The following is a 56,717-nucleotide window of genomic DNA, read 5'->3' on the forward strand; positions in this document are numbered from 1 at the left end:
GGTGGGCGCCGCCGTCGGTGGCGAGTTCCCGGTACAACTCGGGAAAACGCAGGTCGTAACAGATCGACAGGCCGACCCGAAGCCCCTCGACGTCGACCACCACCGTCCGGTCGCCCGGGGCCACCGTCGCCGACTCGCGGTACGAGACCCGACCGGGGATCTCCACGTCGTACAGGTGGATCTTGCGGTAGCTGGCCGCGAGCGCACCGGAGCGGTCGAAGACCAGCATGGTGTTCCAGGTGTGCTCGGGGTCGGGGCCGGCCTCGTGGAAGGAGCCGGCGATCAACCAGACACCGCGTCGTCGTGCGGCGACGGCGAAGAAGGAGCCGACCTCGCCGTCGACCGGCTCCGGCGCAGGCATGCCCGCGCCAGGCCCGAGGTAGTCGACATACTCCGGAAGGAGCACCAGGTCCGCGCCGGCGTCCGCCGCGCGGTCGATCAGGGCTTCGGCGGCGGCGAGGTTTGCCTTCCGGTCGTCGCGGGAGTTCAGCTGGCAGACGGCGACGCGCATGGCTGTCAGCGTACGGGCGGAAGAGGGTCCGGTGCAGTGCGAGCCGGCGTTCGGCGACTCAGGCCGACTTCTCCTCGCGCTCGCGCCGGGCGCGACGGCCGGTGAACTCGCGCGGCACGATCGTCGGGTTCACGTTCTCCAACACCGCTTCGCGGCTGATCAGCACCCGGGCTGCGTCGGGGTTACTGGGCACCTCGTACATCACGGAGAGCAGCACCTCCTCCATGATGGCGCGCAGGCCACGGGCGCCGGTGCCGCGCAGCATCGCCTGGTCGGCAATGGCCTCCAGCGCCGGCCGCTCGAACTCCAGCTCGACGCCGTCCAGCTCGAAGAGGCGCTGGTACTGCCGGACCAGAGCGTTGCGGGGCTCGGTGAGGATCCGGACCAGCGCGGTCCGGTCGAGGCTGCGGACGCTGGTGATCACCGGCAGCCGACCGATGAACTCCGGGATCAGCCCGAACTTGAGCATGTCCTCCGGCATCACCTGGCTGAAGATGTCGTCGGTGGAGCGCTCGGAGACGGCCCGGAGCCGGGCACCGAAGCCGGTGCCGCCGTGGCCCGTCCGGGCCTCGATGATCTGATCCAGACCGGCGAAGGCACCACCGCAGATGAACAGCACGTTTGTGGTGTCGATCTGGATGAACTCCTGGTGCGGGTGTTTCCGGCCGCCCTGCGGTGGGACGTTCGCCACGGTGCCTTCGAGCATCTTCAGCAGCGCCTGCTGGACACCCTCACCGGAGACGTCCCGGGTGATCGACGGGTTCTCCGACTTGCGGGCGATCTTGTCGATCTCGTCGATGTAGATGATGCCGGTCTCGGCCCGCTTGATGTCGTAGTCGGCGGCCTGGATCAGCTTGAGGAGGATGTTCTCCACGTCCTCGCCGACGTAGCCGGCTTCGGTCAGGGCGGTGGCGTCGGCGACGGCGAAGGGGACGTTGAGCATCCGCGCGAGGGTCTGCGCCAGGTGGGTCTTGCCACACCCGGTCGGGCCCAGCAGCAGGATGTTCGACTTGGCGAGCTCGACGCCGTCGTTACCGGCACCCGGCGCGTTGGCCGCCTCGGCCTGGATCCGCTTGTAGTGGTTGTAGACCGCTACCGCGAGCGCCTTCTTGGCCTGCTCCTGGCCCACGACGTAGTTGTCGAGGAACTGGCAGATCTCCATCGGCTTGGGAAGCTCTTCCCACTTCACCTCGCCGGACTCGGCCAACTCCTCTTCGATGATCTCGTTACAGAGATCGATGCACTCGTCGCAGATGTAGACCCCGGGGCCTGCGATGAGCTTCTTGACCTGCTTCTGCGACTTGCCGCAGAAGGAGCACTTGAGTAGGTCGCCGCCGTCACCGATCCGTGCCACCTACGTTCTCCCTGCACTCATCGGCCGGAGCCCCGGCCACGACCTGCGGACGCTGCGTTCCGCCCGTCTACTACCCACCTCGCCGGTCGCCCGACCAAGTGGTACGGACCCGACGTTACCCGCTGTCGGAGGTTTCTCCGACCCCCAAAACGGGTGTGTCAGAGGTCGGCCGGCGTCAGACCCGGCCGACCCCTGACCCGGTACTGGTCAGCTGGCAGCGTTCGCGGCCAGCAGCCCCTTCTTACGGCTGGTGAGAATCGTGTCGACCATCCCGTACTCGCGGGACTCCTCGGCCGTCATGATCTTGTCACGGTCGATGTCCTTGCGGACCTTCTCGACCGGCTGATTGCAGTGCCGGGCGAGCATCTCCTCCAGCTGCGTACGCATCCGCAGGATCTCCCGGGCCTGGATCTCGATGTCCGAGCCCTGCCCGTAGCCACCCTCGGTGGCCGGCTGGTGGATGATGATCCGCGAGTTCGGCAGCGCCATCCGCTTGCCCGGGGTGCCCGCCGCGAGCAGCACCGCCGCCGCCGACGCGGCCTGGCCGAGGCAGACGGTCTGGATGTCCGGCCGGACGTACTGCATGGTGTCGTAGATCGCCGTCATGGCGGTGAACGAGCCGCCCGGCGAGTTGATGTACATGATGATGTCCCGGTCGGGGTCCGTCCCCTCCAGGGTGAGCAGCTGGGCCATCACGTCGTTTGCCGACGCGTCGTCCACCTGGACCCCGAGGAAGATGATCCGGTCCTCGAAGAGCTTGTTGTACGGGTTGGACTCCTTGACCCCGTACGAGGTGCGCTCGACGAAGGACGGCAGGACGTAACGGTTGTGCACGGCCGCGAACTGCGGCGGCAGGCTCAGGTCGGTCATCGTCTGCTCCTCGATCAGCTCAGGGTCCCGGCGCCCTCGGGAACCTGAGCGGCCCCCGTGATCACCTTGTCGATGAAGCCGTAGTCCACGGCCTCCTGGGCGGTGAACCAGCGGTCCCGGTCCGAGTCCGCCTCGATCTGTGCCGGGGACTGGCCGGTGTGGAAGGCGACCCGCTCCTGGAACATCCGCTTGGTGTAGAGCATCTGCTCGGCCTGGATGGCGATGTCGGCCGCGGTGCCGCCCATGCCACCGGACGGCTGGTGCATCATGATCCGGGCGTGCGGCAGGGCGTAACGCTTGCCCTTGGTGCCCGCGCAGAGCAGCAGCTGGCCCATCGAGGCCGCCATGCCCATCGCCACGGTCGACACGTCGTTGTCGATGTACTGCATGGTGTCGTAGATCGCCATGCCGGAGTAGACCGAGCCACCCGGCGAGTTGATCCAGAGGAAGATGTCCCGGTCCGGGTCCTCCGCCGCGAGCAGCAGCAGCTGCGCGCAGATGCGGTTGGCCACCTGGTCGTTCACCTCGCTGCCAAGGAAGATGATCCGTTCCTTGAGCAACCGGTTGTAGACCGAGTCGTCGAGGTTGCCAATTGAGTCGCCACCTCGGGCGTCGAGCGCCCGCAGCGGCTTCGCTGGGATGTGCATGTCGGTCATGGCAGCCCTTCGCTCTCCGTACCGTCGTGTCCGACACTAACCGTTGCGCGGGGGGCCAGAAGCCCGCTCCGGGCACTGTTCGCTCTCAGCGCAGACCACCCGAAGGCGTACCCGGAAAGGGATTGGGCCACCACCCACCGCGACCGGCGGACGGTGGCCCCACCCCGACGATCAGTGCTCGTGGCCGTGCTCCGCCTCGCTCGCCTCACGCAGCGCGTCCAGGCTGACCACATTGCCCGCCGCGTCCTTGATCGTGATGCGTTCCATGATCGCGGCCAGCGCCTTGCCCCGACGGACGTCGCCGTAGACCGCGCCGGCCGCACCCGAGCGGACCAGCTGGTCGTAGTACTGCTGCGGCGCCATGCCGGCGCGCTGGGCGCGGTGGACGATCTCGTGGCCGAACTCGTCGTCGGAGACCTGCACGTCCTCGGCGTCGGCGAGGGTGTCGAGCAGCAGCTGGACCTTGACGCCCTGGGTGGCGGCCTCGGTCAGCTCCGTGTCGATCTGCTCCTCGGTCTTCTCCTCAGCGGCGAGGTAGTCCTCCATCGAGGCGCCGATGCGCTCCAGCTGGTCGGCCATCGCCTGCTTGCGGCTCTCCACCTCGTCGCGGATCACGCCTTCCGGCGCGGGCACGTCGGCGGCCTCGACCAGCTGCTCCAGGGCCTTGTCCCGGGCGGCGTAGATCTGCTCGACCCGCTTGCCCCGGGTGACCCGCTCGCGCAGGTCGTTGCGCAGCTCCTCGATGGTGTCGAACTCGCTGGCCAGCTGGGCGAACTCGTCGTCCAGCTCGGGCAGCTCCTTCTCCTTCACCGTCCGCACGGTCACCACGACATCGGCGTCCCGGCCGGCGAAGTCGCCGCCGACGAGCTGGGTGGTGAAGGTGGCGTCCTCGCCGGCGGCGAGGCCGACGACCGCCTCGTCCAGGCCCGGCAGCAGCTGCTTGCTGCCCACCTCGTGGGAGATGTTGGTGGCCGAGCCGCCCGGCACCTCCTCGCCGTCCACGGTCGCCCGCAGGTCGATCTGGACGTAGTCGCCTTCGGCCGCGGCCCGCTCGACGGTCTTCAGGGTGGCGAAGCGCTCGCGCAGGTTCTTCACCTGCTCGTCGATCTCGCTCTCGTCGATCTGGAGCTCGTCGACGGTGACCTCGATCGTCGACAGGTCGGGCAGGGTGATCTCCGGCCGGACGTCGACCTCGGCGGTGAAGTTGAGCGAGTCTCCGTCGTTGAATTCGGTGATCTCCACCTCGGGGCGACCCAGCGTCTTCAGGTCGTGCTCACGGACGGCCGAGAGAATGTTCTGCGGGATCGCCTCCTGCACCGCCTCGTTGAGCACGGTGCCCCGGCCCACCCGCTGGTCGATGACCTGCGGCGGCACCTTCCCCTTACGGAAGCCGGGAATCTGGATCTGCTGGCCGATCTCCCGGTACGCCTTCTTGAGGCTCGGCTCGAGCTCGACGAACGGCACCTCGATGGCGAGCCGCACGCGCGTCGGGCTCAGAGTCTCGACGGTGCTCTTCACAGGCGTACTCCTTGACGGATCTCGGTTGAGTCTGGGCGCTCTTTCGGCCCATCGAGTGTAGGCGAGCCAGCGGGAACGGCCAGCAGCACCCGGGGGCGGCACGCGGCGCTCTCGGCCCACGTGCCGCCGCCCAGGTGCGCGCTGTCGCACGCTTGCGGCAGTCGGGGTGGCGGGATTTGAACCCACGGCCCCTCGCTCCCAAAGCGAGTGCGCTACCAAGCTGCGCCACACCCCGTGGCGACCAGCAGTCTATGCCGTCCCCCCGACACCCGGGTGCCGGGGCGGCACCCAACGCGCCGAACGAGGACAAACCGCCCACGCTCGCCGGTGACGGCCACCGGGTGGGGCGTAGCGGCGCAAGTACGGCGATGTTGCGGTGTCCTGTCGCGGCGGATGCCGCAACATCGCCGTACTTGGGTGGATCATGAACGACGCGCCGCCGGGATACGGCCGTGCGAGCGCCGCCCGGCATTGGGTAGGCTGTCGGGCGCGGCCAGCTTGCCTGGGCGTACGCGGGCGTAGCTCAATGGCAGAGCTTCAGTCTTCCAAACTGACGGTGCGGGTTCGATTCCCGTCGCCCGCTCCACAGCACTACGGCCCGGGTCAGCGGCATGATCGCCGCACCTGGGCCGGTCTCGTTCCAGCCCTGGATGATCGTGCGTGCCATTGGCGTGCTGGCCGCTCTGCGGCTTGCCACCGGCGGGTTCCGTCGGCCGCCGACCGCCATCATTAGGCGTGATTTCACCTCAGTCAGGAATGCGGAATCTTCCTCGCGGTATCGGGTGCGTCAGGTTGCTACGGTGCAGCTATGCCGGGCCATGACAGGATTCGGGTTCGCGAGCGGTACGGCCAGCCGGGATCGTCCGGCACTCGATCAGATAAATCGGATTTGCCTGGCGCAAGCGTGGCCATCGGTGCGCTGCGGGACGGCCGGCTCCCGGCCACCGGAAACGTTTTCGCACTGCAACGACTCGCCGGCAACCGGGCTGTCACGTCGGCACTCACCGTTCAGCGGGACGGCCCGCCCGGCTCGGTTGCCGGTCAGGTCGATGCAGCCGCTGGCGCCAATACCGTCAGGCATTCGTTGACCGCGTCCGGGACCATCGCCGGCGGGCAGACCCTGTCCAACAGCGACGGTACGCACATCCACACCGTGGGCGACACGACCGTACGGGTATCGGTCACCACCCGAGGGCTCTCCATCGACTTCGGCCCGTCACTCGTCATCACGAAGGAAGACGCGATCGGCTGGCTCGATGTCGACATCGACCTGCATCGGCTGAGCTGGGATTTCGGCACGCAGATGTTGCACGCGGAGTGGACCGCGGCCAACGCGGTCAACTGGTTCGGTGGAGTGGGCGAGCAACTCCTCGGGCCGTTCCGACAGGCGTTGGGACAGTTGCCTGCCCGGACCCGGGAAGCCGGCTACAACCCGTTCACCGACGAGAACCTGCCAGGTGACCTGACCGAGTTGGTGGGCAGACTGGCAAGTGCGGGCGGCTCGGGGAGCCTGCCTCGGATCTCCGGCGCTCAGCTTCAAGGCGACTTCGCCGTCAGCGGCGAACTGACCCGCGACCTCGGCCAGGGCGTCACCATGGCGGTCCCGTCCGGCACCCGCTTGTCGGCCACCGCCTTCCTCGCCGGGAACGTGCCGAACAGCGCGGCGCGCGTACGCATCGCCCGGATCCAGCTCGACGCGTCCGGCCCGGGCGCGACACTCAATCTGCGTGCGCTGGGCCAGGACTGGCCGGTCATCCGACTCTCGTCGGTGACCATGGCTGCGGGCGGCCGGCTCTCCGCCCACTACCGCATCATCCACGAAGATATCGGGACGGCCCTCTTGCAATTTCTCGCAGTAGCGGCAGTGCAGGAGAACCCGTTGGCCGCCGGGCAGATCCGGGACGACCTCACCGCACACGACCAGGCCGCACATCGCATGATCGACGACATGGTGCGGGACAACGTCGAGCCGGTGCTCCGGGACGCGATCAGGTCGAACGCCGACGCGATTCCCGGGATCAACCTGGCCGAGTTGCTGGGGGTCTCCCCCTGACACCGCTACCGCAGCGGAACGGCCCAACTGCCTGCGCGGCGGCCGAGGGAGATGTCGGCCGGGCCGGCCGTACGTCCCGCTCAGGCTGCTCGACTGTCGTCACGGCGGTCAGCTTGCCGGCCCGGCGCGGGAAAGTACGTGTCGAGTTTGCGGCGCAGGTGTGCCGCGTAGACGAAACCGAGGGCCGGGGTGCGCCGGTAGCAGCCGACGGTGCCGGCCGTCACGTCCACCACCACCGGGCGGGCCATGCTGGCGAAGTGCAGCAACTGCTTCTGCTGCACCCACGCTGTCGCGGCCGGGTCGACGCGGGTGCCGACAAGGGCCGGAAGGACGGCGACACCGGACTGGAAGCCGCGCCACTGTCCCTTGCGGGCCTCCGCGTACTCGAAGGCCATCGTCGTGAAGGATTCCGCGTCGGTCCTGGTGACGTCGGTGGCGGGGGCCACGATCGTGAACAGGTGCAGCTTGGTCGCCATCCATTGGACGCGGAAATCCGAGCGGTAGCCGATGAGCACCGCAGTGCCGTGCCAGTTTTCGGTCTGCACGTCGCAGCCGTCGGCGGCCAACCGCACTGCCGTCGCCGTGATGTACTCCTGCACCGCGTTTTCCGCCATGACGGTCTCCCTCGCTCCGGGTGTCTCTACTCAGGATCGACCCGGGTGTCCAGCGGTCGACAGCCGAGTGTAGGACCGGCCCGGGCCCAGCCGGGGACGCGCGAGCCGCAGCGACGCAGTCAGCACTATCCGTCAATTTCACGGACGGCCCGGTTGCCGAGACAGCGCAGGCTACCGCCGCCCGGCGTGCGGCAAGCGTACGGCGGTTGCCAGCAGGTGGGTAAGCGGCAGAGCGAACGCACCGTCCCGGGTGGACCCACGCTCGTCGACGAAGCGGCGCAGGTCGGTCAGGAGGTTGTCCCACCGGCCCTCGGCAATCAACCGTTGCCGCTCGGCGAGCACGTGACCGGCCGTACCGATCAGGAAGGTGACCGCCGCGTCGGCGTCGGCGAAGGTCAGCTCAAGCTCGCGCGTACAGGCGGTGGTCAGCCGTAGCCCGGCGTCGCCCAGCAGGGCCACGAGCGCCTCCGGGTCCCCCCACCGGCTCGGCGGACCGCTGGCCGGCGGTGGCGGCGGCAGGTGCTCGGCGAGGACCTGGCCCATCGCCGGCAGGAAGCTCCCCGGTGTCCAGGCGGCCAGCACGAGCCGCCCCCCAGGTACGCAGACCCGGGCCAACTCCCGCGCCGCCCCGTCGTGGTCCGGGGCGTACATCACGCCGAACACGGAGAGCACGGTGTCGACGCAGCCGTCGGGTACCGGCAGCGCGCCGACGTCACCCACCGTCCAGGTCACCGGCAGGCCGGCGGCGGTGGCCCGTTGTCGGGCCAGCCGCAGTAGCGTTGGCTCGAAGTCCACCGCCGTGACACGGGCGCCGCGCTGCGCGGCGAGCAAGGCGGCGTTGCCGGTCCCGGTGGCCACGTCGAGCACCCGGTCACCGGCCTCGATCGCGGCGGCCTCCGTCACCGACTCCGCGACCGGTTCCAGCCGGCGCGCCATGGCCGGGTAGTCGCCGATGCCCCACGTCGTCAGAGAAACCACGAATCCGCCTTCCCGGTCGAGAAGGCGCCCTTGGTTCAGTGGATTCGGGCGAGCGTGGCGGATCCCGTCCGTCGCAGCGCCTCTCGCCCGGATACCTTGACCGTAACGGGCAGGCCAGCGCTCCGGCAAGGCACCGACCCCACCTCGACGCCGCCCGGGTCGGCGCAGCGCCGTCCCGCGTACCGGCCGGTCCGGGACGGGAGCGGCCGGTCGAGAAGGGAGCCATGCGGTTTCGGGCTGTCCGGGTCGGCTGGGTGGACGCCGAGCCGGCCGGAGTTGGAGCAGGCCATCCGCGACTTTCTCGCCGAGATTGATCCCGCCACCGGTTATCTGGCGCAATGACTGCCGCTCACGTGTCGGCTGCCCGGTTGTTGCCGGGCATCAGCGTGATGGTGGCGACGATGCCGAGGGCCGCCACCGCGGCGCCGAGCAGTTGCACGGTGCCGTAGGCCGCGCCCGCGCCGAGCATGGTGAGGAACACCGCCACCGAGAGGGCTCCCCCGACGTGGCTTGTCGACTCGAAGAGCGCGGAGGCGGTACCCCGGTCGTCGGGAGCCGCGTTGCCGACGCTTTCCCGGGTCAGCGCCACGTAGATGGGGCCGGCGCTGATGCCCCAGCCGACCAGCCAGGCGACCACGACGGGCAGGGATCCGCCGGTGCCCACCGCCACCCCGACGAGAGTGCCGGCGCAGAGCGCGAGCGCCACCACCGCGACGGTGCGGGGACCGTACCGTCGGATGAGGTTTCCGGCCGGCACGGCGCTGAGCAGCGCGCCAAGCAGGACCGGGGCGAGCACGAGGCCGGTCTGCGCGGCGGAGAGCCCGTGGACCTGCTGGAGGTAGAGGCTGCCCACGACGACGACCGCCGCGTACGACGCCGAGTGCGCCGCGAACGCCAGGCAACTGGCCATCAGCGACCGCGACCGCAGCAGGCCGGGCTTGAGCAGCGGGTTGCGCATCCGGCGTTCGAGCGGGACGAGGACGGCCAGCAGGAACAGGCCGGTGCCGAGGAAGGACAGCGCGGGCCAGGGCGCTCCCGGCTCGGAGATTCGGCTAGCGCCGTAGATCAGGGCGAGCAGCCCGCCGGTGGCCAGGACGGCTCCGGCGACATCCAGCGACCGCCGGTCGGTGGCCACGGGCGGATCCGGCGGCAGCAGTCGCCGGGTGGCGATCACCGCCACGATCCCCACCGGGACGACGGCGAGGAAGATCCAGCGCCAGCCCCAGTACGAGGTGATCAGGCCGCCGCAAACGGCACCCGCGAGGCCGGCCGTGTTGGCCGCGGCGGCGACCACCGCGAAGACCCGGCTGCGCCAGGGCTCGTCGGGAAAGAGGGCGGCTGCCGACGCCAGGGCAGCGGGGATGGCGAAGGCGGCACCGAGGCCCTGGAGGACCCGGCCGGCGAGCAGCGGGATGAGCGCCGAGGCCAGGCCAGCGAGGACCAGGCCGAGGGTGTTGACCACCAGGCTGATGATGATCAGCCGCCGCTGTCCCCAGAGGTCGCAGACCCGCCCGCCGAGCAACAGGAAACCGCCGATGCTCAGCGAGTACAGGGTGATCACCCATTGCAGCCGGTCGGGCGCGATGTCGAACTGCGTCGCGATCTGCGGCAGGGCGGTGGCCACGGCGAGGCTGTCGAAAAGCACCAGGAACATGACGCTGGCCAGGACCAGGGCGACGGGCCAGCGGCGTACCGGCTGCGGCGGAGCCGGGGGTGCCGGCGCGGTCAGTGCTGGTTCCATCGGTCCTCCATCCCCACTGCGAAGGAGGGCAGCGGATCTGCTGCCGGGCCGGTGGATCGGGTTATCCGGCGGCAACCCGCCGACGGATCTGGGCCCGGTCCTCGGCGGGCAGGGCGTCGGCGACCAACAGCTGCGGCAACAGCTCCGGCTCGATGGTCAACGCGCGGAAGGCGAACTCGACGGTGACCTGGTGGTCGGGCCGGTGCAGCACCTCGATCGGGTCGGTGGCGCGGACCTCGCCGGGCTCGATCACCCGCAGGTACGCGCCGGGCACTGCCGCCTGCGTGAACCGCTTGATCCAGCCGCGCTCCTGGAGCCAGCCCTGGAACGTCCCGCACGGGATCCGTGGGCAGGAGATCTCCAGGACGACGTCCGACCCGATCCGCCAGCGCTCGCCGATCAGCGCGCGGTTGACGTCGACTCCGACGGTCGTCAGGTTCTCCCCGAAGGAGCCGTCGCCGAGGGTGCGACCCAACTCCGCCGCCCAGCGGTCGAGATCTTCCCGCGCGTAGGCGTAGACGGCCTGGTCGACACCGCCGTGGTGCTTGACGTCGTAGACCCGGTCGCCCACCAGACCTACCTCGCCGGTGCCCTTGGCACCGGGCACGACCACGGCCACCGGACCCTCGACCGGCCGCTTGTCGATGCCGGTCAGCTCGGGCCCGGCCTTCCAGGGGTTGGGTCGCGGCCTGCCGACGTTCACCGAGCGCACCTGCATGAGACGACGGTACGGCGCAGGCCGGCGGCACGCAGGCCCGGGGGTCCGCCCGAGGCGGTGCGGCGGTTGCGCTCCGGCCGGCGTCCGTCAGGCCGCGATCTGCTCCGTCGCGCGTACCGACGCGGCGAGCAGGGCGTCGTCGCCGCACCGGGCGTACGCCTCGATGGCGGCGTCCGCGAACTTGATCGTGTGGGCGTCGCCGGAGTCCACCGCGCGCCGTATCACCTCGGCGACGTCCCGCCGGGGCCGGACCGGCGGGGCGGGCCCGGATGCCGGCGCGCTGGTCGGGCACCCGGGGCACCGCGTCGAGCGCGGTACGCGGGTCGGTGATCGGGTACGGTCCGGCGCCAGCGGCTGCCAGCGGGCCGCCCAGTAGGCCAGCCCCTGCCCGAGTTCGGTGACACGTGGGGTGCTCTCCCAGTCGAGCAGTGCGCACGGCGTGACCGACCCGGATCACGCCATGGGTGGCACCGGCCGCGATGCCGGGCAGCAGGCGCGGCCACCAAACGGCCGAGCGCCTCCCGCCACGGCGCGTCGGCCAACTCCCGATCGAAGTAGTCCAGCCAGTCGCCGGTACGCACCGGATCGCGCAGCGGCGACGCCAGGACTTGAAGTTCGGTTCAGGTCAACCCGATCGGTGGGGTCGGGTGGATCGGGTCGCGGCCACGGATGAACCGGCGGCGGCCGGGTATGTAGGCCCGTCCTGGTGGAGTGACGACCTCCCGGTCGCGGTGCCGCGACCGGCCCGGCCGGGCGGGTCGGCATGACCCGCCCGGCGGCGGGGTCAGGTGGTCAGCCAGTTCCAGGCGTCCACGATCCACTGGGTCTGTTGCAGGTAGGCGATGCCCAGGCCGGTCAGGAAGACGGCGGTGACCAGGTGGGCGCCCCGGGCGCTGCGCCGGATCCGGCCCAGTTGCCGTTCCAGCACCAACCGGCCCAGCAGCCGGGCGAGCGCGAAGAGCCCGGCCGCCACCAGCAGGCTCAGCACGAAGATCAGAAACTGCCCGGCCAGGTCACCGCCGCCGGAGATCGCCCAGATGCCCCAGCACACGAAGGCGAACAGCACCCCCGCCATGCTCCACTCGCCGCCCCGCTTCAGCTGCGCCACGTGCCAGCTCAACGGCCGGCGCGGCGCCGGCTCACCCGGCCAACCGGTGCCGGTCGGCTCGTGTTCCATGGTCGGGAACGGCTCGGTGGGCGACGTCCGGGGCCCGACCGAGGCCACGCCGCGCCGGAACGGATCGCGCTGCGTCGGCACTGCGCCATCCGGCTGCGGCGGCACCTCCACGGTCCGTTCCGCCCACGGCTGCTTCTGGTCGGCCATCTCGTCCCCTCCCCTTGGCCGGCGGCGCGCCCCCGACCACCGCTTGTGACTTCGAGGGTAGCCAGCCGGCAAATGGGTCGCCGTCGCCGCACCGATCGGTTAGACACAACCGGTGTGACAACCTCTTCGCTGCCCATCGAGACCGCCCGCGTCGAAGACTTCGACGAGATGAACCGGTTCCTCAACACTCTCTTCCATCACGCCCTCGAACCCGAGGCCTACGAGGCCGAGAAGGCGATCTTCGAACCGGCGCGGGCGCTCGTGGTGCGCGACGGTGCGGAGCTGGTGGCCACCGCCACGGCCTTCACCCGGGACCTGGCCGTACCCGGCGGCGAGGTACCGGCGGCACACGTCAGCATGGTCGGGGTCGCCCCCACCCATCGGCGCCGGGGCCTGCTCACCGCCATGATGCACAGGCAGCTACGGGACATCCGCGACGCCGGCCGGGAGCCGGTGGCGGTGCTCTGGGCCAGTGAGGGCCGGATCTACCCCCGCTTCGGCTACGGGTTGGCGTCGCAGCGCCTCGAGATCGACAGTGTCACCGCCGAGCTGCGGCTGCCCGCCCCGACCCCCGACGAGGGCCGGCTACGGCTGGACCTGCCGGCCAATCGCCGGCCCGACCTCGCCCGGGTGTACGACCAGGCGCGGCTGGACCGGCCCGGCTGGTCCGCCCGGGACGACAGGTGGTGGCGGTACGTGCTGGTCGACCCGGAGTCACAGCGCGGCGGTGCCACCGAACGGCGGGTGGTGCTGCACGAGGGCCCCGACGGCGTCGACGGGTACGGACTGTTCCGCACCAAGGCCGAGTGGGACAGTGGCGGCCCGAAGTCCACCACCACCGTCGACGAGGTGGTGGCGACCAGCCCGGCGGCGTACCGGGCGATCTGGCGGATGCTGCTGTCGATCGACCTGACCCGGCGGCTGACCTCCAACCGGGCAGCGGTGGACGAGCCGCTGCTCTGGCTTGTCGACGAGCCACGCCGGCTCGGCGTCCGGCAGATCGACGCCCTCTGGGTACGCGTGGTGGACGTACCGGCCGCGCTGGCCGCCCGACGCTACGCCACCGACCTCGACGTGGTCATCGAGGTGACCGACGACCTGCTGCCGGAGAACACCGGTCGGTGGCGCCTGGTCGGCGGGCCGAAGACCGCCAGTTGCACCCCGGCGACCGGACCGGCCGACCTGGCCTGCGACGTACGCTGCCTCGGCGAGCTGTTCCTCGGTGGTGCCAGCCTCACCACGCTGGCCGCCGCCGGCCGGGTACGCGAACTGCGCTCCGGTGCCCTCGCCGAAACCACCCCCGCCTTCACCTGGCACCGCGCCCCCTCCGCCATGGAAGTCTTCTAACCCACCCCGCCCACCCCACCCCACCCCACCCCACCTCGCCCCACCCACCCCGCCCCACCCCGGCCCGGCGATCTTGCACTTTTGGTCGCTTGAATGTCAGCATTCGCCGCTTTTGCCCAGACGGTAAGTGCATGATCGCGGGGGCGGGGTGGGGCGGGCGGGGTGGGGTGGGGTGGGTGGGCGGGGTGGGCGAGCGAGGTGGGGTGGGGTGGGGTGGGAGGTACGGTCGGGGGATGGCGGAGGCGGAGCGGCGGCGGCGACGGCACCGACACCACGGCGGGCAGGAGACGGGCACCGACGAGGGTGTCCGCGCGACGACCCCGGGCGTGCACGACGGTGGTGAACCGCCACGTGGCCGCCGTACCGGCACCGCCGAGGAAGGCGAACGAGGGCTGCGCGGGCTGGTCGGCTCCGGCTCGTCACAGGTGAGCGTGACGGCGGCGATGCGGGCCCGGGACGCCGCCCGCCCCAGCGAGGACGACCTCGCCGAGGCCGCGGCCCGGCTCGTCATCGTCCGCCGCAACTGGACCCCCCGCGACGAACTACCCCGCCGCTGACCCGACGGGCGGCTCCCGACGGCGCTGACGGCACCACGGGTACGCCAGGGCAGCAGCCTCGCCCGCCCGGCCAACCGCTCCCGCAGATGCGGGACCGCGCCCGCCCGCCGGTCGGTAGCTGCTGCCCCGGGCCGCGGTCAGGGCAGGTCGGGCAGCTGCCCCGGGCCGCGGTCAGGGCAGGTCGGGCAGCTGCCCGGTCTTCTCGTACTCCGTCACCTGGGCGATCCGCCGGGCGTGCCGGTCGCTGCCAGAGAACCCGGTGGTCAGGAACGCCTCCACGATGGCGGTGGCCTCGTCGAGAGTGTGCTGGCGGGCACCGACCGCGACCACGTTGGCGTCGTTGTGCTGCCGGCCGAGCTGTGCGGTCTCCACGCTCCAGGCCAGCGCCGCCCGGACCCCGGCGACCTTGTTGGCGGCGATCTGCTCACCGTTGCCCGAGCCGCCGATGACCACACCCAGGCTGCCCGCGTCGGCCACCACACGGGTGCCGGTGTGCAGGCAGAAGGCCGGGTAGTCGTCGTCGGGGTCGTAACCGTGCGGGCCGACGTCGACCACCTCGTACCCCTGCTTGGCCAGGTGGTTGGCCAGGTGCACCTTCAACTCGAAACCGGCGTGATCGGATCCCAGGTAGACGCGCATACCGGGCAGTCTGTCAGGCCCGCCCAGCCCGCCACCGCCGGGGCGGCGCCAGACCGGACGGGCGCCAGATCACACCCCGTCCGGCAGCTCGGCGACCACCAGGCCGCCACGCGCCTTCGGGGTGAACCAGGTGCTCTTGCGTGGCATCTTCTCCCGAGCCAGGTTCACCGCGACGAAATCGTCGACGGTCACCGGCGCGATGAGCACGGCCAGCTCGGCCCGCCCAGCCCCGACCTCACCGGTCAACCAGCTCGCCGGGTAGTCACCGCCGACATAGGTGATCCGCTTGTCGCCCGGATCCAACCCGAGAGCGTCGCGCAGCAGCAACCGCTCGACCAGAGCATGATCGAGGTTCTCCAACCGGCTCGCGCCGGTGTGCGGCAGCGTCATCGCGTACGCCTGACCGGGCAGCTGGAGCACGACGGTGCCGCCGGCCGCCGGGACCTCGACCGGACCCTCGACCGGGGTGAGCTGCGCACCGACCGCGCGCAGCCGGTCCAGCAGCTCCTGCGGCGTGGTCGGCAGCTCGCTGACCAGGCGGTTGTACGGCTGGATCGCCACCGAGGCGGGCGTGGTGACCACCGCCAGGAAACGAGGCAGCCCGCCGGTCTGCGCGGCCAGGCTGCGGTGGTTGCCGTCGGCGACGACCAGCTCGCCGCCACCCGCCAGCGCAGTCAGCTCGTCCTGTGCCGGCCCGGGGCCGATCGGCCAGATGGCGTGGGTACGCCCAGCCTGGTCGGTGTCGGTCGCGGCGGGCACACCGGCCGCGTCGGTGGCCGCAGCCAGCGCGGCATGAAGTTCATCGCCCCGCCCGGTCTGCAACAGCAGCACCGGCGAGAGCAGATGACCCAGCGCCTCGGCCAGGGCGACCCGCTCACGCACCTTGGCGATGAACACGTCCTCGTTGCGGATGACCAGGCCCGGCTCGTCGGCGCGGGTGGAGATCTGATCGGTGTCGACCATGGCGAACAGCCCGTAGGCCGACTCCTCGCCCGGGGCGCTGATCCGGTACAGCACCACCACCCGCTCGGCCGGCGTGTAGCTGCCGTCGGCCTTCGCCTCGGCCAGCCGGCTCACCGCATCCGGAAGAGCGTCACTGAAAGACTTGCCGAGGCTCTCGGGAGCCCGGTGCGGCATCTCGATGCCGAGGGCACTGTGCGGGTTCGCCTCGATGATCGCGGTGATCTCCGCGTCGTCGGCGAACTCGTCGTAATTCTGCGCACCCGTGCCGCCTGTGGTGATCCAGGCCCGGGTGATCGGATGCACGACCGTCATGACCACTGACGCTACCGCCGCCCGACACTCCCCCGCCGCCGGACCCTCACCCCGCCCACTGGGTGAAAGGAAGGGCCCCCTATTAACGCCTGCGGTAGAGGAAGGGCCCCTTATTAACAGCCGCACTCGCCGGTTCGGCGCTAACTGCCGTACGCTCCGGCTCGGCGATGGCGGCCAACGGGCCTGGGCGCTGCGGCGGGGCCGCGCGGTGGGATCGCTCGCGGGCCCTGGTTGCGCAGCTCCCGGCCGGGTGGAGTCAGCTGGGAGGTGGCCGGCACCCGGGCAACGCCCACCACGCTCGGTCGCGCCGGCGGCTCCTCCGGATCGTACGGAGACCGCTCCGGCCAGGCCGTCGGCCAGCGCGAGCGGTCCGCCAACCGGTACCCGGCGACGTCCGTCCTCTCCTCCTGGCTGCGTCCCTCCTCCTGGCTGAGTAGATCGTCGACCGGCGCACGATGCTTGGCCATCCGGCACCTCCACGAGTTGCGGACTGCGGGCAGCGAGCAGCGGGCAGCGATGCGACCCGCCGGATCGCCGCGGACAACCATGCAAACGAGTCCGCGAATCGACCGGTGACGCTGCGCTCGTGCCGGCGGGTCTACCGGGGGGCGCGCTACCACCGACCCGGGCCGCGCCGCCGCCGGGCAGCACGGAGCCGCCGGGCAACGCGGAGCCGCCGGGCAACGCGGAGCCGCCGGGCAACGCGGAGCCGCCGGGCAGCACGGAGCCGCCGGGCAGCACGGAGCCGCCGGGCAGCACGGAGCCGCCGGGCAACGCGGAGCCGCCGGGCAACGCGGAGCCGCGCCGGACAGGCCATGGCTGCCGGCCCGGCGCGGCGCGGCACCCCCGCGTTGCCCGGCCGGGGCACGATCAAGCAGCGGTACGGCGCACCAGCGCGAGTGCGGGGTTAATCGCGAGTGCGGTGTTAGGCGGTGTTAATAAGGGGCCCTTCCTCTACCGCAGGCGTTAAAAGGGGGCCCTTCCTTACACCTCAGTCGAAGATGGGGTCGAGGTTGCGGCTGCGCTTCAGTTCGAAGAAGCCGGGGGTGCCGGCGACCAGCAGTACGCCGTCCCAGAGGCGGCCGGCGGCCTCGCCCTTGGGTGCCGGGGTGACCACCGGACCGAAGAAGGCCACCTGCTGGCCGTCCGGGCCGGGCGCGTGGATGACCGGGGTGCCGACCTCGGTGCCGACCGGCCGCATGCCTGCCTCGTGGCTCTCCCGCAGCGCGGTGTCGAGCCCGGTGTCGTCGGCCGCTGCGGCCAGCTCCGGGTCGAGCCCGGCGTCGGTGAGCGCCGCGGCGTACAGTTCCGGCCCGAGCTGCTCCTGGCCGAGGTGGATCCGGGTGCCCAGGGCGGTGTAGAGCCGGCCGACGGCCGCCGCGCCGTACCGTTGCTGCACCGCGATGCAGACGCGGACCGGGCCCCATCCCTTCCGCATGATGTCCTGGTACTCCTCGGGCAGTTCCCGACCCTCGTTGAGCACCGAGAGGCTCATCACGTGGAAGCGGATTTCGAGCGCACGGACCTGCTCCACCTCCAGCAGCCAGCGGGACGTGATCCAGGCCCACGGGCAGATCGGATCGAACCACATGTCGACAGCGACTCGCTCGTTCACGATGCGTTCCCTTCACGACGATGACACCGACTCAACCGGCGTGTCTCCGATCTTTGCTCCGCGCCGGCACGTGGGGGTGAGAACGGAGGCGTGACCTCGCCCACCGTTGGCGGTCCACACATGGAAGACTCAGGCGGGGGACCGGCCGCGACGAGCGGTCAACGAACGACGCGACCGAGGCGTACGGCGAGAGTGGGATGGAGACGAACAGTGCCGGGAGTGCGCAACCTGACGCAGGTCGAGGCGACCGAGCGGGCCCGCCTGCTCGACGTGATCGGGTATGACATCAGTCTGGACCTGTCCAGCGCCGTGCAAGCGGCCGGAGGTCGGACCTTCCGATCGACCACGGAGGTGCGCTTCCGCTGCATCGAGCCGGGGGCCAGCACCTTCATCGAGGTGGCCGCGGACTCGGTTCGCTCGGCGACGCTCAACGGCGCCCCGGTCGACCTGACCGACTGGTCGGCCGAGAAGGGGTTGACGCTGACTGGGCTGGCCAGCGAGAACACTCTGGTCGTCGACGCGGATTTCGCGTACTCCAACTCGGGGCAGGGGCTGCACCGCTCGGTGGACCCCGTCGACGGTGAGACGTACCTCTACAGCCAGTTCGAGACGGCGGACGCGCAGCGGGTCTTCGCCTGCTTCGACCAGCCTGATCTGAAGAGTGTCTACACCTGGCACGCCACCGTCGCGGAGCACTGGACGGTGGTCTCCAACATGCCGGTGGAGCGGGAGGAGCCGGCCGGCGAGGCGTTGAAAACCGTCCACTTCGCCGAGTCGGTGCGGATGAGCACCTACATCACCGCGCTCTGCGCCGGGCCGTACCACGAGGTCCGGGACAGTCACGACGGCATCGACCTGGGGGTCTTCTGCCGGGCCTCGATGGCGCAGTACCTGGACAGCGACGATCTGTTCCTGGTCACCAAGCAGGGCTTCGACTTCTTCCACGAGCAGTTCGGGGTGCGCTACCCGCTGGCCAAGTACGACCAGCTGTGGGTGCCGGACTTCAACGCCGGCGCGATGGAGAACTTCGGCTGCGTCACGCACGCCGAGTCGCACTACCTGTTCCGCTCGCAGGTCACCGACTTCGAGTACGAGCAGCGGGCCAACACCATCCTGCACGAGCTGGCCCACATGTGGTTCGGTGACCTGGTCACCATGCGCTGGTGGAACGACCTGTGGCTGAACGAGTCGTTCGCCGAGTGGGCCAGCCACTGGTGCAACACGCACGCCACCCGGTTCACCGAGGCGTGGACGACGTTCCTGTCCGTCCGGAAGAACTGGGGCTACCGGCAGGACCAGCTCTCCTCCACCCACCCGGTCTACTGCGAGATGCCCGACCTGGAGGCGGTCGAGGTCAACTTCGACGGCATCACGTACGCCAAGGGTGCCAGCGTGCTCAAGCAGCTGGTCGCGTACGTGGGCGAGGAGCCGTTCCTGGCCGGTCTGCGGGCCTATTTCGCCCAGCACGCATGGGGCAACGCCACCTTCGACGACCTGCTCACCGAGCTGGAGACGGCCTCCGGCCGCAAGCTGCGTACGTTCGCCACGCAGTGGCTGGAGACCGCGCAGGTGAACACTCTGCGACCGGAGCTGACGATCGGCCCGGACGGCACGTACGAGCGGGTGTCGGTCCGCCAGGAGGCGCCGGAGCAGCACCCCACGATGCGGACCCACCGCATCGGCGTCGGCCTGTACGACCTCGCCGACGGCCGGCTGGTCCGCCGCGAACGGTACGAGGTCGACATCGACGGTGAGCTGACCGAGCTGCCCGAGCTCGTCGGCGTACGCGCTGCCGACGTGCTGCTGCTCAACGACGACGACCTCACCTACACGAAGCTGCGGCTGGACGAGCGGTCGATGGCGACCGTGGTGCAGCACATCGCCGGCTTCGAGTCGTCGCTGGCGCGGGCCCTGTGCTGGACCGCCGCGTGGGACATGACCCGCGACGCCGAGCTGGCCGCCCGCGACTACGTGGCGCTGGTGCTGGCCGGGCTGCCCGCCGAGGCCGACATCAACCTGGTCACCGCCACCCTGCGCCAGGCCAGCAGCGCGCTCACCTTCTACGCCGATCCGGCCTGGGCGCCGACCGGCTGGGCCGAGCTGGCCCGCACCGCGAAGACCGCCCTCGCCGCGGCCGAGCCGGGCAGCGGCTTCCAGCTGGCCTGGGCCCGGGCTCTCGTCTCCGCCGCCCGTTCGCCGGAGGACCTGGCGATGCTGCGGGGCTGGTTGGACGGGACGCAGGTGACGGACGGGCTGACCATCGACACCGAGCTGCGCTGGAGCGTGGTGCAGGCGCTGGTGGCAAACGGTGCGGCCGGCACCGCGGAGATCGAGGCCGAGCTGGCCAACGACAAGACCTCCAGCGGCGAACGGGAGGCCGCGTACGCGCACGCGCTGCTGCCGACCGAGGCGAACAAGGCGACGGTCTGGGCCCAGCTCACCGGTCCCGATTCGCTGCCGAACTGGCGCAACCGGGCGTTGTTGCAGGGCTTCAGCCACCCGGCGCAGGTCGAGCTGACCGCGCCGTACCGGGAGCGCTACTTCGCCTCGGTGGGGCAGGTCTGGGCCAGCCGGGACAGCGAGCCGGCGCAGGAGTTCGCCATGTTGGCGTACCCGGCGTACCTGGTCGAGGAGGAGACGATCGACGCCACCGACGCCTGGCTGGCGCGGGAGGGCCACCCGGCCCCGCTGCGGCGGCTGGTCGCCGAGGGCCGCGACGGCGTCCTCCGCGCGCTCAAGGCCCGGGCCCGGGACGCCCGCAGCGCCTGACCGACGAAGCTCGGGGCCGGCGCAGGCGAACAGCCTTCACGCCGGCCCCGCCGACCGACACCGAAAGGCCCGGCAGACACCGACGAGGCCGGCTCCGCGTCGCGGAGCCGGCCTGTTCGTCGTACCTGCGGGCGTCAGCCCTTGCCGGCGTAGCGGGAAAGCTGATCGAGCCCCTGGATGATGCCGCCGGCCAGGTCACCGCCGCCGAACGAGGCCACCATCGACAGCGCGGCGAGTTTGGCGTACGTGTCCGGGATGCGCTTGCGGGCGTACCGTCCGGTGACGATCTCGAGCTGCCGCTGGTTGGGCGAGAGCGCGATCAGCACCGACCGGTCGGGCTCGGCGAGCTGCCGGTGCAGCCGCTCGGCGTGCTCCCGGACCGGCTCGTCGAGGCCGCCCACGAAGACCGAGAAGACCAGCCCGGTCGTCCGGTCGGCCAGGCGCAGCGCCTCATCGATGCGCAGCAGCTGGCGGGTCGAGAACGGCCCGTCGAGCACGTCGGGCAGGGTGTCCGTCCCGGCCTCGGCCTGCTTCTCACCAACGGTCACTTGCGCCTCCGGTTCCACCGGCCGGCGCCTCCACGCCGGCCTGCTGCTGCTTGTGGCTGGTCAGGGCCGGCGCCTGTGCCCCCGCTGCCAGCGCGGCACCGGCCGAGTCGGCCAGTTCCTCCGGTCGGCCGAGAAACCAGACCGGCGTGAAGTCGAACGGCCGGCCCGGGCGGTAACGCTTCGCACCGCCGCCACGCCCGTGGCTACCCGCGTAGACAAGGCCAGCGATCACCAGCACGACGGCTGCCGGGATGCCGACGAAGACCAGCAACGTGTCGGTTACAGACAATCCCAACGCCCCCAGGCGGAAAGAGAGACCTTCGACCGGGTCGGGTGGCTGGTCACCGCGGTGACCTCCCGACTCCGCTGTTACTCACGTTAGCGGAGCCCACGCCCCGCCAGACTGCGGGGTGGCGATCCCAACCGCCACTGGAGCGCTCCAGTTGCGCAGCGGTCGCGAGAAGTCTCGCGTCGTCGCCGTACCGCCCGCTCAGCAGCGCCCCGACCGGCAACCCCTCGGCGGTCACCCCGACCGGCAACGAGACGGACGGCTCACCCGTGACGTTGAACACCGCGCAGTACGGCGAGAACCTCCGTTGCCGGTCGAAATCCTCCTCCGGGGTACGTCCCTGCGTGAACCAGCCGATCGGGGCCTGCGGCGCCGCCAGGGTCGGGCAGAGCAGCAGGTCACAGCCGGCGGTACGGCGGGCACCGAGGCGTACCTGTGCCTGGATCTCGCCAAGGGTGGCGGTGAGGGTGCCGGCGGAGATCCCGGCCGCCCTGGACCGCATGAAGCGGGTCAACGGCAACAGTTCGTGCTCCCGCTCCGGCGGCACCGGCGCGAGCGCCAGGACGTACCAGATGATCTCGAACAGCGGCCAGACCGCTGGCCCGAGCGGCGGCGACACCTCGACCACCTCGTGACCGGCGGCGGTGAGCAGGGCTGCGGCCCGGTCCACCGCCGCGACGCAGTCCGGGTGGACCGGTTCGTCGGCGAGCATCGGGGTGGTGAACCGGCCGACCCGCAGCCGGCCCGGCGCGGCGGCGCGGGCGGCGGCCAGGTAGCCGCCGGCCGGCGGCGCGGGCGGCAGGTACGGCTCGCCCGGCATGGGCTCGGCCAGGACGTCGAGCAGCGCGGCGACGTCGGCGACGGTCCGGCCGATCGGGCCGCTGGTGGGCAGGCCGAAGGCGCCGAAGCCGAGCGGGCCGCCGGAGACCACGCCCCGGCTGGGCTTGAAGCCGATCAGGCCGCAGAGCGACGCCGGGATACGCAGCGAGCCGCCGCCGTCGGAGCCCTGGGCCACCGGCACCAGGCCCGCGGCCACCGCAGCCGCCGCGCCACCGCTGGAACCACCAGCGGTGTACGCCAGATTCCACGGATTGCGGGCCGGCGGGGCGACCAGCCCCTCGGAGTAGAGCGAGCAGCCCAGCTCGGAGGTGGTGGTCTTGCCGAGGCTGATCAGGCCGGCGGCGCGGATGAACCGCACCACGTCGGCGTCGATGGGCGGTACGAAGTCGGCGAACGCGGCCGAGCCGAAGGTGGTGCGGACCCCGGCCGTCAACGTCAGGTCCTTGATCGCGGTCGGTACGCCGTGCAGCGGACCGCGTTGCCCGGCGGGGGTCGCGTCGGCCGTCCGGGCTGCCGCACGGGCCAGCTCCGCGGTGACCGTGACGAACGCACCGACGGTGTCGCCTAGCGCGTCGACCCGCCGCAGGTGGTGCTCGACCAACTCCAGGCTGGACAGCTCGGCGCGGGTGATGGCGGCGGCCTGTTCCAGGGCGGTCAGCTCGTGCGGCTCGGCCATGCCGCCATCCTGCCCCGAGTACGCCGGTTGCACCCGTTCCGACGCGTTAACAGGGGGCCCTTCCTATGCACGAGGCATTAAAAGGGGGCCCTTCCTTTCAGGAAGCGTAGGGCGTTGTGGGAGAGCAGGTCGGCGCGTTGGGAGTCGGTGAGGAAGTCGGCCTCGTGCACCACCCGGCCCACCGGGCGCTCGCCCAGCGGGTACGGGTAGTCGCTGCCGAGCAGCACCCGGTCGGCGCCCATGGTGTCCACAAGCAGGCGCAGCGCGGGGGTGGCGAAGACCACGGAGTCGACGTAGAAGCGGTCGACGTAGGAGCTGGGCGGGGCGGCGGAGGCGCCGCGTACCAGGTCGCCCCGGCGGTGCCAGGCGTTGTCGGCGCGCCCCAGCCAGAACGGGAAGCTGCCGCCGCCGTGCGCGAAGCAGATCCGCAGGCTCGGTGGCACCCGGTCGAAGACCCCACCGAGGATCATCGACAGCACCGAGAGGTGGGTCTCCGCCGGCATTCCGGTAAGCCAACGGGCCATCCAGCGGTCGAGCCGGGGGCCGCCGGGCATGTCCCACGGGTGCACGAAGACCGGCGCGCCCACCTCGGCGCAGTGGGTCAGGAAGGTCACGATTCCGGCGTCGTCCAGGTCCCGGTCGCCGACGTGGTTGCCGATCTCCACGCCGACGTGCCCGGCCGCCAGGCAGCGGTCCAGCTCGGCGCAGGCCGCGTCCGGGTCCTGCAACGGGACCTGGCAGAACGGCAGCAGCCGGTCACCGCCGGCCGCGGTGACCTCCAGGGTGAGGTCGTTGAAGATCCGGGCCACCCGCACCGCCTGGTCGGCCGGGCGGTCGTAGCCGAAGAAGACCGGGGTGGGCGAGACCACCTGCACGTCCACGCCATCGGTGGCCATGTCGGCCAGCCGGGTCGGCGCGTCCCAGCACTCCGCGCCGATCGGCCGGAACTCGGTCTCGCCGACCATGATCATGGCGGCGCGTTCCGAGTCGACCCGCAGCCAGGGCCAGCCGGACCCGCCGCACGCCGCGGCCAGATCCGGCCAACCCTTCGGTACGACGTGCGTGTGCACGTCCACCACCGGCTGGTCAGCGAGCTGCGCCATCAGCCCTTGCCCGGGTGCAGGGCGCCGCAGTTGCCGCAGGTACGCGCCGACTCGTCGGCGTAGAACGCGCCGAATACCGGGGGCAGGTCGGCGGCGATGTCGCGGACCTGCAACTCGACCTCGTGCACCCGGTGTCCGCACTCGGGGCAGTACCACTGGAACTTCTCCAGCGTCCCCTCCGGACGTACCCGCTCGACCACCATGCCGATCGAGCCGGGCTCGGGTCGCTGCGGCGAGTGCGGCACGTTGCGCGGCAGCATCCACATCTGCCCCTCGCGCACGTGCACCGTACGCGGCCCCTGCGGGGTCATCAGGTTGATGTGCATGTTGCCCTTGACCTGGTAGAAGAACTCCTCGTACGGGTCGACGTGAAAGTCGGTGCGCTGGTTCGGCCCACCGACCACCATGACGATGAAGTCGTCGGAGCCGGGAAACATCTCCTTGTTGCCCACCGGGGGCTTGAGCAGGTGCTGGTTCTCGGCGATCCAGCCGGGAAAGCTGAACGGCTCGGCGATCTCACTCACGACTGCCTCCTGACGGAAGAAGGGCCACGGCCTGCATCTCGATCAACAGGTGCGGATGCGGCAGCTGGTGCACCGCCACGGTCGTCCGGGTCGGCCCGGTGGCGTCGAAGAACTCCGCCCACACCTCGTTGTACCCACCGAAGTCATTCATGTTGACCAGGTACGACGTCACCTGCACCAGGTCGGACAGCTCGGCGCCGACCGAGCGCAGCAGATCGCCGATGTTCTCGATCACGGCCCGCGTCTGCACCCGGATGTCCAGGTCCGTGGTACCGAACTCGTCCACCGACACGCCAGCGAAGGTGTTGTCCGGCCGCCGCGACGAGGTGCCCGACACGAAGACAAACCCACCCGCCACCTTGACGTGCGGAAACGCTCCCCGAGGCACCGCCTTCCCCGCCACCACCCGGGCACCCTCACCACTCACGACAGACCACCCCGCTGCACCGACGCGCGGACCACGACCACGGCGAGGTTCCGGGCAGCCCGCCCGGCGGAGGGATCAAGCCTGACCGCCCGGAGCCGGGTGGGCTGCCCGGAACCCCCGACCCCGATCACGCCGCAGCCTTGAGGGACGCGGTGCCGAGCTGCTCGACCACCGCACGGACCTGCGCGCCACGCCGCAGCGGCACCGCGGCCGTGGCGGCACCGGCCAGGAACACCCAGCCCTCGCGCAACCGGACCCCGTACCGCCCGGCCAGCCGGAGCCCCTCGTCCAGCGCCCGCCGAGGATCGCCGAGGATCGCCGCGGTCGAGCCGACCTGCGCCACCCGCCCGTCGACCTCAAGCAGCACACCGAGGTTCGCCAGCCCGTCCGGCACCGGGGACCACGGCCCGACCACGAACGCGGCGGCCGAGGTGTTGTCGGCGATGACGTCCGGCAGGGAGAAGGTGAAGTTGGCGTACCGGGAGTCGATCAGCTCGATCGCCGGGGCGACCGCGCGAACCGCGTCGCGGAAGTCGCCGACCGCCTCGCCCGGCTCCGGCAGCCGGTCCAGCAGGAACGCCACCTCCGGCTCGACCCGGGGATGGATGAAGTCGGCCACGTCGACCGTGCCGCCGTCGGGCACCCGCATCGCGTCGGTGAGCCGCCCCCAGATCACCTCGTCCACGCCGACCTGGGCCATCTTCGCCTTGCTGGTCAGCCCCATCTTCAGCCCGACCAGCCGCTCGCCGGAGTCGAGGCGACGCTGAACGAGGGCGCCCTGCACCGCGTACGCGGTGTCGACGTCGAGGCCGACCTCGGCGGCGAGTTGCGGGATCGCGGCGGCATGCTGCGCCGCCTCGCCCAGCCGCTCGGCGATGGCCGCGATGTCCGGCTTGTTCACTGCTGCTCCTTGAGGTCCAGCGCCACATCGACGATCATGTCCTCCTGGCCGCCGACCATCCGGCGTCGGCCCAGCTCCACCAGGATCGACCGGACGTCGACCCCGTAGCGGGCCGAGGCGCGTTCGGCGTGCCGCAGGAAGCTGGAGTAGACCCCGGCGTAGCCGAGGGAGAGGGTTTCCCGGTCGACCTGGACCGGCCGGTCCTGCAACGGGCGGACGATGTCGTCGGCGGCGTCCATCAGCGCGAACACGTCGCAGCCGTGTTTCCAGCCGTGCAGCTCGGCGACCGCGACGAAGACCTCCAGCGGCGCGTTGCCGGCCCCGGCGCCCATCCCGGCCAGGGAGGCGTCCACCCGGACCGTCCGGCCGCTGGCGGCACCGACCGGGCCGTCACCGGCGACCCGACCGTGCTCGACGGCGACCACGCTGTTGGCCACGCCGAGCGAGAGGTTGTGGTGCGCGTGGATGCCGATCTGCGTGCTCGGTTCGAGGACCTGCCGGTACGCGTCGACCCGCTGCGCCACGTCGGACGTCAGCAGCCGGCCGCCGGAGTCGGTCACGTAGACGCAGTGCGCGCCGTACGACTCCATCAGCTTGGCCTGGGCGGCCAGCCCGGCCGGATCGTTCATGTGCGACATCATCAGGAAACCGGCCACGTCCATGCCGTTGGACCGGGCCCAGGAGATGTGCTGGGCGGAGATGTCCGCCTCGGTGCAGTGGGTGGCGATCCGAACGCTTGTCACCCCGAGCGCCTTGGCCGCCTTCAGGTCGGCGATGGTGCCGATCCCCGGCAGCAGCAGGGTGGTCAGCTTGGCGTTCGTCAGCACCTCGGCCGCCGCCGAGATCCACTCCGCGTCGCTGGCCGCGCCGTGGCCGTAGTTGACGCTTGAGCCGGCCAGCCCGTCGCCGTGCGCCACCTCGATCGCGGCCACCCCCGCGGCGTCCAGCGCGGCGGCGATCGTGCGGACCTGGTCGACCGTGTACCGGTGGGCGATGGCGTGCATGCCGTCGCGCAGCGTCACGTCCTGGATGTACAGCTCCGTCATGCCAGCGCTCCCTTCGGGCGCAGGGCGACCAGCCGCTCGGCGGTGCGCAGCGCGGCCGAGGTCATGATGTCCAGGTTGCCGGCGTACGCGGGCAGATAGTGCCCGGCACCGGAGACCTCCAGGAAGACCGAGACCTGCAACCCGGTGAGGTGGCGGCCGAGCGTCGGCACGTACGTGTCGACCCGGTCGAACTGCACGTCCTGCTTGAGCCGGTAGCCCGGGACGTACTCCTGCACGTCGGCGACCATCGCCGCGACCGATTCGGCGATCGCGGCCCGGTCGGCGTCCGGGTCGGGGCAGAGGCAGTAGACCGTGTCGCGCATCAGCAGCGGCGGCTCGGCCGGGTTGAGCACGATGATCGCCTTGCCCCGGTCGGCGCCGCCGACCACCTCGATGGCCCGGGCCGTGGTCTCGGTGAACTCGTCGATGTTGGCGCGGGTGCCCGGACCGGCCGAGCGGGAGGCGATCGAGGCGACGATCTCGCCGTACGCCACCGGGGTGACCCGGCGTACCGCGGCGACGATCGGCACCGTCGCCTGGCCGCCGCAGGTGACCATGTTGACGTTCGGCTCGGCCAGGTGCTCGTCCAGGTTGACCGGCGGCACCACGTACGGGCCGAGCGCGGCCGGGGTCAGGTCCACCACGATCCGGCCGTGCGCCCGCAGCACCGCGTCGTTGTGCCGGTGCGCGCCGGCCGAGGTGGCGTCGAAGACCAGCTCGACGTCGGCGAACTCGGGCATCGCCACCAGGCCGTCGACGCCCTCGGCGGTGGTGGCCACGCCGAGCCGGCGGGCCCGGGCCAGCCCGTCGGAGGCCGGGTCGATGCCGGCCATGGCCACCATCCGCAGCGGGTCCGACAGCCGAAGCACCTTGATCATCAGGTCGGTGCCGATGTTGCCCGACCCGATCACCGCCACGCCGGTCATGAGGCGACCTCCCTGGAAAAACACGTCCGGACCGAGCCGAGGCCGGAGATCCGGGCCTCGTACGCCGCGCCCGGCGTGACCGGCACCATCGGGCCGAGCGCGCCGGAGAGCACCACGTCACCGGCGCGCAGCGGGTCACCGGCGCGGGCCATGGTGTCGGCGAGCCAGGCCAGGGCGTGCAGCGGGTTGCCGAGACAGGCCGCGCCGGCGCCGACCGACACCGGCTCACCGGCGTGTTCCAGCACCATCCCGCACAGCCGCAGGTCCACGTCGGCCAGCCGACGCGGCGATGTGCCGAGCACGAACAGCCCGCTTGAGGCGTTGTCCGCCACCGTGTCCACGATGGAGATGTCCCAGCCGGCCACCCGCGAGTCGACGATCTCGATCGCCGGCAGCAGGTGGTCCACGGCGCGCACCAGATCGGCGGTGGTCACCCGGCCGTCCGGCAGGTCGGCACCGAGCACGAAGGCGACCTCCGCCTCGACCCGGGGCGCAAGCAGCCGGTCGAGGGCCACCTCGGCGCCGTCGGGCACCGCCATCGCGTCGGTGAGCACCCCGAAGTCGGGCTCGAAGACCCCGAAGCTCTCCTGCACCACCCGGGAGGTCAGGCCGATCTTCGCGCCCACCCGGCGCTGCCCGGCCGCCAGCCACTCGCCCACCTGGCGCTGCTGCACCCGGTACGCGGCCTCGACGTCCCCCTCCGGCAGCAGCCGCCCGCGTACCGGCGGGCACGGCTTGCCGCTCTGGCGCGCCTCGGTCAGTTCCCGGGCCGCCAACTCGATATCGCTCATGACAGGTCCACGCAGACGTTTGTGAGTTCGGAGTAGAAATCGAGCGAGTGCACGCCTCCCTCGCGGCCGATGCCGGAGGCTTTCACCCCGCCGAACGGGGTACGCAGGTCGCGCAGGAACCAGGTGTTGACCCAGACGATGCCGGCGTCCAGCCGGGCCCCGGCCCGGTGCGCCCGGCCCACGTCCCGGGTCCAGACCGTCGCCGCCAGGCCGTACTCGGTGCCGTTGGCCAGCGCGTACGCCTCGTCCTCGGTGTCGAAGGGCGCCACGTGCACCACCGGGCCGAAGATCTCCTCGGTGTTGGTGCGGGCCTTCGGGCCGAGCCCGGTCAGCACCGTCGGCTGCACGTACGCGCCGCCGTCACGGGCGTCACCGAAGCGCGGTGTCCCGCCACCGGCGAGCACCTGCGCGCCCTCGGTGCGGGCCAGGTCGTAGTGGCCGAGCACCTTGTCCCGGTGACCGTGCGAGATCAGCGGCATGTTCACCGTCGCCTCGTCGGCCGGCCAGCCGTACGCCAACTCCTCGGCGCGCTTGGCCAGCCGGGCGGTGAACTCCTCGAAGACCGGTCGCTGCACGTAGATCCGCTCGGTGCAGAGGCAGACCTGGCCGCCGTTGGTGAAGCTGGAGCGCACCGAGCCGGCGATCGCCGCGTCCAGGTCGGCGTCGGCGAAGACCAGCCCGGCGTTCTTGCCGCCTAGCTCGAAGCTGACCGCCTTCACCCCGTCGGCGGCGGCCCGCATGATGGCGCCGCCGGTGGCCGACTCGCCGGTGAAGGTGATCGCGTCGACGCCCGGGTGCCGGGTGAGGAACTCCCCGGCCGAGCCGGGCCCGAAGCCGTGCACCAGGTTGAACACCCCCTCCGGTACGCCGGCCGCAGCCATCACCTCGGCGAGCAGCGTGGCCGAGGCCGGAGTCTCCTCGCTGGGCTTGACCACCACCGCGTTGCCGCAGGCCAGGGCCGGGGCGACCTTCCAGGTGAGCAGCAGCAGCGGCAGGTTCCACGGCACGATCACCGCGACCACGCCCACCGGTTTGCGGACCGCGTAGTTGAGTGCCCGGCCGCCGGTCGGGGTGACCGTGGTGAACGACTCGGTCGGCGCGGTCGCCACGATCTCGGCGAAGGCCCGGAAGTTGGCCGCGCCGCGCGGGATGTCCAGGCTCCGGGCCTGCGAGATGGCCTTGCCGGTATCGGCGACCTCGGCGGCGACCAGGTCGTCGAAGCGGCGTTCCAACTCGTCGGCGACCCGCCGCAGCACCTCGGCGCGGCCCCGCTCCCCGAGCCGGCCCCACGGGCCGCGCAGCGCCGCCCGAGCGGCGGCCACCGCGTCGTCCACCACCGACTCCGATGCCTCGACCACCTCGAACACCGGCTCGCCGGTCACCGGGGAGCGCTTGGTGAACCGACTGCCGGCCTCGACGAACTCGCCGCCGACGAAGTTGCGCAGCAGGCCGGGCCCGTCCGGTGCCCGCCCGCTCATCAGCCGGGAATCCCAGAGCGTCATCCGCGCCTCCCGCGCCCGAGCGCCACCGCCGCCCCGGCCAGCGCCGCCAGCACGCCGGCAGCCACCGCGCCGACCACCTGGTACTGCCGGCGGACCCGCCGACGCACCTGGGCGTACGGGACGGTGGAGAAGGAGACGAGTTCGTACTGGGAGACGTAGCGGCCCGGCAGCGCCCGTTCCAGGGCGTGCTCGATCTTCCTGCGGGTCCGGAAGACCGGTGAGGCCACCTTGTCCCGCATCTCCACGAAGTTGGCAAGCGCCATCCGGGCGATCGCCTCGGCGTTGTCCTGCCGGCGCTGCTGGAACAGCGGCAGCGCCGCCGCCCAGTCGTCGGCGCACTCGTCGAGGCAGCGGTCCAACTCCACCACGTCCTCGAAGGCACAGTTCGCGCCCTGGCCGTAGAACGGCACGATGGCGTGCGCCGCGTCGCCGAGCAGGGCCACCCGTCCGTTGACCTGCCACGGGTCGCAACGCACCGTGCCGAGCACGCCGACCGGGTTGTGCTGGTAGTCGTCCACCAGGTTGGGGGCGAGCGGCAGCAGGTCCGGGTAGTGCTGGGCGAAGTGCCGTCGGATCGCCGCCGGGCTGCCGAGCGAGGCGAAGCTGGCGGTGCCGTGGGTGGGCCAGAACAGCGTGCAGGTGAAGGAGCGGTCCGGGTTCGGCAGGGCGATCATCATCGAGGTGCCGCGCGGCCAGATGTGCAGCGCGCCGGGGTCCAGGGCGAAGTCGCCACCGAGCGGCGGGATGGTGAGTTCCTTGTAGCCGTAGTCGAGGAAGTCGACGCTCTCGGTGAGCAGGTCGTGTTCGAGCAGCTGCCCGCGTACCGCCGAACCGGCGCCGTCGGCGCCGAGGACCACCCGGGCGGTCTCGGTGACCGGGCCGGACGGAGTCTCGAAGGTCATCCCGCCGGTGCCCGGGTCGAGCCCGACCAGCCGGTGCTCGAAGGCGATCCGCACCCCGGGGAGCTTGGCGGCGGCCTCCAGCAGGGCGTTGTTCAACGCGCCCCGGCTGATCGAGTTGATCGCCCGGTCACCGTCGGCGCTGTACGGCTGCAACCCCGGCTCACCGACCACCGGGTGCACCATCCGGCCGCGCATCGGCAACGCGTCCGCCATCACCTGCCCGTCCAGCCCGATCCGGCGCAGCGCGTCCAGGCCCCGGTCGGAGAGCGCCAGGTTGATCGAGCGGCCCCGCTCGGGCGTGCCGGTACGCGGATCCGGCCGCCGCTCGTAGAGCGCCACCGGATAGCCCCGCCGGGCCAGGAAGCAGGCCAGCAGGCAACCGGCGAGTCCGGCGCCGACCACGGCGATCTCGTCCGCCTTGTCGTGCAGTGCGTTCATCTCGTCGCGTCCCGCGTTCATGAGGTGGCTGCCACGGTCGCGGCCAGCGCGTCGGCGACCCGCCAGCAGTCGTGGTACGTCGAGTAGAGCGGCACCGGGGCGAACCGGACGATGTCGGGTTCCCGGGCATCGGCGACCACGCCGTGTTCGTGCCGCAGCCGCTTGGTCAACTCGTTGGCGCTGCCGGTGCCGATGCGAACCGAGAGCTGGCAGCCGCGCTGGCTCGCCTCGCGCGGGGTGACCACGGTCAGCGGCCGGTCGGCGGTGACCTCGTCCAGCAGCCGCTCAAGGTAGCCGGTCAGGCGCTGGCTGCGCTCGCGCAGCGCCGGCATGCCGACGGCGTCGAAGATCTCAAGCGAGGTGCGTACCGGACCCATCGCGAAGATCGGCGGGTTGGAGATCTGCCACGCCTCGACGGTGGCCGGCGGCCGGGAGACCGGGGTCATCTCGAAACGGGTCTGCGCCGCCGTGCTCCACCAGCCCTCGAAGCGGGGCAGCGTGGGGTCGCCGTGGTGCCGCTCGTGCACGAAGACCCCGGCCAGCGCGCCGGGACCGGAGTTGAGGTACTTGTACGAGCACCAGGCGGCGAAGTCGACGTCCCAGTCGTGCAGTGCCAGCGGCACGTTGCCCGCCGCGTGCGCCAGGTCCCAGCCGACGACCGCACCGGCGGCCCGGCCGGCGGCGGTGATCGTCGGAATGTCCATCAGCTCGCCGGTCAGGTAGTTGACCCCACCGAGCAGGACCAGCGCGACGGTGTGCCCCTCGGCCGCCAGGAACTCGGTGACGTCCTCGGTCCGCAGGTTCTCCTCGCCGGGGCGGGGCTTCAGCCGGACCACCGTGGTGTCCGGGTCGAGCCCGTGGAACCGGGCCTGGCTGCGCACCGCGTAGCTGTCCGACGGGAAGGCGGTGTCCTCGATGACGATCCGGGTCCGTTCGCCGGCCGGCCGGTAGAAGCTGACCATCAGCAGGTGCAGGTTCACCGTAAGCGAGTTCATCACCACGGTCTCGGTGGGCCGGGCGCCGACCAGTCGCGCCGCGGGCGCCGTCAGCAGTTCGTGGTACGGCAGCCAGGGGCGTTGCGCCTCCAGGTGGCCCTCGACCCCGAGCCGGCTCCAGTCGTCCAGGTCGGCCAGCAGCTCGGCGCGGGTCGCCTTCGGTTGCAGGCCGAGCGAGTTGCCGGCCAGGTACGCCGTCTCGGGATAGCGTCCGCCGTCGGCCGGCGGCACGTGGAACAGGTGCCGGTGGCCCGGATCGGCGGCGTCGAGCCGGAGAGCTTCCGCCTCACCGGGGCGGGGCGGCTCGGTCTGGTCGGTCCTCGTGGTCATCTGCGCCTCCCGCCTCACATCGCCGTCCGGGCCGACCACAGCTCGGGGAAGACCACCCGGGCCATGCTCCGTTGCAGCCACGCCAGCCCGGCCGAGCCACCGCTGCCGACCTTGGCACCCATGGTCCGCTGCACCGCCTTGATGTGGTGGTGCCGCCAGTCGCCGAACTGCTCGGCCACCTCGGTGAGCGCCTCGCCGAGCAGGCGCAGGTGGTTATCCGGGCCGGGGTCGGCGTAGATCCGCACCCAGGCCGCCTCGACGGCCGGGTGCGCCTCGTGCTCGATTGCCACGTCCCGCTCCAGCAGTTCGGCGGGCAGGCCGTGTCCGTGCCGGTCGAGCAGGGCGAGCACCTCGTCCCAGACGCTCGGCGTGGCCAGCGCCTGGGTCAGTTCGGCGTACACCTCGGTCTGCCGGCGGAACGGCCGGATCAGCGCGGGGTCCCGCAGCCCGAGCAGGAACTCCAGGTGCCGGTACATGGCCGACTGGAAGCCGGAGCCCTCGCCGAGCAGGTTACGGAAGCGGTTGAAGTCGGCCGGGGTCATCCAGCGCAGGCCGCGCCAGGCGGCGTTGAGGCCCTCCAGGTGCAGCGCGGCCCGGCGCAGCGGGGCCAGCGCCGCCCACACCTGGTCCTGGCGCAGCAGCCGGGCGGTGTCCCGCAACTCGTGGCAGGTCAGCCCGAAGTACAGCTCCATGATCTGGCTGACCATCAGGAAGGACATCTCGCCCGGGTCGTCGCTCAGCGGCTCCTGCAACCGGTGCAGCGTACTGGCCTGCACGTAGGCGTCGTAGGGCACCCGCTCGGTGAAGTCAAGCGTCGGTTCGCCGCCGTTGCGGGCGGCCCGGGCCGCGCGCTGCCGGGGTGTGACCGGACGCACCACCGTCCGAGGGCGCAGCTCGGTCTGCTCCATCCGTCCGCTCCTTCCTGGGCTCACGATTCCTCATGATCTCCCGTCCGTCACGCCGGATGGAATGCCTGTTCAACGGCGCTTTGCAGGATCAACCTGCCGAACAAAAGGCGCTCGACCTGGTTGACTTGCCAGGCGTAAAGTTGAGCGGTGGACGAGATGGACTGGGCCCTGCTCCGCGAGTTGCAGGCCGACGCGCGGCTGTCGTTCAGCGAGCTGTCCCGCCGGGTGCACCTCTCCCCGCCGGCCGTGGCGGAGCGGGTCCGCCGGCTTGAGGAAACCGGTGTGATCACCGGCTACCACGCCCACGTCGACCTGACCCGCGCCGGCCGCACGGTGGTCGCGCTGATCCGGATGTCCTGTTACGGCTCCCGGTGCATCCTGCACGACCCCGACGTCGCCGGTTGGCCGGAGATCCTGGAGATCCACCGGATCACCGGTGACGCGTGCAGCGTGCTGAAGGTGGCGGCCGGTTCGATCGGCGAGTTCGAGGCGGTAATCGACCGACTCGCCCCGTACGGCCAGCCCTCCAGCACCATGGTCCTCTCCACCCCCCTCGGCTGGCGCCCCCTGACCCGGGAGAAGGAAGGGCCCCCTACTAACGCCTCCGGTAGAGGAAGGGCCCCTTCTTAACATCCGCCTCCCGGTTAGCCGAGCGGGCAGGGGGAAAGCACCGCGGGTCGCCCCAGCAGGACCGGTGCACCGGTGCCGGGAGGGAGGATCATGCGGGGTCTGCGACCGTACGGAGGCGTGCTGCACGCTTCGTCCACAATCGTCCGGCTGCTCGGCGCGTTCGTCCTGATCGGGGCGTTCGTCCTGATCGGCGCGGCACCCGCCCGAGCGGGTGACAACACCTTCGTCGAGGTCACGCCGAACAGCGTGCAGGCCGGCTCCCGGGTGCACATCCGGGCCAGCTGCGACAACGCCAACAACCGGCAGGCCGAGGTGACCTCGGACGCCTTCAACCGGGTCTTTCTGCGGCCGGACAACGGCTTCCTCACCGGCGACGTCACGGTGCCCGGCAACAAGGCGGCCGGGGACTATCCGGTGCATCTGCGCTGCAACAACGGCCAGACCGCCAGCACCACGCTCACCGTCCTGAACATGGAGCAGCCCACCAAGGGCCCGGCGACCGGTGGCGGTGGCACCGCTGGCCGGAGCACCGGCTCGATGCTGCTGCTCGGCGGGGCCGCGACGGTGGCTGCGGCGGTGGTCTTCGGGCTGTTCAGCAGCCGTCGCCGGACCGGCTCCTGACCTCATCACGGCCATGATCGGCTCCCGCGTACCCACGCCGGAACCGGGTCCGGGCTCGCGCCGGACCGCCGTACGCCGACGCAGGGCCTGGCGGCGGCGGATGGCCGCGGCGGCCCGCCGGCTGCGCCGGACCGCCGCCCAGATGGGTACGGCCAGCGTCGCCACACCCGATCCGTCGGCCGCGCCGGTGGCGGCGAGAGCGCGCCGGGTCGGGTCGACGGGGTACCGGCGGCGTTCCGGGCCGGGCCTGCCCGCGCTTGCGGTCGGCGCGCTGATGCTGCTGATCATCACGATGCTCGGCGTCGAGCGGGTGACCGGGATGAGCGTCCTGCCGGACCGCTTCATCGCCGGGTTGGTACCCCCGCCCAAGGAGTTTCCGGTGCTGCCGGCGAGCCAGCCGCTCGGCCTCGAAATCAGCTCGATCGAGCTCGAGGCCCCCGTGCACAGCGTGGGCATCGCCCCGGACGGCAGCATCGCCGCACCGACGACGGAGCGGGCCCAGGAGGCGGGCTGGTACGACCAGGGTCCGACCCCCGGTCAGTACGGTCCGGCCGTCATCGTCGGACACGTCGACACCCACACCGGCCCGGCCGTCTTCGCGCACCTGCGGGAGCTGCGAGCCGGCGACCGGGTGGAGGTGGCCCGCTCGGACGGCTCGGTGGCGATCTTCGAGGTGGACCGGGTCGGCCGGTACGACAAGGAGAAACTGCCTGCGGGCGAGGTCTTCGGCGACTTCAGCCGACCCCAGTTGCGGCTGATCACCTGCGGCGGTCGTTGGGTGGGCGGCGAGACCGGCTACGCGGACAACGTGATCGTCTTCGCCTCGCTGGTGGAGGCGCGGTGACTGCCCGCCGACCCGGCGGCCGGCGGGGTCCCGGTGCGGTCAGGCGGCCTCGGGTTCGCGCAGGTCCAGCCAGTCGGCCCAGCGTGGATCGGGGGCCCGGTGGCCGAGCACCCGCCAGGCGATCCCCTTCGGCGCGGTGGGTGGCGCGGTGAGCCGCCAACCCAACTCGGCAGGGGTCTTGTCGCCCTTCGTGTGGTTGCACCTGGCGCAGGCGGCGACCACGTTCTCCCACGCGTGCCGCCCGCCGCGACTGCGCGGGAAGACGTGGTCGATCGTCTCGGCCGGCCCACGGCAGTAGGCGCACCGCCAACCGTCCCGGGCGAAGATCGCCCGGCGGGACAGACCCACGTGGGTCCGGTACGGAACCCGGACGAACCGGGTGAGGCGAACGACCGAGGGCACCGGAAGCGCGCTGCGGGCGCTGTGCAGGATTCCCTCGCCGTCGGCGACGCAGACCGCCTTGGCGGAGAGCACGAGGATCGCGGCTCGACGGACCGACACGACACACAGCGGCTCGTAGGTGGCGTTGAGGACCAGCGCGCCGGAGCCCACTGCGGGTCGTATGTCAGGCATCGCGTCACCCTCCCGGTCAGGCGGCTGCCAACACGCCACCGCCGACCGGTGCCGGACACAGCCCTACACCACCTCCACGCCGGCCGAATCACCGACGTCCGTTGCGCCAATCGTCCCTGATCGGACCCGCGAATGCACGCACTAATCCCGGGTACCTGGCGGAGCTTTCGCCCGCCGGTGGCTCCGGCGCGGTCCGCGCCACCCGCCGGTGGGTCGATGGTGGGCCCGGCGGGGACTTGCGGTACGAAATCAGGGTGACCCTCCGCATGCCCAGCCCCGCACCAGTCACGCCGAGCCCGGCTCCGTCCGAGACACCCGAGGTGCCAAGTCCGGAGTGCCTCACCGAGAGCCTGAGCCTGTGCCGCTGGGCGTGGGACCTGACCGGCTCGGTGTGGTTCGCCGAGGGCAGTTACTGGATTCTGATCAAGCCGCTGCGGATCATCCTGATCCTGCTGCTGGCGGTGTCCGCCCGGTGGCTGGTGCACCGGACCATCCGGCGGCTCGTGCGGACCACCAGCGACGCCGGCGTACCCACGATGCTGCGTCCGCTGCGCGAGCGCATCCCGTCCGCCACCGCCGAGCCCGGCGAATTCGTCCCGGAGCGCCGCCGGCAGCGGGCCGAAGCGATCGGTTCGGTGCTGCGCAGCCTGAGTACCGCCTTCATCTTCGGCATCGCCCTGCTGATGGTGCTCAAGGAATTCAGCTTCGACCTGGCGCCGCTGCTGGCCAGCGCGGGCATCGCCGGCGTCGCCCTCGGTTTCGGCGCGCAGAGCCTGGTGAAGGACCTGATCGCCGGGCTGTTCATGCTGATCGAGGACCAGTACGGCGTCGGCGACACGGTCGACCTCGGCGAGGCGACCGGGGTGGTCGAAGCGGTCGGCCTGCGGGTCACCACCGTCCGTGACGGGCGAGGCGTGCTCTGGTACATCCGCAACGGTGAGGTCGTCCGGGTGGGCAACAAGAGCCAGGGCTGGGCGCTGGCAGTGGTCGACCTGCCGATCGGCTTCGCCAGCACCGAGGAGGCCACCGCGGTGCTGCGGACGGCCGCCGCCTCGATCGCGGTGGATCCGGAACTCGAACCGTCGGTGGTCGAGCCACCGCAGGTGCTCGGCATCGAGCAGGTCACGATGGAGGGCACCGTGATCCGGACCGTGGTCAAGACCACCGCCGACGGGCAGGCCGCCGTGGCCCGGGAGCTGCGGCGACGGCTCGCCGAGGCACTTGAGAACTCCGGCATCACGGCACGGCTGATGGCCGGGCGCGGCTTCCCCGGCGCACCTACTCCAGGGGGCACCGAAACCGGCCGGGGTGCTTCCGGATGAGCGCTACCGGCGATCGGGCGATGGAGGCGAGGCCGGTCTCGACAGGCCGTCCGACGGGGGGTCGCGACTGAGCGGCCCCTCAGGTATCGTCCGTTCGGTTCAGTCGGGGATGTGACGATCAAGCCGTTCGCCCTAGCCAGTTGTCAGACAATCGGGCAGAATCCGGTGCACGCGCTCCCCGAGCGTGGTCACGTCCTCGCTGATCCGCAGATCTGACGATGGTCCCGGGGCTGCCATCACGAGTGGCGCGCTGCCGGGGCGATGGAGGCGATGGTGTCGGACGAGCAACCTCGTCGGGAAGGACCCACCACCTTCCGGGAGGTTTTCGCCCAGAGTGAGTACCGCGCCGTCCTCGCGGCCACCACGCTGACCTGGCTCGGCGACTACGTCGCCAAGGCGGCGGTCACCCTCCTCGTCTACCGGGCCACCGAGTCCGTCGCTCTCTCCGCCACCGCGTTCGCGGTCAGCTTCCTGCCCTGGCTGATCGGCGGCCCACTGCTCGCGGCCATCGCCGAGCGGCACCGCTACCGGCAGGTCATGGTCATCTGCGACCTCATCCGCATGGCGTTCATGCTGCTCATCGCCATCCCGGGAATGCCGGTGGCGGCGGTCCTGGCGCTGATCTTCCTCACCACCCTGGCCAATCCTCCGAGCCAGTCGGCACGCTCCGCGTTGACGCCGCAGATCCTGTCGAAGGAGCGGCTCGTCCTCGGGCTCTCGCTCTTCGCCAGCGCGGGGCAGGCGGCCCAGGTCGTCGGCTACCTGCTCGGCGCCGCCGTGGCGACGGTCAACCCCTCCGCCGCGCTGCTGTTGAACGCGGGCGCGCTGGCGATGTCGGCCCTGCTCGTCCGGTTCGGCGTACGCGACCGGCCGCCGGCGATGGACAGCTCGCACCGCAGCCATCTGCTCCGGGAAACCGCCGCCGGGTTCGGACTGATCTTCCGTACCCCGGTGTTGCGGGCGATCGCCGTACTCGTCTTCAGCGCGGTGCTCTTCTCCATCGTGCCCGAGGGGCTGGCGGCGGCCTGGGCCAACGAGCACGTCGACGACGAGTTGCAGGCCGGGGCGGCCCAGGCGCTGATCATGGCCGCCAACCCGGTGGGCTTCGTGCTCGGCGGTCTGCTGGTCGGGCGGACCCTCACTCAGGCGCGCCAGCAGAGCCTGCTGCGACCGTTGGCCGTGCTCGCCCCGTTGGCGCTGGTGCCGGCGCTGTTCGACCCGCCGCCGGTAGTGGTGGCGCTGCTCGCCGCGGTCTGCGGGTTCGCGGTCGCCGGCATCATCCCGGTGGCCAACGGTCTGTTCGTCCAGGCCCTCCCCGACGGCTTCCGGGCCCGGGCGTTCGGCGTGATGGGGTCGGGCATACAGGTGATCCAGGGTGTCTCGGTGCTGATCACCGGCCTGCTCGCCGAGCGGTTCCCGATCCCACTGGTGGTGGGGGTGTGGAGCGCCGCCGGGGTGGTGCTGATGGCGTTCGTCGCCCGGCGTTTTCCGGACCCACAGACCGTCGCCGCCGCCATCGCCGCCGCCGGGCGGGATTCCCCCGGCGGTGCCGAGGCGCAGCCGCCGTCCGACGATCCGGGCCCCGGGCACGTGGGACCGGGCCGGCCGCGACACGCGGTGACCTGACCACCGGCCGTCCGGGTGACCTGACCCACCGGCCGCCGACCGTCCGGGTGACCTGAACCACCGGCTGCGCCCGCCCCGGCCCGGGCGGCCGACGGGGGAAGCCTGGCAGGATGGAACGGTGAATTCCGCAGCTGAGTCCGAACCCCGCGGCGAGGCGGTCACGCTCTTCGACGCCGTCGGCGGCGAGCCCACGTTCCGCAAGCTGGTCGACGAGTTCTACGCCGGCATCGCCACCGACCCGCTGCTGCGCCCGATGTACCCGGAGGAGGACCTGGGTCCGGCCAACGAGCGGATGCGGCTCTTCCTGATCCAGTACTGGGGCGGCCCGAGCACCTACTCCGCCCAGCGGGGACATCCCCGGCTGCGGATGCGGCACGCGCCGTTCCGGATCGGCGCTGCCGAGCGCGACGCCTGGCTACGCCACATGCGCCGGGCCGTCGCCAGCCTCGACCTGCCACCGGCGACCGCCACCGAACTCTGGAACTACCTCGAACGGGCGGCGTACTTCATGGTGAACACGATGGAGGACCCGGCCGCCCCCGCGTGACCCTGCTCGACGGCGGCCCCGGCGGCACTGCCGCCACCGGCGGCCCCGGCGGCCCTGCCGCCACCGGCGGGCCCCGGCCCGACCGCCCAGGCACGTGGCCCGGCCACCCAGAGCGCGGCCGACGCACGTACGCCCGACCGCCCAGGCACGTGGCCCGGCCACCCAGAGCGCGGCCGACGCACGTACGCCCGACCGCCCAGGCACGTGGCCCGGCCGCCCTGGGCGGCCGACGCACGTGGCCCGGCCGCCCTGGGCGGCGGCGTCAGAGCAGGGCGCCCTCGTCGTGCAGCCAGTCGACGAAGCTCGTCGCCACGGCGGCCCCGCAATCGAGCAACTCGACCAGGAGCGCGTCGTGGGTGCCGGCGGCGAGCGGCACCTGCAACTCGGCGTAGATCGGCAACTGGCCCCGCTCGGTGGCGTCACCCACGTACGCCTTGCAGAAGCGTCGGGTGTGGTTCCACTCGTTGACCACCCGGTACGCCCGGTCCGCCCAGTCCGGCGGCACGGTCGCGTGTGGCCGCGCCCGAAGCACGAGGATCTCGTCCTCCGGGCCTTCGAGGGTGACCAGCACGGCGTGCCGTTCCCACATGGCCAGCAGATTGCCGTCGCCGTCGGCGAGATAGCGCACGTCGAGCAGGTCGAGCGCATCGCAGATCCGGCGCAGGGTGACCGGTTCGACGGTGGCCGGCATGTCGGCGATCAAGGAATGATCACCGCCTGGACAGTCGTCCCCCGGCTTACGGGGCGCCGGCGGTCCAACCCGGACGGCACCCTCCACCGTGATCCTGCTTCGAGTTTCCGAGTCGCCGCCACTGGCGGGACCAGGGCGCCATGACCACCACGGCATCGCTCGCGCACCTCACTCCCCAGCGGATCCAGTCGCCTACGGTGGGTTGGGATCCGAGGATGGACGGTACCCGGACAGCCGGTACGAAGCATCCCCCCAACGCCAGCCCCAACCCGGATTTACGATAGGTGGTCACCCGAACGGATGAGTCGCGACGGGCTTTACGACAAGATCCGTGGCCTTCTGCGACCACACGGCTCCGTACGGTCCCACCAGGCCGACCCATCGGCCAGCCGCCCGGACCTGTACCCCGTCCGGCCCGGGGGAATCCTCGGGCCCGAGGAACCCCATCCGGATCACTCCCTGCACCATCCGCTGGGTCACCCGTACCGGGCGGCCCGGCTCGTCGTCCGGAGTCACCACCACGGCGACGTGGTCCAGCAGCGCGTCCCGCAGCGCCCGCTGGCCGACCGCCCGGCCGCCGACCCCGTGCGCGCCCGCCGTCCGCAGGGTGTCCGCCGCCGCCTCGGCGAGCCGGCGCAGCTCACCGCCGGGCAGCGTCTCGACCCGTTGGCTGGCCGGCGGCGGGAGCGGCCACCGCCACCGGGCATCCTGCCGATCCGGCAGCGCGGTGCCGCCGGCCGCCAACTCGGCGAGCAACTGTCCGGCCACGACTGTGGCGTCCGCGCCGGCCGCGCCGGCCACGGTGCGAACCGCCAGCACCCCCCACGGCAGCCGGGCCCAGAGGGCGGTACGCCCGGGCGTACCGGCCGGACGCAGTCGGACCAGGGCGTCGCGCTCCAGCCGGACCAGCCGGGCCAGGAATGCCTCGGCGTCGGCGACGCCCTCGATGCCGTGCTGCGGGCCGACGCCGGTCACGTGGCGTACCCGAGCAGGAAGGTGCGCTCCGACTCGGTGAGTCGCCGAGGCAGCTGCCGGGTCAGGTCGAACGGCACCAGCACCGAGCGCGCCCGGCTGACCAGCAGCTCACCGTCGTACATCTCGTAGCCGATGGTGAAGGAACCGGCCCGGACCTGCTCCACCCAGAGCTCGATCCGTACCGTCGGGGCCGCCTCCGCGGTGGCCCGGCCCAGGGCGTAGTCGACCGGGCGCAGGTAGTCGACCTCGTGCCGGCGGATCACCACTCCGTCGGCGAACGAGTCGACGCCCTGTGCCCGGGCACCGACGAACATCAACGCCACCCGGGCCTCCTCGTAGAGGGTGAGGAAGCGGGCGTTGTTGACGTGCCCGTAGGCGTCCAGGTCGGACCACCGCAGGGTGCACTCGTAGACAAACCGGTCAGCCACGGGTACCGGCCCCGATCAGTCGCGGGTCAGCTTGCGGTAGGTCACCCGGTGCGGCCGGGCCGCCTCGGCGCCGAGCCGGTCGATCTTGTTCTTCTCGTACGCCTCGAAGTTGCCCTCGAACCAGAACCACTTCGCCGGGTTCTCCTCGTCGCCCTCCCAGGCCAGGATGTGCGTGGCGACCCGGTCCAGGAACATCCGGTCGTGGGAGATCACCACGGCGCAGCCGGGGAACTCCAGCAGCGCGTTCTCCAGGCTGGAGAGCGTCTCCACGTCCAGGTCGTTGGTGGGCTCGTCGAGCAGGATCACGTTCCCGCCGATCTTGAGCGTGAGCGCCAGGTTGAGCCGGTTGCGCTCGCCACCGGAGAGCACCTTTGTCGGCTTCTGCTGATCCGGTCCCTTGAACCCGAAGGCGGCGATGTACGCCCGGGACGGCATCTCGACCTTGCCCACCATCAGGTGGTCCAGCCCGTCCGAGACGACCTCCCAGACGGTCTTGTCGCCGGCCAGGCCCTGCCGGTTCTGGTCGACGTACGACAGCGAGACGGTGTCGCCGACCTTTACCGAGCCGGCGGTCGGCTGCTCCAGCCCGACGATCGTCTTGAACAGGGTGGTCTTGCCGACGCCGTTCGGGCCGATGATGCCGACGATGCCGTTGCGGGGCAGCGAGAAGGACAGGTTGTCGATAAGCACCCGGTCACCGAAGGCCTTGGTCAGGTTCTGCGCCTCGATGACGGTGTTGCCCAGGCGCGGGCCCGGCGGGATCTGGATCTCCTCGAAGTCCAGCTTGCGGGTCTTCTCCGCCTCGGCGGCCATCTCGTCGTACCGGTCGAGACGGGCCTTGGACTTGGTCTGCCGGGCCTTGGCGTTGGAGCGGACCCATTCCAGCTCGTCGGCGAGGCGCTTCTTCATCTTGGCGTCGCGGCGGCCCTCCACGGAGAGCCGGGCGGCCTTCTTCTCCAGGTAGGTGGAGTAGTTGCCCTCGTAGCCGACGGCCCGGCCCCGGTCCAGCTCCAGGATCCAGCCGGCCACGTTGTCCAGGAAGTACCGGTCGTGGGTGATGGCCAGCACGGTGCCGGCGTACTTGGCCAGGTGCTGCTCCAGCCACTGCACGCTCTCCGCGTCCAGGTGGTTTGTGGGCTCGTCGAGCAGCAGCAGGTCGGGCGCCTCCAGCAGGAGCTTGCAGAGCGCCACCCGGCGCCGCTCGCCACCGGAGAGCGTGGTGACGTCGGCGTCCGGCGGCGGGCAGCGCAGCGCGTCCATGGCCAGCTCGAGCTTGGAGTCGATGTCCCAGGCGTCGGCGTGGTCCAGCTCCTCCTGGAGCTTGCCCATCTCCTCCATCAACTCGTCGGAGTAGTCGGTGGCCATCTGCTCGGCGATCTTGTTGAACCGCTCCAGTTTGGCCTTGGTGTCGGCCACCGCCTCCTCGATGTTGCCGAGGACGGTCTTGGCGTCGTTGAGTGGCGGCTCCTGGGCCAGCAGTCCGACGGTGTAGCCGGGCATCAGCCGGGCCTCGCCGTTGCTCGGCCGGTCCAAGCCTGCCATGATCTTGAGCAGGCTGGACTTACCAGCACCGTTCGGGCCGACCACACCGATCTTGGCCCCCGGCAGGAAGCTAAGCGTCACGTTGTCGAGCACGACCTTGTCGCCGTGCGCCTTGCGCGCCTTTTCCAGGACGTAGATGTACTGGGCCACGGTGCGGGCTACCTCCGTCGATTGCGTTCGCCGAATTGCGTGGTGCGGGGCGCGGGCCGCGCCGCCACCCGTGCCTGCCGGCCGGGGCCGGCCGCGCGCACGCCATCCTCAATCCTGACAGGTACGCGGGCCCGCGCCCACATCGCCCCGCCCGGACAACGGCTCGCGGCGGGGCGGTCACGCCCTCGGCCGGACGACCTGTCACCATGATCACGCCGGCGGTTCGGCCAGTCTGGGACGGGTACGTGACTCCGGCACGGGGGAACAGACACCGCAGCTACGCTCAGTACGCTCATCGCGGTGGACCCGTCAGCACCCGGAGGTGGCCGATCGTGACCGTCCGTAGCTCCTTTGTCGTAGTGGCGAACCGCCTACCGGTCGACGAGGTGAGCACACCAGAGGGGCGGCAGTGGCGACGCAGCCCGGGTGGGCTGGTCACCGCGCTGCATCCCGTCCTCGCCGAGCACCACGGCACCTGGGTCGGCTGGGCCGGTGGCACCGGCCCGGCGCCCGAGCCGTTCGATCTGGAGGGCATCCGACTGCATCCGGTGCCGCTGAGCGCCGAGGAGTTGGAGCGCTACTACGAGGGTCAGTCCAACGCCACGATCTGGCCGCTCTACCACGACGCCGTCGAGACGCCCGCCTTCAAGCGCCGCTGGCGCGAGGCGTACCGCCTGGTCAATGCCCGGTTCGCGGAGGCCGCGGCGGACGTGGCGGCCGAGGGCGCCACGGTGTGGGTGCAGGACTACCAGCTCCAGCTGGTGCCGGCGATGCTCCGGGAACTCCGTCCTGACCTGCGGATCGGTTTCTTCCTGCACATCCCGTTCCCGCCGATCGAGCTGTTCATGCAGATGCCGTTCCGGACCGAGATCCTGCGCGGGCTGCTCGGGGCCGACCTGGTCGGCTTCCAGCAGCGGCTGGCCGCACAGAACTTCGTCCGGCTGGCCCGGCACCTGCTCGGTCTGCGCTACGAGGGGCAGATGATCCAGGTGGACGGCCGCCGGGTGAAGGCCGGCGCGTTCCCCATCTCGATCGACACCAAGGAGATGGAGCGGCTGGCGGCGGACCCGGCGATCCAGGCGCGGGCCAAGGAGATCCGCGAGGAGCTGGGCAACCCGCGGACGATCATCCTTGGCGTGGACCGGCTCGACTACACCAAGGGCATCGAGCTGCGACTCAAGGCTTTCCGCGAATTGCTTGCTGACGGAAAGTTGACAGTTCCGGACGCCGTTATGGTGCAGGTCGCCACCCCCAGCCGGGAGCGGGTGGAGCACTACCAGGCGCTTCGCGTCAAGGTGGAGCGCGAGGTTGGTCGGATTAATGGCGAATTCGGACGGGTGGGAGTCCCGGCAGTGCACTATCTCCATCAGTCGTACAGTCGGACCGAACTGGCTGCGATGTACGCCGCTGCCGATGTGATGATGGTGACTCCACTGCGAGACGGCATGAACCTGGTGGCCAAGGAGTACGTCGCGTCGCGAGCGGACCACGGGGGCGCACTCGTACTCAGTGAGTTCGCCGGCGCGGCCACCGAGCTGCGTCAGGCGTTCCTGTGCAACCCGCACGACCCGGACGCGGTCAAGGACGCTCTACTCCGGGCCGTGCATGTGGAGAAGCCGGAGGCTCGTCGCCGTATGCGGACCATGCAACGCCATCTGCGCACCCATGATGTGGGGCACTGGGCGAAGTCCTTCCTCACCGAACTCGGTGTCCCCGACATGGAGGCGGCGTGAACGCCGCCGCAGCCGAGATCGTCATGCCCCCTGCGGGCACCATGGCACCGGAACTCCGGGCCGCCATCGGGCGAATCGCCCGGGTACCTCAGCTCCTGGTCGCCTGCGACTACGACGGCACCCTCGCGCCGATCGTGGCGGACCCGAGCAAGGCCGTACCGTTGCCGGAGTCGGTTGCCGCGGTGCGCGCACTTGCCGCGCTGCCGCAGACCACGGTCGCCGTGGTCTCCGGGCGTGCGCTGCGTGACCTGGCCGCGCTCTCCCGGCTGCCAAGCGAGGTTCACCTGGTCGGCAGCCACGGCTCCGAGTTCGACATCGGCTTCGTCGAACGGCTCTCCCCCGAACTGATCGCCGTACGCACCCGGCTGCGGGAGTCGCTGCGCGAGATCGCCTCGGCCCACCCGGGTGTACGGCTCGAACGCAAGCCGGCAAGCGTCGCGGTACACACCCGTGGGGTCGCCCCCCAGATCGCCGCCGCAGCCATCGAGGCGGTCCGCAACGGCCCCGCCACCTGGCCGGACGTCACCGTCACCCAGGGCAAGGAGGTAATCGAGCTGTCCGTGGTGGCCACCCACAAGGGCACCGCGGTCGACCAACTGCGTACCCAGCTCTCGGCCAGCGCGGTGCTCTTCATCGGCGACGACGTCACCGACGAGAACGCCTTCGGCAACCTGAGCGGCCCCGACGTCGGCATCAAGATCGGGCCGGGCGAGACCAAGGCCGACTACCGGGTGGCCGAGCCGATCGAGGCCGCCCGGGCACTCGGCCTGCTGCTGGAGACCCGCCGGCACTGGCTCTTCGGCGAGCGGGCGGTGCCGATCGAACGGCACTCGATGCTTGCCAACGGGCGTACGGTCGCGCTGCTCACGCCCGACGCGAAGGTGACCTGGCTCTGCCACCCCAAGCCCGACTCGGCCGCGATCTTCGCCGACCTGGTCGGCGGCAGCCCGGCCGGGCACTTCAGCGTCGCACCGGAGCGCGGCGGCATTCCGCTCGGTCAGCGCTACCGGTCGGGCACGATGACCGTGGAGACCCGCTGGTCGGGGCTTACCGTCACGGACTGGCTCGACAAGCCGGACCCGAAGGCCACCCCGGACGGTCCGGCGATCATCGCCGGAGACTCCACCCTGATCCGGGTCCTCACCGGTACCGGCCGGGTACGGCTGGAATTCGCGCCACGGCCGGAGTTCGCCCAGGTCGCGGTGCAGCTCCAACCGCTCGGCGACGGCCTGCTCGTGCTCGGTTCCAACGAGCCGGCCGCGCTCTACTCCCCCGGCGTGCAGTGGGAGGTGGGCAACGACGGCGGGTACGCCAGCGCCAAGGCGGTGGTGGATCTCGCCGCGCTCGGCGGGCAGGTGGTGCTGGAACTGCGCTTCGGTACGCACAGCCTGGAACACCACCGGCTACCGATCCACGAGCGGCAGGCCGCGGCGGAGCGACCCTGGAAGGATTGGGTCGCCACGTTGCGGCTGCCCACCACCGCCCGGGACCTGGTCGCCCGCAGCGCGCTGACGTTGCGCGGCCTCTGCCACGAGGCGACCGGCTCCATCCTGGCGGCGGCGACCACCTCGCTTCCCGAGGAGTTGGGCGGCGTACGCAACTGGGACTACCGCTACTGCTGGCTGCGCGACGCCGCGATGACCGCCCGTGCCCTTGTCGACCTGGGTTCGATAAGCGAGGCCGAGGCGTTCCTGCGCTGGGTGGACGGCTGCGTGGAACGCACCGGCGGGCACCCCGAGCGGCTGCACCCGCTCTACACGGTGGACGGCTACGAGCTGGGTGCCGAGGCCGTGATCGACACCCTGCCCGGCTACGCCGGGTCCCGGCCGGTCCGCGTCGGCAACCTCGCCAACCACCAGCTCCAACTGGACGTCTTCGGCCCGATCGCCGACCTGATCGCCGCCACCGCCGACGTACGCGGCTCGGTACGGGCCGAGGAGTGGCGGGTGCTGGAGAACATGGTCGAGGCGGTCCGCCGCCGCTGGCACGAGCCGGACCACGGCATCTGGGAGGCCCGGCTGCCGCCCCGGCACCACATCTTCTCGAAGGTGATGTGCTGGATGACCGTCGACCGGGCGCTGCACGTGGCCCGCCAGCACGGCGGCGGAGACCGGGTGGAGTGGGTGGAGCTACGCGACCGGATCGCCGCAAACGTGCTCGAATACGGGTGGCACGAGCACGCCGAGGCGTACAGCGTCGCGTACGGCGACGAGGACATGGACGCCTCGTCGTTGTGGATCGGCCTGTCCGGCCTGTTGCCCGGTGACGACCCGCGCTTCCTCTCCACGGTGCTGAAGATCGAGGCGGACCTGCGCAGCGGCCCGGTGGTCTACCGCTACCACTGGGACGACGGTCTGCCCGGGCGCGAGGGTGGCTTCCACATCTGCACCGCGTGGCTGATCGAGGCGTACCTGCGTACCGGCCGGCGTACCGACGCCGAGGAGCTGTTCACCCAGATGATCGACACGGCGGGCCCGACCGGGCTGTTGCCCGAGCAGTACGACCCGCTCGCCGAGCGCGGCCTGGGCAACCACCCGCAGGCGTACAGCCACCTCGGGGTCATCCGCTGCGCACTGCTGCTGGACAACATGCTCAAGCAGTAGCCATCCGCACAAACCGCCCAAGCGGCCGGAGCGCTTCGCCTCCGGCCGCTTCGCCATTGCCGCGATCTGTCGGGTATACCGCCGGATGTCCGATTTTCGGGTCCGGTCGGCGGCCGGCAGCCGGAATCGGCGGGGTGGTCGCGGCGTTGTAACCGGGTGACCGACCGCAGCAGGCCCCTGGGATGTGCCCCGGGGTTTGCGGGGCCCGGAATGATGGCGGGCCGGCGGTGGTTGTACCTGGTCCCGGCGTCGCGAAGTGGCTTTCTGGCCCCGCGTGCTGGATCTCTGATCTTTCCCTTGTTTGTGAGCGCCGGACGGTGCTTGCGTGCGCCCGGCATCCCCCGTGTCGTCGGTGTGTGCGCCAACCCCCGAATGGAGCCTTTGTCATGAACACGATGCTGCGTAAGAGTGTGTTGGGTGTTGCTGGTCTGGCTTTTGCCGGTGGCATGGTCGCCGGTCCGGTCGCGGCGCACGTCGATGGTGGCGCGCTGGCTGCCGGTAAGCCGGTGGGTGTGGTGCAGGCCGACAAGCCCGACAACAGCAAGCTGATTCCGCATGGTGTGCAGGGTGAGCAGTCGCGGATCGAGTTGACCGATGAGCAGACCGAGAACGTGAAGGCGATCATCGCGGCGACGAAGAAGGCCGGTATGGACGAGCGGGCCGCGGTGGTGTCGATCGCGACGGCGTTGCAGGAGTCGAAGCTGGAGAACCTGGGTCATCTGGGTGACCGTAACGACCACGACTCGCAGGGCTTGTTCCAGCAGCGTCCGTCCTCGGGTTGGGGCACGGTGGAGCAGATCACCGATCCGCAGTACTCGACCACGGCGTTCCTGAAGGGTCTGAAGCAGGTCGACGGGTGGCAGGAGATGCCGCTGACCGAGGCCGCCCAGACGGTGCAGGTCTCGGCGCACCCGTTCCTGTACGCCCAGTGGGAGCAGCAGGCCGCTGACCTGGTCGCCGAACACTGGAACAGCTGACCACAGACGAACACTCGCTGGCCGGCACCCGACAAGGGTGCCGGCCAGCGGCGTTTGCCTGCGGTGGGTCAGCGTGCGTGCAGTGCGGTGACGACGTCGCCGACCACGACCACGGCCGGTGGGCGCAGGCCCGCGGCGGCCACGTCGGTGGCCACGGTGCCGAGCGTCGAGCGGACGATCCGCTGCGCGCCGGTGGTGGCCTCCTGCACCACCGCCGTCGGGGTGTCCGCCGGCCGCCCGTGTGCCAGCAACGTGTCGGTGATCGCCGGCAGGTTCTTCAGTCCCATCAGGATCACCAACGTGCCACGCAACTGAGCCAGGGCCTCCCAGCGCACCAGCGAGGCCGGCGAATCGGGCGCGACGTGCCCGGACACCACGGTGAACTCGTGCGCCACCGCGCGGTGGGTGACTGGGATGCCGGCGGCAGCCGGGGCGGCGATCGAACTGGTCACGCCCGGCACCACGGTCACCGGTATGCCGGCCTGCGCGCAGGCCAGCAACTCCTCACCACCCCGACCGAAGACGTACGGGTCACCTCCCTTGAGGCGTACCACGAAGGCGCCGGCCTGCGCGCGGTCGACCAGAATCCGGTTGATCTCATCCTGGGTGCGGGACGGGCCGTACGGGATCTTGGAGGCGTCCACCAGTTCCACGCCCGACCGCAGTTCGTCGAGCAGCAGGCCCGGCACGAGCCGGTCGGCGACCACGACGTCCGCCTCGGTGAGCAGCCGCCAGCCCTTGACGGTGATCAGCTCCGGATCACCGGGGCCGGAGCCCACAAGCGCGACCCGGCCGACCCCGCCAGCCGCGCCACCGGTCGTGCCGCCAGCCGCCGCATCGGTCCCGGCGTCGGTCGCGCCGCCGGCCGCCGTGCCGGTTGCCGCGTTTGTTGCGCCGCCGCCCGCCGTGCCGGGTGCGGTGCCGGGTGCGCCGCCGGCCGCCGTGCCGGGTGCCGCGTTTGTTGCGCCGCCAGCCGCCGTGCCGGGTGCGGTGCCGGGTGCGCCGCCGGCCGCCGTGCCGGGTGCGGTGCCGGGTGCGCCGCCGGCCGCCGTGCCGGGTGCGGTGTTAAGAAGGGGCCCTTCCTCTACAGAATCCGTTAAAAGGGGGCCCTTCCTTGCACTAAGGAGGGTGCGGATGGCGTCGCGGACGGTCATCGCGCGGCGGGGGTCACCGCCGCCGAGGACCGCCACGGTGACCGGGCCGTGCCGGGTCACCGCCGGGGTCCAGGCGGTCGCCGCCGCCCGGTCGTCGGCGCGTACGCAGAAGATGCGGCGTTCGTCGGCAATCGCGCTCACCGAGGCGGCGACGGTCGGGTCGTCAACCGCGACGTGCACCAACCAGGCGCTGTCCAGGTCGTCGGGGGTGAACGGGCGGGGCTGCCAGCGCAGTCGACCGGCGTCGGCGTGTGCCCGCAGCGCCGGGCTGATCTCCGGTGCCACCAGCAGCACGTCCGCGCCCGCGTCGAGCAGGGCGGGTACCCGGCGGGTGGCGACGGCTCCGCCGCCGACCACGACCACCCGTCGGCCGGCCAGCCGGAGCCCGAGGGGATAGGGGTTCGCCGTCACTTCTCGGCCACCCCGGCGGAGTCGAAGGTGGCCACCTCGTGCAGCACCCGGACCGCACCGCCGACCACGGGCAGCGCGAGCAGCGCGCCGGTGCCCTCGCCGAGCCGCAGCCCGAGGTCGACAAGTGGGGTGAGGCCGAGCCGCCGCAGCGCGACGGTGGCACCGGGTTCGGCGGAGCGGTGGCCGGCGATCATCGCTCCGACCGCGTCGGGGGCGAACGCCACGGCGGCGAGCGCGGCGGCGACCGCGATCACCCCGTCCAGCAGCACCGGTACGCGACGGGCAGCCGCGCCGAGGAGCAGCCCGGTGAGCGCGGCATGTTCCAGGCCGCCGACCGTGGCAAGTACGCCCAGCGGGTCGGCCGGATCGGGCTCGTGCCGGCGCAGCGCGTTCCGTACCACCTCGATCTTGTGCTGGTACGTCGGGTCGTCGACCCCGGTGCCCCGGCCGGTCGCCTCGGCGGCGTCGACCCCGGCGAACGCGGCGATCAACGCGGCGGCGGGGGTGGTGTTGGCGATGCCCATGTCGCCGGTGAGCAGGACCCGGGCCCCGGCGTCGACCAGTTCCCCGGCGACCCGGATGCCGACCTCGATCGCCGCGCGTGCCTCGTCGCGGGTCAGCGCGGCGGTGACGGCCAGGTCCCGGGTACCCCGGCGGACGTTGGCGCTCACCAGCCGGGGCACCGCCGGATCGGCCGCAGGGCCGGACTCGGTTGCCGGGTCGGCGGCGATCGGGGCATCGGGGGCGGGCAGCGGGGTGGCCACGCCGACGTCGACCACGGTCACCGTGGCGCCGGCCTGCCGGGCGAACGCGTTGACCACCGCGCCGCCGGCCAGGAAGTTGGCGACCATCTGCGCGGTGACCTCCTGCGGCCATCCGGTGACCCGTTGGGCGTGCACGCCGTGGTCGCCCGCGAAGATGGCCACGGCCGCCGGGGTGGGCAGCGGCGGCGGGCAGGCACCGGCCAGGCCGGCGAGGCGTACCGAGAGATCCTCCAGGGCACCGAGCGAGCCGGCCGGTTTGGTCAGGCGGGCCTGCAACTGCCGGGCGGCGGTCATCGCCGGCTCGTCGAGCGGGCCGATCGCCGCGATCGTGCTTTCCAGCATCATGCCTCCAGGATCTCCGCCAGCACTGTGGTGAACGCGTCGGTGGTCGCCCGGTCCCGCACCGCGATCCGCAGCCAGTCCGGGCCCAGCCCCGGGAAGGTGTCGCCGCGGCGCACCGCCCAGCCCCGGCGGCGCAGCTCGACCCGGATCCGGTCCGCACCGGGCCGGTGGATCAGCACGAACGCGCTGGCCGGGCGGCCCGCGACGCGTACTCCGGGCAGGGCGGCGAGTCGGGTGATCAGGTGGTCGCGGTCGGCCGCGAGTTGCGCGGCGATGGCGCGCTCGGCCCGGACCGCCGCGGGGCCGGCGCAGGCGGTCGCGGCGGCCAGGGCCGGCGTGGAGACGGCCCAGAGCGGCTGTACGGCGGCCAGCCGACGCAGGAGGGCGGCCTCGCCCAGCAGGTAGCCGATCCGCAGCCCGGCCAGCCCCCAGGTCTTGGTGAGGCTACGCACGACAAGCAGTCCGGGCAGGTCCCGGCGGGCCGCCAGCGACTCGGGTTCGCCCGGTACGCCGGGCGCGGCGGTGGTGTCGGCGAATGCCTCGTCGACCACGAGTACCCGGCCCGGTCGGGCGAGGGCCGCCAGGTCGGCGGCGCGGTGCAGCACCGAGGTGGGGTTGGTCGGGTTGCCGATCATGACCAGGTCGGCGTCGGCGGGAATCCGCTGCGGGTGCAGCCGGAAGCCGTCCGCCGGGTCGAGCAGCACCCGCTGCACGTCGTGCCCGGCCGCCCGCAGCGCGGCCTCCGGTTCGGTGAACTGCGGGTGCACCACCACCGGCCGGCGGACTCCGCGCAGCGCCTGAGCGACCAGCACGAAGCCTTCGGCGGCACCGGCGGTCAGCAGTACCTCGGCCGGCTCCCGGCCGTGTCGGGCGGCGACGGCGGCCCGTGCCGGACCCGGATCCGGGTACGCCGCCAGGTCGGCCAGCGACGCGGTGATCGGCTCGGCCAGCCAGCTCGGCAGCGGGGCCTGCCGCACGTTGACGGCGAGATCGACAAGCCCCTCGCCCACCTCCGCGTCGCCGTGGTGACCGAGATCGACCGGTCCGGCACCCCGTTCGGTGTCGCGGGCCGGATCCGGCTCGGCCGGCGACGCGGCGAAGGCTCCGGTGAACTGAGCGTGCATGTCCGCGATCCTGCCGGGAAGGCGGCCTCGGGGACAGCCGCCCGGAGGGTGGGCCGCATCACCGCTCATCACTTCATGAGTATTTCTCATGGAAGAATCGGAAATGTCATAACTTAGCGGTGTGAGCAACCGACCCCTTGCCGCCGCTGGTCGTCTCGTTCCTCTCCTCCGTGCCGGGCTCATCGCCGGCATCGTGGTCGCCGCCGTCGCGTACCCCGTCGTGGCCCTCACCGGCCTCGGCGCCAAGGCCACCGCGCACGCCGTGGAGAGCAAGACCAGGCTGCTGGCAAACGCCATGCCCGCCGAGACCTCCTACCTGTACGCGCCGGACGGCCGGACCGTGTTGACCATGTTCTACGAGGAGTACCGGCAGTACACCAAGCTGGCGGACATCTCGCCGAACATGCAGCAGGCCATCGTCGCCGCCGAGGACAACCGGTTCTACCAGCACCACGGCGTCGACCCGAAGGGCGTCGCCCGCGCCTTCGTGGCCAACGCCCGATCCAGCGGCGTCTCCCAGGGCGCCTCCACGCTCACCATGCAGTACGTCCGGATGGCCCTGCGGGACAGCGCCACCACCCCACGGGAGGTGCAGGAGGCCACCGCGCAGACCCCGGTCCGCAAGGTCAAGGAGATGCGCATGGCGGTCGACCTGGAGAAGGAGTTGACCAAGGAGGAGGTCCTGGAGCGCTACCTCAACTCGGCGTACTTCGGGCACCGCGCGTACGGCATCTACGCCGCCAGCGAGATCTTCTTCTCCAAGACGCCGAAGGAACTGACCCCGGTCGAGGCGGCCACCCTCGCCGGGCTGGTCAAGTCGCCGTCGCAGTACGACCCGGCCAGCTCGGACCAGAAGGGGGCCACCGCACGCCGCAACTACGTGCTGGACAACATGACCAGGCTCGGCTACCTGTCACCGGACTCGGCGGCGGCGGCGAAGACCGAGCCGATCCGGCTGAAGCTGAGCTACCCACCAAACGACTGCGCCGCCGTGCCGGAGAAGTGGAACAGCTGGGGCTTCCTCTGCGACTACCTGAAGAACTGGTGGAGCGCACAGCCCGCGTTCGGGGACAACCGGTTGGAGCGGATGGACAAGCTACGCCGGGGCGGCTACCGCATCGTGCTCAGCATGGACCCGAAGATCCAGGCCGCGGCGGAGAAGAACGTCGGCACCAAGGGCAACACCGGCAGCCCCTTCGCCAACGGCATCGTGGTCGCCGAACCGGGCACCGGTCGGGTGAAGGCGATGGCGGTGAACCGTACCTACTCGCTGAACCTGGACGAGAACCCGCTCAGCTCCAACCCGGAGGCCGGCCCGAAGGTGAAGGCCAACTACCCGAACACGGTGGCCCCGCTGATGGGCGGTGGTGACCTGCCCGGTTACCAGGCCGGTTCGACGTTCAAGATGTTCCCCATGCTGGCCGCGCTGGACTCCGGGATGACCCTGAGCACCACCTTCAACGCGCCGCACACCTACCGGTCGGAGATCTACGACGGCTGGCAGCCCTCCAACGCCAGTGGCGCGATGAGCGGCCCGCAGACCATGTGGTCGGGCTTCGGCAAGTCGGTGAACACCTACTTCGTCTGGCTGGAGGAGCAGGTCGGTGCGGAGCGGGCCGTGCGGCTCGCCGAACAGTTGGGGCTGCGCTGGCGTACCGACGTGGACCGGGAACACGCCGCCCCGTCGAAGGCCAACAAGTGGGGCGCGTTCACCCTGGGCGTCTCCGACGCCACCCCGCTGGAGATGGCAAACGCGTACGCCGCCGTCGCCGCCGACGGGCGGTACTGCGAGGCGATGCCGGTTTCCGCGATCTACGACCGCACCGGCAAGCCGGCCACCTTCAAGACCGCCGGCGGCATCGAACGGGAGGTCGCCAAGCCGCGCTGCCGCCAGGTGGTCAGCGCGGACGCCGCCCGGGCCGCGACCGACGCCGCCCGCTGCCCCACCGGCGACAGCCCGGCCAAGGGCGGCTGCGGCGGCTGGTCGACGGCGGACAGCGTCCGCGGCACGGTGGGTCGCCCGGTGGCCGGCAAGACGGGTACCACGGACAGCACCCGGTCGGCCTGGTTCGTCGGCTACACGCCGGAACTGGCGGCGGCGAGCTTCATCTCCGACCCGGACAACCCGTTCAACGCGGTGGGTGACGGCCAGTCGGAGGTGCCGATCGCGGCGGTCGCGAACACGCTCCGCGACGCGCTCAAGGGGAAACCGGTTCGGGACTTTGCCCCGCCGTCGGACCGGATCGTGGGCTGACCGGGCCGGACTGCGAGCTGCCCGGGCCAGCCGGCGGACCGACCGGACCAGCCGCCGGACTGGCCGGGCCGGGCTGCGGGTTCACCAGGCCGGGCTGCGGGTTGGCCGGACCGGGCTGCGGGTTGGCCGGGCCAGCCGGCGGACTGGCCGGGCCGGGCTGCGGGTTGGCGGGGCTGGCTTGTGGGCTGGTCGGATCGGTCGCTGCGGCGGCCACCAGCCGCGCCGCGAACTGCGGGTAGGCGGCCCAGTGCGGGACGAGTTGGGAGGCGTGCACGCCACGCCAGACGAACCCCTCCGGCGTCCCACCCGGCCAGCTCCACGCCGACCGCTGCCCACTCCGAGGGGCGAGCACCGCACGGTGCTCCTTGTGCCCGACCACCACCTCACCCCGACTGACGATCACGCTGTCGCTCTGTGCGGTCGCCTCCCGGTAGCCGACGACCATCCCGTCGCGGATGCTGCCGATCGCGTCAAGCACCCCGCACATGGGCAGCCCGTCCACCTCCCGGGCCAGCCAGAGCAGGCCGGCGCCCTCGGCGACCACCGGCCGGCCGGTCCGCGCCAGCTCGGCCACCGCGATGCAGAGCCGGCGGTTGGCGGAGAGTTGCTCGGCGTACGACTCGGGCAGCGCGCCGCCGATCACCAGCGCCCGGGTGCCGGCCGGCAGCCCCTCGTCGACGAACGGGTCGAGGGTGACCACCTCCGCACCGGCGGCCCGCAGCAACTCGGTCACCTCGGCATGGCCGAAACTGCCGCCCGGTCCCCCGGCCACCGCCACGATCGGCCGCTCGGCTCCGGACGGCCGGCCCGCCGGCACCCCGTCGGCCCCTGCCGGTGGCTCCGGCGACCACGGCTGCGCGGTCAGCGGCGGGGCGGAGCGGGCCATCCCGAGCAGCCGCTCCAGGTCCACCGTCGCGGCCACCGCCTCGCCCAGCCGACGTACCGCCCTGCTGGCCTCGCCGCCCCCGGCGAGCACGGGCATCACCCCGTGCCGGCGGGCCGGCAGCACCGGGGGCAGGTCCTGGCGGCGCAGCGCGCCGTAGACCGGTACGCCGATGTCGTCGAGCGCCTCGCGCAGCAGCGCCTCGTGCCGGGCGGAGGCGACCCGGTTGAGGATCACGCCGCCGATCCACAGCTGCTCGTCGTACGCCCGGAAGCCGTGCACCAGGGCGGCCACCGACTGGCCCATCGCGGCGACGTCGATCACCAGCACGACCGGGCTGCGCAGCGCGGTGGCCACGGCGGCGGTCGACTCGGTCTCGCAGCGCCCGGTGAGGCTGTCGTACAGGCCCATGCTGCCCTGCACCACCGCCAGGCCGGTGCCCGCCGCCCCGTGGGCCAGCAGCGGGGCGAGCCGTTCGGTGCCGACCAGTCGGGGATCCAGGTTGCGTCCGGCCCGACCGGTGGCCAGCCCGAGATAGGCGGCGTCCACCTGGTCCGGACCGACCTTGAACCCGGCCACCTCCAGACCCCGGTCGGCGAGCGCGGCGAGCAAACCGATCGCCAAGGCGTTCTTGCCGTGTCCGGAGGAGGGAGCGCTGAGCACCAGACGCGGCACGACGGTCATCATCGACTCCTCGCGAGCGGACGGCGTGCCGACCGTCGGCGCGCTCCGCCCGCGTGACGATAGCCGACACCCGCGAGGCGCACGCGCCGCCCGGTGCCCCTCCCACTGCGAGACGGCGCGGCCCGTCCCCCGAACCACCGGACGCGCCCCTGGC

General features: G+C 71.7%; 50 protein-coding genes, 2 tRNA genes, 3 pseudogenes and 1 riboswitch (1 of these 56 running past the window's edge). Of the genes and pseudogenes, 15 read left to right on the forward strand and 40 right to left on the reverse strand.

The window, feature by feature from the left end:
- The 6 genes from QQG74_RS25440 to QQG74_RS25465 form a co-directional block, all read right to left on the reverse strand.
- Positions 1–511 carry the 5' portion of a carbon-nitrogen hydrolase family protein gene (locus QQG74_RS25440; protein ID WP_341717226.1) on the reverse strand. 287 nt of this gene lie to the left of the window's left edge, so only the first 511 of its 798 coding nucleotides appear in the window; its start codon is at positions 509–511; the stop codon falls past the left edge of the window.
- A 58-nt stretch (positions 512–569) separates the two neighbouring features.
- On the reverse strand, positions 570–1,865 hold the full coding sequence (gene clpX / locus QQG74_RS25445; protein ID WP_341717227.1) for an ATP-dependent Clp protease ATP-binding subunit ClpX: 1,296 nt from the start codon (positions 1,863–1,865) through the stop codon (positions 570–572).
- Positions 1,866–2,072: 207 nt separating this feature from the next.
- Positions 2,073–2,735: an ATP-dependent Clp protease proteolytic subunit gene (locus QQG74_RS25450; RefSeq protein WP_341717228.1), complete on the reverse strand. Its 663-nt coding sequence runs from the start codon at positions 2,733–2,735 to the stop codon at positions 2,073–2,075.
- A gap of 14 nt (positions 2,736–2,749) precedes the next feature.
- Positions 2,750–3,391, reverse strand: coding sequence for an ATP-dependent Clp protease proteolytic subunit (locus tag QQG74_RS25455; protein WP_341717229.1), 642 nt, complete (start codon positions 3,389–3,391; stop codon positions 2,750–2,752).
- A 171-nt stretch (positions 3,392–3,562) separates the two neighbouring features.
- Positions 3,563–4,909: a trigger factor gene (tig, locus tag QQG74_RS25460; RefSeq protein ID WP_341717230.1), complete on the reverse strand. Its 1,347-nt coding sequence runs from the start codon at positions 4,907–4,909 to the stop codon at positions 3,563–3,565.
- A gap of 161 nt (positions 4,910–5,070) precedes the next feature.
- Positions 5,071–5,144 (reverse strand) — tRNA-Pro (locus QQG74_RS25465).
- 277 nt (positions 5,145–5,421) lie between these two features.
- Between QQG74_RS25465 and QQG74_RS25470 the strand changes: the two genes are divergently transcribed.
- Together QQG74_RS25470 and QQG74_RS25475 are read left to right on the forward strand one after the other, a co-directional pair.
- Positions 5,422–5,495, forward strand: a tRNA-Gly gene (locus tag QQG74_RS25470).
- Between the two features lie 222 nt (positions 5,496–5,717).
- Positions 5,718–6,962: a hypothetical protein gene (locus QQG74_RS25475; RefSeq protein WP_341717231.1), complete on the forward strand. Its 1,245-nt coding sequence runs from the start codon at positions 5,718–5,720 to the stop codon at positions 6,960–6,962.
- 80 nt (positions 6,963–7,042) lie between these two features.
- Here QQG74_RS25475 and QQG74_RS25480 read toward each other — a convergent pair whose 3' ends face one another.
- From QQG74_RS25480 to QQG74_RS25505, 6 genes and pseudogenes are all read right to left on the reverse strand, one after another.
- Positions 7,043–7,576 carry a levansucrase gene (locus tag QQG74_RS25480; RefSeq protein WP_341717232.1) on the reverse strand — a complete coding sequence of 178 codons (534 nt, stop codon included), beginning with the start codon at positions 7,574–7,576 and terminating at the stop codon, positions 7,043–7,045.
- 171 nt (positions 7,577–7,747) lie between these two features.
- Entirely contained in the window at positions 7,748–8,554 is an 807-nt protein-coding gene (locus tag QQG74_RS25485; RefSeq protein WP_341717233.1) for a class I SAM-dependent methyltransferase, read from the reverse strand.
- A 15-nt stretch (positions 8,555–8,569) separates the two neighbouring features.
- Positions 8,570–8,645: riboswitch (S-adenosyl-L-homocysteine riboswitch) on the reverse strand.
- A gap of 258 nt (positions 8,646–8,903) precedes the next feature.
- On the reverse strand, positions 8,904–10,295 hold the full coding sequence (locus QQG74_RS25490) for an MFS transporter (protein WP_341717234.1): 1,392 nt from the start codon (positions 10,293–10,295) through the stop codon (positions 8,904–8,906).
- 61 nt (positions 10,296–10,356) lie between these two features.
- A complete protein-coding gene (locus tag QQG74_RS25495) occupies positions 10,357–11,013 on the reverse strand; it encodes an MOSC domain-containing protein (protein ID WP_341717235.1) in 657 nt (218 codons plus the stop codon).
- An 87-nt stretch (positions 11,014–11,100) separates the two neighbouring features.
- A pseudogene (locus tag QQG74_RS25500) lies at positions 11,101–11,609 on the reverse strand (hypothetical protein); the annotation flags it as partial.
- Between the two features lie 188 nt (positions 11,610–11,797).
- The gene (locus tag QQG74_RS25505; protein WP_341717236.1) at positions 11,798–12,337 is read right to left on the reverse strand and encodes a hypothetical protein; all 540 of its coding nucleotides are present in this window, start codon (positions 12,335–12,337) and stop codon (positions 11,798–11,800) included.
- Positions 12,338–12,451: 114 nt separating this feature from the next.
- Here QQG74_RS25505 and QQG74_RS25510 point away from each other — a divergent pair, with 114 nt between their 5' ends.
- Together QQG74_RS25510 and QQG74_RS25515 are read left to right on the forward strand one after the other, a co-directional pair.
- On the forward strand, positions 12,452–13,684 hold the full coding sequence (locus QQG74_RS25510) for a GNAT family N-acetyltransferase (RefSeq protein WP_341717237.1): 1,233 nt from the start codon (positions 12,452–12,454) through the stop codon (positions 13,682–13,684).
- Between the two features lie 233 nt (positions 13,685–13,917).
- Positions 13,918–14,241: a hypothetical protein gene (locus QQG74_RS25515; protein WP_341717238.1), complete on the forward strand. Its 324-nt coding sequence runs from the start codon at positions 13,918–13,920 to the stop codon at positions 14,239–14,241.
- Positions 14,242–14,412: 171 nt separating this feature from the next.
- Here the strand turns inward: QQG74_RS25515 and QQG74_RS25520 are convergent, their stop codons facing one another.
- From QQG74_RS25520 to QQG74_RS25535, 4 genes are all read right to left on the reverse strand, one after another.
- Positions 14,413–14,880, reverse strand: coding sequence for a ribose-5-phosphate isomerase (locus QQG74_RS25520; RefSeq protein ID WP_341717239.1), 468 nt, complete (start codon positions 14,878–14,880; stop codon positions 14,413–14,415).
- 69 nt (positions 14,881–14,949) lie between these two features.
- Complete coding sequence (locus QQG74_RS25525) at positions 14,950–16,155, reverse strand: DUF1015 family protein (protein WP_341717240.1); 1,206 nt, start codon at positions 16,153–16,155, stop codon at positions 14,950–14,952.
- A 140-nt stretch (positions 16,156–16,295) separates the two neighbouring features.
- Positions 16,296–16,622, reverse strand: coding sequence for a hypothetical protein (locus tag QQG74_RS25530; protein WP_341717241.1), 327 nt, complete (start codon positions 16,620–16,622; stop codon positions 16,296–16,298).
- A gap of 524 nt (positions 16,623–17,146) precedes the next feature.
- Entirely contained in the window at positions 17,147–17,770 is a 624-nt protein-coding gene (locus QQG74_RS25535; protein WP_341717242.1) for a disulfide bond formation protein DsbA, read from the reverse strand.
- 219 nt (positions 17,771–17,989) lie between these two features.
- Between QQG74_RS25535 and pepN the strand changes: the two genes are divergently transcribed.
- The gene (gene pepN, locus QQG74_RS25540) at positions 17,990–20,539 is read left to right on the forward strand and encodes an aminopeptidase N (protein ID WP_341717243.1); all 2,550 of its coding nucleotides are present in this window, start codon (positions 17,990–17,992) and stop codon (positions 20,537–20,539) included.
- Between the two features lie 134 nt (positions 20,540–20,673).
- Here pepN and QQG74_RS25545 read toward each other — a convergent pair whose 3' ends face one another.
- The 14 genes from QQG74_RS25545 to QQG74_RS25610 all read right to left on the reverse strand — a co-directional run bounded on the left by QQG74_RS25545 (position 20,674) and on the right by QQG74_RS25610 (position 33,685).
- Positions 20,674–21,087, reverse strand: coding sequence for a DUF5130 family protein (locus QQG74_RS25545; RefSeq protein ID WP_341717244.1), 414 nt, complete (start codon positions 21,085–21,087; stop codon positions 20,674–20,676).
- Positions 21,074–21,358, reverse strand: coding sequence for a hypothetical protein (locus QQG74_RS25550; protein WP_341721375.1), 285 nt, complete (start codon positions 21,356–21,358; stop codon positions 21,074–21,076). The genes QQG74_RS25545 and QQG74_RS25550 overlap by 14 nt, the downstream gene beginning before the upstream one ends.
- A gap of 70 nt (positions 21,359–21,428) precedes the next feature.
- Positions 21,429–22,892 (reverse strand): amidase, encoded by a 1,464-nt coding sequence (locus QQG74_RS25555; RefSeq protein WP_341717245.1) that lies wholly within the window; start codon positions 22,890–22,892, stop codon positions 21,429–21,431.
- 77 nt (positions 22,893–22,969) lie between these two features.
- Entirely contained in the window at positions 22,970–23,995 is a 1,026-nt protein-coding gene (locus QQG74_RS25560) for an amidohydrolase family protein (RefSeq protein WP_341717246.1), read from the reverse strand.
- A complete protein-coding gene (locus QQG74_RS25565; protein WP_341717247.1) occupies positions 23,995–24,519 on the reverse strand; it encodes a 3-hydroxyanthranilate 3,4-dioxygenase in 525 nt (174 codons plus the stop codon). Before QQG74_RS25565 ends, QQG74_RS25560 begins: the two co-directional genes overlap by 1 nt.
- Positions 24,512–24,946, reverse strand: coding sequence for a RidA family protein (locus tag QQG74_RS25570; protein ID WP_341717248.1), 435 nt, complete (start codon positions 24,944–24,946; stop codon positions 24,512–24,514). Before QQG74_RS25570 ends, QQG74_RS25565 begins: the two co-directional genes overlap by 8 nt.
- Positions 24,947–25,073: 127 nt before the next feature.
- Entirely contained in the window at positions 25,074–25,847 is a 774-nt protein-coding gene (locus tag QQG74_RS25575) for a fumarylacetoacetate hydrolase family protein (protein WP_341717249.1), read from the reverse strand.
- On the reverse strand, positions 25,844–26,893 hold the full coding sequence (gene dmpG / locus QQG74_RS25580) for a 4-hydroxy-2-oxovalerate aldolase (RefSeq protein WP_341717250.1): 1,050 nt from the start codon (positions 26,891–26,893) through the stop codon (positions 25,844–25,846). The genes QQG74_RS25575 and dmpG overlap by 4 nt, the downstream gene beginning before the upstream one ends.
- Positions 26,890–27,819: an acetaldehyde dehydrogenase (acetylating) gene (locus tag QQG74_RS25585; RefSeq protein ID WP_341717251.1), complete on the reverse strand. Its 930-nt coding sequence runs from the start codon at positions 27,817–27,819 to the stop codon at positions 26,890–26,892. The genes dmpG and QQG74_RS25585 overlap by 4 nt, the downstream gene beginning before the upstream one ends.
- Positions 27,816–28,610, reverse strand: a complete 795-nt coding sequence (locus QQG74_RS25590; RefSeq protein WP_341717252.1) for a fumarylacetoacetate hydrolase family protein — start codon at positions 28,608–28,610, stop codon at positions 27,816–27,818. Before QQG74_RS25590 ends, QQG74_RS25585 begins: the two co-directional genes overlap by 4 nt.
- Positions 28,607–30,088 carry a 2-hydroxymuconic semialdehyde dehydrogenase gene (locus QQG74_RS25595; RefSeq protein ID WP_341721376.1) on the reverse strand — a complete coding sequence of 494 codons (1,482 nt, stop codon included), beginning with the start codon at positions 30,086–30,088 and terminating at the stop codon, positions 28,607–28,609. The genes QQG74_RS25590 and QQG74_RS25595 overlap by 4 nt, the downstream gene beginning before the upstream one ends.
- A 20-nt stretch (positions 30,089–30,108) precedes the next feature.
- Positions 30,109–31,452, reverse strand: coding sequence for an NAD(P)/FAD-dependent oxidoreductase (locus QQG74_RS25600; protein WP_341721377.1), 1,344 nt, complete (start codon positions 31,450–31,452; stop codon positions 30,109–30,111).
- Between the two features lie 17 nt (positions 31,453–31,469).
- Positions 31,470–32,777, reverse strand: coding sequence for a kynureninase (kynU, locus tag QQG74_RS25605; protein ID WP_341717253.1), 1,308 nt, complete (start codon positions 32,775–32,777; stop codon positions 31,470–31,472).
- 14 nt (positions 32,778–32,791) lie between these two features.
- Positions 32,792–33,685, reverse strand: coding sequence for a tryptophan 2,3-dioxygenase family protein (locus QQG74_RS25610; protein ID WP_341717254.1), 894 nt, complete (start codon positions 33,683–33,685; stop codon positions 32,792–32,794).
- Between the two features lie 147 nt (positions 33,686–33,832).
- On the opposite strand from QQG74_RS25610, the gene QQG74_RS25615 reads away from it, so the two are divergent.
- From QQG74_RS25615 to QQG74_RS25625, 3 genes are all read left to right on the forward strand, one after another.
- Entirely contained in the window at positions 33,833–34,315 is a 483-nt protein-coding gene (locus QQG74_RS25615) for an Lrp/AsnC family transcriptional regulator (RefSeq protein ID WP_341717255.1), read from the forward strand.
- Between the two features lie 90 nt (positions 34,316–34,405).
- Positions 34,406–34,936: a hypothetical protein gene (locus QQG74_RS25620; protein WP_341717256.1), complete on the forward strand. Its 531-nt coding sequence runs from the start codon at positions 34,406–34,408 to the stop codon at positions 34,934–34,936.
- Positions 34,937–35,036: 100 nt separating this feature from the next.
- Positions 35,037–35,780, forward strand: coding sequence for a class F sortase (locus QQG74_RS25625; protein ID WP_341721378.1), 744 nt, complete (start codon positions 35,037–35,039; stop codon positions 35,778–35,780).
- Positions 35,781–35,819: 39 nt separating this feature from the next.
- Here the strand turns inward: QQG74_RS25625 and QQG74_RS25630 are convergent, their stop codons facing one another.
- Complete coding sequence (locus QQG74_RS25630; RefSeq protein WP_341717257.1) at positions 35,820–36,353, reverse strand: HNH endonuclease; 534 nt, start codon at positions 36,351–36,353, stop codon at positions 35,820–35,822.
- Positions 36,354–36,619: 266 nt separating this feature from the next.
- Here QQG74_RS25630 and QQG74_RS25635 point away from each other — a divergent pair, with 266 nt between their 5' ends.
- From QQG74_RS25635 to QQG74_RS25645, 3 genes are all read left to right on the forward strand, one after another.
- Entirely contained in the window at positions 36,620–37,675 is a 1,056-nt protein-coding gene (locus tag QQG74_RS25635) for a mechanosensitive ion channel family protein (protein WP_341721379.1), read from the forward strand.
- A 270-nt stretch (positions 37,676–37,945) separates the two neighbouring features.
- On the forward strand, positions 37,946–39,301 hold the full coding sequence (locus QQG74_RS25640) for an MFS transporter (RefSeq protein ID WP_341717258.1): 1,356 nt from the start codon (positions 37,946–37,948) through the stop codon (positions 39,299–39,301).
- Between the two features lie 118 nt (positions 39,302–39,419).
- A complete protein-coding gene (locus tag QQG74_RS25645) occupies positions 39,420–39,848 on the forward strand; it encodes a globin (protein WP_341717259.1) in 429 nt (142 codons plus the stop codon).
- 262 nt (positions 39,849–40,110) lie between these two features.
- Here QQG74_RS25645 and QQG74_RS25650 read toward each other — a convergent pair whose 3' ends face one another.
- From QQG74_RS25650 to ettA, 4 genes are all read right to left on the reverse strand, one after another.
- Positions 40,111–40,695 carry a YbjN domain-containing protein gene (locus tag QQG74_RS25650; RefSeq protein WP_341717260.1) on the reverse strand — a complete coding sequence of 195 codons (585 nt, stop codon included), beginning with the start codon at positions 40,693–40,695 and terminating at the stop codon, positions 40,111–40,113.
- A 132-nt stretch (positions 40,696–40,827) separates the two neighbouring features.
- Positions 40,828–41,514 carry a hypothetical protein gene (locus tag QQG74_RS25655; RefSeq protein WP_341717261.1) on the reverse strand — a complete coding sequence of 229 codons (687 nt, stop codon included), beginning with the start codon at positions 41,512–41,514 and terminating at the stop codon, positions 40,828–40,830.
- On the reverse strand, positions 41,511–41,942 hold the full coding sequence (locus tag QQG74_RS25660) for a thioesterase family protein (RefSeq protein WP_341717262.1): 432 nt from the start codon (positions 41,940–41,942) through the stop codon (positions 41,511–41,513). Before QQG74_RS25660 ends, QQG74_RS25655 begins: the two co-directional genes overlap by 4 nt.
- Before the next feature lie 15 nt (positions 41,943–41,957).
- The gene (gene ettA / locus QQG74_RS25665; protein ID WP_341717263.1) at positions 41,958–43,634 is read right to left on the reverse strand and encodes an energy-dependent translational throttle protein EttA; all 1,677 of its coding nucleotides are present in this window, start codon (positions 43,632–43,634) and stop codon (positions 41,958–41,960) included.
- 332 nt (positions 43,635–43,966) lie between these two features.
- On the opposite strand from ettA, the gene QQG74_RS25670 reads away from it, so the two are divergent.
- From QQG74_RS25670 to QQG74_RS25680, 3 genes are all read left to right on the forward strand, one after another.
- The gene (locus tag QQG74_RS25670) at positions 43,967–45,367 is read left to right on the forward strand and encodes a trehalose-6-phosphate synthase (protein WP_341717264.1); all 1,401 of its coding nucleotides are present in this window, start codon (positions 43,967–43,969) and stop codon (positions 45,365–45,367) included.
- Between the two features lie 23 nt (positions 45,368–45,390).
- Positions 45,391–47,970, forward strand: coding sequence for a trehalose-phosphatase (otsB, locus tag QQG74_RS25675; protein ID WP_341721380.1), 2,580 nt, complete (start codon positions 45,391–45,393; stop codon positions 47,968–47,970).
- A gap of 386 nt (positions 47,971–48,356) precedes the next feature.
- On the forward strand, positions 48,357–48,947 hold the full coding sequence (locus QQG74_RS25680) for a hypothetical protein (RefSeq protein WP_341717265.1): 591 nt from the start codon (positions 48,357–48,359) through the stop codon (positions 48,945–48,947).
- A 68-nt stretch (positions 48,948–49,015) separates the two neighbouring features.
- Here QQG74_RS25680 and cobA read toward each other — a convergent pair.
- From cobA to cobC, 4 genes and pseudogenes are all read right to left on the reverse strand, one after another.
- A pseudogene (gene cobA, locus QQG74_RS25685) lies at positions 49,016–49,741 on the reverse strand (uroporphyrinogen-III C-methyltransferase); the annotation flags it as partial.
- A 207-nt stretch (positions 49,742–49,948) separates the two neighbouring features.
- A pseudogene (locus QQG74_RS25690) lies at positions 49,949–50,512 on the reverse strand (NAD(P)-dependent oxidoreductase); the annotation flags it as partial.
- A complete protein-coding gene (cobT, locus tag QQG74_RS25695; RefSeq protein WP_341721381.1) occupies positions 50,509–51,618 on the reverse strand; it encodes a nicotinate-nucleotide--dimethylbenzimidazole phosphoribosyltransferase in 1,110 nt (369 codons plus the stop codon). The gene cobT and the pseudogene QQG74_RS25690, both read right to left, overlap by 4 nt.
- On the reverse strand, positions 51,618–52,742 hold the full coding sequence (cobC, locus tag QQG74_RS25700) for an Rv2231c family pyridoxal phosphate-dependent protein CobC (protein WP_341717266.1): 1,125 nt from the start codon (positions 52,740–52,742) through the stop codon (positions 51,618–51,620). Before cobC ends, cobT begins: the two co-directional genes overlap by 1 nt.
- A gap of 121 nt (positions 52,743–52,863) precedes the next feature.
- Here cobC and QQG74_RS25705 point away from each other — a divergent pair, with 121 nt between their 5' ends.
- On the forward strand, positions 52,864–54,996 hold the full coding sequence (locus QQG74_RS25705) for a transglycosylase domain-containing protein (RefSeq protein WP_341717267.1): 2,133 nt from the start codon (positions 52,864–52,866) through the stop codon (positions 54,994–54,996).
- Here the strand turns inward: QQG74_RS25705 and QQG74_RS25710 are convergent.
- Positions 54,941–56,566, reverse strand: a complete 1,626-nt coding sequence (locus QQG74_RS25710) for a cobyrinate a,c-diamide synthase (protein WP_341717268.1) — start codon at positions 56,564–56,566, stop codon at positions 54,941–54,943. The genes QQG74_RS25705 and QQG74_RS25710 overlap by 56 nt on opposite strands.
- Between the last annotated feature and the right edge of the window lie 151 nt (positions 56,567–56,717).

Origin of the sequence: Micromonospora sp. FIMYZ51, assembly GCF_038246755.1 — a bacterium.
Taxonomy (GTDB): Bacteria; Actinomycetota; Actinomycetes; order Mycobacteriales; family Micromonosporaceae; genus Micromonospora.

Bases quoted from the DNA above. Each gene is read 5' to 3' on its own strand.
- QQG74_RS25450 (WP_341717228.1), bottom strand. From the start codon at position 2,735: ATGACCGACCTGAGCCTGCCGCCGCAGTTCGCGGCCGTGCACAACCGT.
- QQG74_RS25455 (WP_341717229.1), bottom strand. From the start codon at position 3,391: ATGACCGACATGCACATCCCAGCGAAGCCGCTGCGGGCGCTCGACGCC.
- QQG74_RS25475 (WP_341717231.1), top strand. From the start codon at position 5,718: ATGCCGGGCCATGACAGGATTCGGGTTCGCGAGCGGTACGGCCAGCCG.
- QQG74_RS25480 (WP_341717232.1), bottom strand. From the start codon at position 7,576: ATGGCGGAAAACGCGGTGCAGGAGTACATCACGGCGACGGCAGTGCGG.
- QQG74_RS25490 (WP_341717234.1), bottom strand. From the start codon at position 10,295: ATGGAACCAGCACTGACCGCGCCGGCACCCCCGGCTCCGCCGCAGCCG.
- QQG74_RS25495 (WP_341717235.1), bottom strand. From the start codon at position 11,013: ATGCAGGTGCGCTCGGTGAACGTCGGCAGGCCGCGACCCAACCCCTGG.
- QQG74_RS25505 (WP_341717236.1), bottom strand. From the start codon at position 12,337: ATGGCCGACCAGAAGCAGCCGTGGGCGGAACGGACCGTGGAGGTGCCG.
- QQG74_RS25515 (WP_341717238.1), top strand. From the start codon at position 13,918: ATGGCGGAGGCGGAGCGGCGGCGGCGACGGCACCGACACCACGGCGGG.
- QQG74_RS25520 (WP_341717239.1), bottom strand. From the start codon at position 14,880: ATGCGCGTCTACCTGGGATCCGATCACGCCGGTTTCGAGTTGAAGGTG.
- QQG74_RS25525 (WP_341717240.1), bottom strand. From the start codon at position 16,155: ATGACGGTCGTGCATCCGATCACCCGGGCCTGGATCACCACAGGCGGC.
- QQG74_RS25530 (WP_341717241.1), bottom strand. From the start codon at position 16,622: ATGGCCAAGCATCGTGCGCCGGTCGACGATCTACTCAGCCAGGAGGAG.
- QQG74_RS25555 (WP_341717245.1), bottom strand. From the start codon at position 22,892: ATGGCCGAGCCGCACGAGCTGACCGCCCTGGAACAGGCCGCCGCCATC.
- QQG74_RS25560 (WP_341717246.1), bottom strand. From the start codon at position 23,995: ATGGCGCAGCTCGCTGACCAGCCGGTGGTGGACGTGCACACGCACGTC.
- dmpG (WP_341717250.1), bottom strand. From the start codon at position 26,893: ATGACGGAGCTGTACATCCAGGACGTGACGCTGCGCGACGGCATGCAC.
- QQG74_RS25585 (WP_341717251.1), bottom strand. From the start codon at position 27,819: ATGACCGGCGTGGCGGTGATCGGGTCGGGCAACATCGGCACCGACCTG.
- QQG74_RS25590 (WP_341717252.1), bottom strand. From the start codon at position 28,610: ATGAGCGATATCGAGTTGGCGGCCCGGGAACTGACCGAGGCGCGCCAG.
- QQG74_RS25595 (WP_341721376.1), bottom strand. From the start codon at position 30,088: ATGAGCGGGCGGGCACCGGACGGGCCCGGCCTGCTGCGCAACTTCGTC.
- QQG74_RS25600 (WP_341721377.1), bottom strand. From the start codon at position 31,452: ATGAACGCACTGCACGACAAGGCGGACGAGATCGCCGTGGTCGGCGCC.
- kynU (WP_341717253.1), bottom strand. From the start codon at position 32,777: ATGACCACGAGGACCGACCAGACCGAGCCGCCCCGCCCCGGTGAGGCG.
- QQG74_RS25610 (WP_341717254.1), bottom strand. From the start codon at position 33,685: ATGGAGCAGACCGAGCTGCGCCCTCGGACGGTGGTGCGTCCGGTCACA.
- QQG74_RS25620 (WP_341717256.1), top strand. From the start codon at position 34,406: ATGCGGGGTCTGCGACCGTACGGAGGCGTGCTGCACGCTTCGTCCACA.
- QQG74_RS25625 (WP_341721378.1), top strand. From the start codon at position 35,037: ATGGCCGCGGCGGCCCGCCGGCTGCGCCGGACCGCCGCCCAGATGGGT.
- QQG74_RS25630 (WP_341717257.1), bottom strand. From the start codon at position 36,353: ATGCCTGACATACGACCCGCAGTGGGCTCCGGCGCGCTGGTCCTCAAC.
- QQG74_RS25635 (WP_341721379.1), top strand. From the start codon at position 36,620: ATGCCCAGCCCCGCACCAGTCACGCCGAGCCCGGCTCCGTCCGAGACA.
- QQG74_RS25640 (WP_341717258.1), top strand. From the start codon at position 37,946: ATGGTGTCGGACGAGCAACCTCGTCGGGAAGGACCCACCACCTTCCGG.
- QQG74_RS25650 (WP_341717260.1), bottom strand. From the start codon at position 40,695: ATGCCGTGGTGGTCATGGCGCCCTGGTCCCGCCAGTGGCGGCGACTCG.
- otsB (WP_341721380.1), top strand. From the start codon at position 45,391: ATGCCCCCTGCGGGCACCATGGCACCGGAACTCCGGGCCGCCATCGGG.
- QQG74_RS25680 (WP_341717265.1), top strand. From the start codon at position 48,357: ATGAACACGATGCTGCGTAAGAGTGTGTTGGGTGTTGCTGGTCTGGCT.
- cobT (WP_341721381.1), bottom strand. From the start codon at position 51,618: ATGCTGGAAAGCACGATCGCGGCGATCGGCCCGCTCGACGAGCCGGCG.
- cobC (WP_341717266.1), bottom strand. From the start codon at position 52,742: ATGCACGCTCAGTTCACCGGAGCCTTCGCCGCGTCGCCGGCCGAGCCG.
- QQG74_RS25710 (WP_341717268.1), bottom strand. From the start codon at position 56,566: ATGATGACCGTCGTGCCGCGTCTGGTGCTCAGCGCTCCCTCCTCCGGA.